This window comes from Gordonibacter sp. RACS_AR68, from assembly GCF_030418485.1.
Classification (GTDB): Bacteria; Actinomycetota; Coriobacteriia; order Coriobacteriales; family Eggerthellaceae; genus Gordonibacter; species Gordonibacter urolithinfaciens.
Genome location: NZ_JAIPUP010000004.1, coordinates 169,900 through 227,570 on the forward strand (window position 1 = coordinate 169,900; position 57,671 = coordinate 227,570).

Consider the following 57,671-nt stretch of genomic DNA (forward strand, 5'->3'; position numbering starts at 1 on the left):
ACCCTCCCGTTAGACGGGGAGAGGCGCGAGCTAGCGCAGGGTGCGGCCGCAAGCGGCCGCACGGGGAATCGACCAGCAAGGAGAGGAACATGGGAGAGAAAAGCAAGACCGGCAACGCCTGGGTGAACTTCATCCTCATCTTCGTCATGGGGGCCATCTTCGCCATCGGGTTCTTCAAGGTGCCGCCCGCCATGGGCAGCCTCATGGAGTACTTCCAGTGCGGCCTGGGCGAGGCGGGCTGGTTCATGTCGGCGTGCTCCGTGGCCGGCACCGTCATCGCGTTCGCAACCGGCGCCATCCAGACGAAGATCGGGCCGAAGGGCATGCTCATCGCCGCGCTGGTGTGCATGGCGCTCGACTCGCTCGTGGGCGTGCTCGCGCCGAACGTCGAGGTGTTCATCGCATCGCGCTTCATCGGCGGCTTGGGCAACGGCTTTCTGGCCACGGCCGGCCCCACGCTCATCGCGCTCTTGTTCAAGGATCCTGAGAAGCGCGGCCTGCCGAACTCCATCTGGGCCTGCTGGACCGCGGCCGGCTCGCTCATCATGCTGAACTCCTACGCGTTCATCTTGGGCGCCACCGGCAGCTGGCAGGGCGTGTGGTGGGTGTGCCTGGCCATCGTGGTGGTTGGCCTCGTGCTCACCGTGTTCGGCATCCGCGTCGACCATGCCGCGGAGATGCAGATGGTGGCCGCCGGCGGCGACGTCAAGCCGTGGGCCGGCCTCACGTCCCTGAACTCGTGGCTGCTCGTGATCGTGTTCGCCTGCTTCGCGTTCATCTTCTCGGTATGGTCGGCCATGGCGCCCACCTACCTGCAGACACCGCTCGTGGGCATGGACATGGCCGCCGCGAACTCCGTGTCGTCCATCACCACCATCACCGGCATCGTGGGCTCGCTCATCATCGGCGTGGTGCTCACGAAGGTGAGGAACCAGCCGCTCGTGCTCGTGGGCACCATGGTGCTCTGCACCGTGGCCGGCGTGATCCAGTTCGTGTTCACCGGCCAGGCGGCTATCATCGTGGTAGCTGTGCTCGTGGGCCTGTTCACGAACATCGTGCCGCCCGCGCTGTTCTCGAACGCACAGTGGGCCGCGAAGACCCCGGCCGGCGTGGCGCTGGTCATGGCCGCGCTGCCCATCGGCTCGAACTTCGGCGGCATCCCCGCCGCCCCCATCGCCGGCGCCATCGTGGAGTCAACGGGCAGCTGGGCCATGGTGGCCGTGCCGCTGGGCATCGTGGGCGCCGTCGGACTGGTGTGCGCCGTCGTGTTCATGGTGCGCTGCAGCAAGTACGCGGTAGGAGCTGCGAAGTCCGGCAGCGACGCGCAGTAGGGCAGCGCTTGCCGGGGAAGCGCGAAACGCTCCCCTTCCATCCCCGACGTTTCGCGGGTCCCGGCGCCTCCCCTGGACGCCGCAACCGCCGAAACCAGAGCGGGCCGCAGGTTCAACCTGCGGCCCGCTTGCACTGGGGGCTCGCACAACGCGTCCCCAACGCGCCGGGACACTCCTTCGCTCGGCGGCACGCTCCGGACAGCATCGCTATCGGCAGGCTTGGACTCCTTGGTATAATGCGGTAAACACGTTTTCCGCGAAAGGCCGTCCATGAAGCTGAGCCTTCACACTATCGAGCACGAGCTGGGAGCTGCGGTCGCAGGTTCGAGCATCGCATCGGACGCCTGCGAGCCAGCCCTCGAGTACCCAGCCCTCTTCAACGCGAGCGAGCACCGACTCTTCGAGCACATCGCTTACGTGGCCTCTTCGGACGATATCGACGCGTCGAAGGAGAAGATCAGGCGCCAGCTGAGTCGCAACCCCCATCTCACCCTTGCATTCATATGCCTGGGCGAACCGCCGGCGTTCTGCCTCGAGGCGAAAAACTGCGACATCCTCTGGGTCCACGACAGGCAAAACGAGAGCAGGGCGTTCAACGCCGTCCAAGAGGCGTTCCAGAGGTTCAATGCCTGGGAGCGCGAGCTCGGCATGATCGTGGAGCAGGGCGGCGAGCTGCCTGGACTCGTGAACGCGAGCCTGAAGGTATTCAAGAACGACATCTGCATCACCGACCCGTTCAGCCGCGTGCTCGCGCATCGCGTGTTCCGAAACGTCCGCTTCCCTCGAGAGCAGACCGACCTCATAAAAGAGGGGGCGTACCTTCCGAAGGGCATGCTCTTCGACGGCGTGCGCGACGAGCAGGACGGCGAGAACTTCACCTCCCCGCTTCCCACCTTCTCCACCATGCAGGCGTTCGACTGCACGGTGCTCCGATCGACCATCGGCCTGTCGCCCGAGTACGCTATCGTGCTGTCCATCCACCCCAACTTCCAACCAGTCGGCAAGAAGGACTGCGCCCCGGCGCTCACGCTGGCGTCCGCCATAGAGCGGCTCTATCGGGCGAGCAGCGCAACCGGTGGAAGCCGGCCGTTCATCAACGCGCATTCCTCGCTGAAGTCGCTCATCTTGGGCCGCCAAGTCTCCGACGCCGACCTCGTACAGAGCGCGATAGCGCAGGGATGGAGCCAGGATGCCGACGAGTACCAGTGCCTCTGCATCGATTTCGCCTCTTCCCTGCAGGTTCAGGACTGCTGCTTCATGCGGCCCTACGCCGCGGTATGCAGCCGACTGCAAGCCACGTTCGACTGCGTCGCCTTCGTCGTGGAGAACCGCATCGTCGCTGCGCTGAACCGTTCCCGCATGGAGGTGGAGGACGATCGGCTCGCCGACGACCTCGGACGCTTCGCCGAGGACCATCACCTTATCATCGGCTCGAGCGCTCCCTACCTCGGTCTGCGCAGCCTGCGCGACAGCTACCGCCAGGCGTTCGCCGCCCTGCGCATGGGCTACGTAGGCGGCAACGAAGGACTCGTGCCCTTCCCTGCCCATGCACTGGAAATAGGCATGAACTTCATCATGAAGGAGATGGCGCCCGAGCGCTTCTGCCCGAAGGAGCTGCTCGAGCTCGCCCAGCAAGACCACGACCTGTTCGTCGCGCTCAAAACGTACCTGCTGTCGAACTGCAATTCAAGCGAGGCAGGCAAGCGCCTCTCCCTGCAGCGCAACAGCTTCGTCTACCGCTTGGAGAAAGCCCGCAGGCTGCTGGGACTCGACTTGGATGATCCCGACACACGGCTCTTGCTGCTTATATCGTTCAAGCTCATCGACCTGTACGGCCTGTCCAACATCGAGCCCCTCGCGCAACCGAGGGGCTGAGCGCGCCGCACCTCATTCCCGCTCGCCCACAAGCTCGATGTCGAACGCCAGCTCCTTGCCGGCCAGCGGATGGTTGAAGTCGACGCGCGCCATGCCCTCGCGCACCTCGAGCACTTTGGCCGGAAAGCGCAGCCCCTCTTCGGTGACGAAATAGAAGAGCCTGCCCACCTCGATGTCCTTCGCGTTGGGAATGGCGTACATAGGCGCCAGCTCCACTTTCTCCTCGATGCGCTCCCCGAAGGCATCGCATGCGGGCATGACGACGTGCCGGGACTCGCCCACCTTCATGGACGCCACCGCCTCGTCGAACCCGTGGATGACCTCACCCGAGCCCACGACGAATTCCAGCGGTTCCTTGCCCTCGGTGCTGTCGAACACCGTCCCGTCTGCCAGCGTGCCGCGGTAGCGGACCCGAGCGGTCTTGCCATAGCTCGTCATCATGCGCTCCTTGTCGCGAGGAGGGACCGGCCTTCGCGCGTCTCGCCGCTTCCGGTCCCTCGGCTTTCCTTCCTTGCGCCTTTCGTAAGACGCTAGCAGACCGTGCCCGCCTTCGGCACGAAGACGGCGAACTTGGTCGAACCATCGAAGTTGCGCACGAGCTCGTCGACGGGACCATAGCGCATGGCAAGGCTCTGGCAGTGCTTCACGCACAACGGCTTCTTGCCCTTGGCGGTGCGCTCGGCGCACAGGTCGCACTGGTCGGTGGGCACCGGGACGAAATCGTACTGGTACGCGTCGCCGTCGATCTGCCAAGGTCCGATCTTCTGCAACTTGATGCCCCAGCGGTCGACCGGCAAGCCGTGCTCCATCTGGCACGAAACCTCGCACGAATGGCAGCCCGTGCAGAACTCGTAGTTGATCAGCAGGCCGTATGCCTTGTCGTCAGCCATTTACACCAGCTCCTCGTTCATCGCGAAACGCTTCGCGATCTCGTCCATGTCGGTATCGCCAATAGCCTCGTCCGGCGCGCATTTGCGCACGCGGCACATATGCGACTTACAGTTGTTTCCGAACCCGCTCTCCCCGCAACCCGCCTCCACGATGACGTTCGGGTTGGAGAGGTACGTGCCGTAGCAACCGCCGCCCTCGTCCTCGGGGTTCTTCTCGGGGAACCACCATGCGTGGTCGAGCGAGATGGTAGACGGGTCGAGCACGGGCGAGACGTTGGCCTTGAGCTGCACGCGCCCTAGATGGTTCTCGATCCAGCACCAGTCGCCCTGCCTGATGCCGTACTCCTCGGCAGTCTCGGGCGCTATCTCGAACTCAGGGTTCGGATGCAGTGCGCGCAGATGCGGGATCTGGCGGTGCTCCGAATGGAACGAGGCCCATTGGCGCGCGCCCGTGGTCATGATGAGCGGATAACGGGAAAGGTAGTCGTCCTTGTCGAAACGCTCGGGCACCTGGTTGGGACTGTAGGGTGGCTCGGCGTAGTGCGGGACCGGACGCTGCCCCCATTGCCCGAAGAGCGTCGAGTACAGCTCAATGCGGCCGGTGGGCGTGTTGAACCCGGGCTTTCCATCGGGGCGCTGCTCGCCCGTGCGGAACTTCTCGTAATGGTACTCGGGATAGATCCAGTTCTCGGCACGCGCCTCCTCGAATGTCATGCCCGTTTCCTTCATGGTGAAGGTGAAGAATTCCTCGAGCGTCTCGCCCGGCCACATCTCGGCATTCCATTGGCGTCCGAGCTCCCAGCAAATCTCCATGTCGGACTTGCTCTCGCCCAGCGCCTCGCAGGCCTTGTTCGTGGTCTGCACGTGGTAGTAGATCGAGCGTATGCCGTTGCGCTCGGGATACATGCATACGGGCAGGAACACGTCGCAGCACGCCTGGGCGGTCGGGGTCATGAACGGATCGACCATGACGTTGAACTCTGCGTTCTTGTAAGCCTGCTCCATGCGCGTGTTCGGCTCCTGCGCCGTGCAGGAGAGCGGATTCGTGGATTGTATCCAGTTGGCGCGGATCTTGTAGGGACGGCTCGTGAGCATCTGGTCGACCGTCATGTCGGCTTGCGTGAGCACCACGCCGGAATACTTCAGCGCGGGGAAATCCTCGCCTCCGATACGCTGCCGCTGCTCTTCGGGTGTCAGGCACTCGGCAGGATCGGGAGGGTTCCACGTTTGGATATTGAAGGGCTGGTGCACCGTCACCATGCCGCCGGGGATGTCGATCTGCCCGGTGATGGACCACAGGTCGATGACGGCGGCCGACCCGGCAAGGCACTCCATGGTCATGTCGAGCGCGAGGCCCCACTGCACGGCCGTGGGCTTCTCGGCCATCATGCGCGCGGCTTGGGCGATCTTCTCCTCGGGCAGCCACGTGACCTCCGCCGCACGCTCGAGCGTCCATTCGCGCGTCGCCTCGTAGTACTCTTCGAAGCCGTAGCACCACCGCTCCACGAACTCGTGGTCGTAGAGGTCCTCCTCCACGATGAACTTCCCCATGGCGAGCGCGAGCGCGGCATCGGTGCCGCATCGGATCTGCAGCCAGAGGTCGGCGCGTGCGGCGAGCCACGTGAGCTTGGGATCGATGACCACGAGCTTGCTGCCGCGCTTCATGCAGTCCACGATCCAATGGCCCAAGTTGCCGTCGGCGTTCGACACGAGCGGGTTGTTGCCCCAGATGAATATGTTCTTGGGCGGCACCCAGCCTTCGTGGTCGTAACGGTCGTAGTGGTTCTGCGAGCAGTCGGGAACCGTATAGGTCCCCATGAGCACGTTGGAAGCGCCCACGCGCGGCACGTAGCAGCTGTTGCCCGACAGCATGTAGGCGTACTGCACCGAGCCGAACGCGTACTGCAGGCGCGTCATGTAGGGCGCGGTTCCGCGGCCGGTGCCCAAATGGAACACGACGGCCTTTGCGCCGGACTCGGCCTTGATGGCATCGAACTTCTCCTTGATGAGGGCGTAGGCCTCGTCCCAGGTGATGCGCTCCCACTTGTCGGCCTTTCCGCGGTCCCGCGGGTCGCGTCGCATGGGATAGAGCACGCGATCCGGGTGGTACACGGCCTCCTTGAGCGCGATGCAGCGAGCGCAGAGGCGGCCTTGGTAATAGGGGCTCTCCTCGTCGCCTTCCACCTTGACGAACGCGCCGGTCTCCTTGTCGGTATAGACGATGACGCCGCAGCCGTCATGGCAACCGGGTGCCGCCCACGCCCCCGTGCGCGTGGCTACCAGGTCGCCCTCCTCCCACTGCCAAGGCAGGTCGCCCCCGGTGTACTTGACCGGAGGCTCGCGGAAGAAGTCAGGGCGCACCTCGTTGGTCCCGCCCTGCTCGACTTCCATGTCGATGCGTTTTACCATTCCTCGCTCCTCTCGATGAGCCCGTCCTGCCAAGGGCGCGCCCCCAACGCTCGAAGGCGCGAAGAGGGCTTGCCCTTCCGCTGCGCAGAATACGGGTAAAAAAGTAAGTTCTGAAGGGACGAGAGGCTGTTTCGGAGTGCTGTTTCACCGTCACGCCCCAGGTCGCAGGCTCTGGGAAACTTACCTGCCCCTCCGTACCATGGCCTGATCGTCCCCCAACAAGAGAGGAGCATGAAATGGCATTCCATTTCAAGGACAATCCCGCGCCCAAGAAAACCGTCCTCGAGGACGGTACGGAGGTCATCCGCACCTGCGCCTGGTCGCCGCCGGGCTGCCATGCGGTGGGCTGCGGCATTCGCCTGTTCGTGAAGGACGGCGAGCTGGTAAAGGTGGAGGGAGATCCCGACCACCAGCTGACACAGGGGCGGCTCTGCCCCCGCTGCCTGGCACTCAAGGAGGCCGTGTACCACCCCGACCGTATCCGCTATCCCATGAAGCGAGCCCGCGAGGACCGAGGCCTCGACAAATGGGAGCGCATCTCGTGGGACGAGGCCACCGACCTTATCGTCTCCAAGACGGAAGACATCCGCGCCCGTTACGGCTCGGAGGCTATCTGCGTGTACATGGGTACGGGCCGCGAGGCCGTGCGCTACGGCTTCACGCTCTCGTCGAAGGTGCTGCGTACGCCCAACAACTGCTACGCCCAGTCCGGCTGGTCCTGCATGGGCCCGCGCCAAACGGCCATGACCATGATGCTGGGAAGCGCCTACATCGAGCTCGACTACGGAGGCGGGTACGTCGATGTGTGGAACGACCCCGCATTCGTGGTTCCCGACTACGTTTTCTGCCTGGGCAAGGAGCCGCTCAAGTCGAACCCGGACGGCCTGTGGGGCCATGCCCTCATCGAGCTTATGAAGCGCGGCAGCAAGCTTATCATGGCAGACCCGCGTGTGAACTGGCTGGCCACACGCGCCGATCAGGTGCTGCAGGTGCTGCCCGGCACCGATGCGGCGCTGTGCCTGGCCATTCTCAACGTGCTGGTCGACGAGGACCTCGTGGACCACGACTTCATCGAGAAGTGGTGCTACGGCTATGACGAGCTGGTCGAGCGCGTGCAGGAGTATACACCCGAGTTCGCTGCCGCAACCTGCGGCATCTCGGCAGACGATATTCGCACATGCGCCCGAAAGCTCGGATACGACGGCGTGCATCATTGGAGCCTGCTCATGGGCGTGGCAGTCGACCAGAACCCGAACGGCTGCCAGGTCACGCAGTGCCTCATCGCCATGGCCGCCATCACCGGCAATCTCGATGTGCCGGGAGGAACCGTGGTGGGCGTGCAGATGCAGTTCGAGATGACCGGAGCCACAGACTTCATGAGCGAAGAGCTCAAGAACAAGTGCATCGGCTGGGACGTCTACCCCATAGTCAAGGTCCTACTGAACACCACCCATCCCGACATCACGCTCGAAGCGCTGGAGACAGGCCGACCCTACGAGTTGAAGATGGCCTGGCTCGACTCGACGAACCTGCTCTCCCCCACCTGCTCGGCTCAGCCCAAGCGGTGGCACGACGCGCTTATGAGAATGGAATTCACCGTGGCCAAGGAAATGTTCATGACCCCCACGGTCATGGCCTTGGCCGATGTGGTGCTGCCCCTGGCCACCTGGGCCGAGCACGACGGCATCGTCATGACGAACCAAGGCTGCCAGATGGGCATAGCCGGAGCCATCAACAAGGGCCTGCAGATGGGCGAGTGCAAATCCGACCTGGAAATGCTCATCCACTTCGGCAACGCTTTCTACGAGCGCGCCTATCACGAGGAGTACCCGTTCAGGACAGTGGAGGAGTACCTGGCCGACGACGTGGGTAAGATGGACACCACCTGGGAGGAGCTGTCCGAGAAGGTGGTGGCAACCAACGACATCGGCGGGTACCGGAAGCACGAACGCGGGCTCATCCGCGCCGACGGCCTGCCCGGCTTCCAGACCGCTACCGGGCGCGTGGAACTGTGGTCGACCGGCTACCAGTCGCTCGGCGACGACCCGCTGCCCTACTACTTCCCGCCCAAGCTGGGAGCCGAGGAACGTCCGGACCTGGCACGTGAGTACCCGCTCATGTGCACGACCGGCGCCCGTTACTTCGCCTCGTTCCACTCAGAGCACCGCCAGATTCCCAGCCTGCGCCAGCTCACCCCCGAACCTTACCTGGAGATACATCCGGAGACGGCAGCGGCCCTGGGCATCAAGTCGGGTGACGAGGTGACGATCGAGAACCCCTGGGGCTGCGCACACGAGAAAGCCAAGGTAACGCCCACCGTACGCAAGGACGTGGTGGCGGCCGCCCACGGCTGGTGGTACCCCGAGGAAGACGGCGAGGAGCCGCACCTGTTCGGGGTGTGGAAGTCTAACGTGAACAGCCTTGTCCCCCACCGCGTGCTCGGGAAAATGGGGTTCGGCGCCCCCTACAAGCAGGTGCCAGTGAAGGTGTACAAGACCCCGCACGAAGAATGCGTGCTCGGATAAGGAGGACCCCATGGGCAAGATCGGACTGATGATCGATTACGAATACTGCACCGGCTGCCAGAGCTGCGAGCTGGCCTGCAAGAACGAGCACGGCTTCCCCTTGGACAAGTGGGGCATCAAGATGATGGAATTCGGCCCGTTCGAGATGGAGGAAGGCAAGCTCGAGTGGAACTACCTCCCCTTCCCCACCAGCTACTGCGACCTCTGCGCCGAGCGCGTGAAGTCGGGCGGCATCCCAACCTGTGCATTGCACTGCCTCGCGAACGTCATAGAATGGGGGCCTGTGGACGAGCTCTCGAAAAAGCTCGAGGAGAAGGGCTCGAAGGCGGTGATCTTCCTGCCGTAGGGCCTTTCGCCTCCAACGCATAGGAGAGTTCCGAAGGCGGGCCATTTTGGCCCGCCTTCTTGATGAAAGAACTAGAGACCGCTCGCGATTTTGTTTGCTTGATTGTTGTAAGACATATTGATACTATCGTCTTACAATATTATCAACTCGTAGCAAGAGGAGCGACTCAATGGAAATGTCATCGGTAACTGTCCGCGTTGACGAGCAGACTAAGGAAGCCGCCGCCAGAATAGCGGAGGATTTCGGGTTCGACCTTTCTTCGGTCACGCGCGCGTTTTACCGCCAGATGGCCAGGGAACAGCGCATCCCCCTCAACCTTTCCTATCCTCAACCGAACAGGATATCGCTCGAGTCGATCAGCGAAGCCGAGGCTCTCTTAGCCAAGGGGACTTCGCGATTCAAAGACGCCGACGAGCTCTTCGGATCCCTGGGAATCTGATGGCGCTTTTACCTGAATACACACCAACGTTCGAAAGGGACGTGAAGCGCCTCAAGAGAAAATACGTCGAGCTGGAGCCGCTTAAAGACGTCATACGCCTCATATTGGAAAACTCATCTGAATCCCTTGAAGAATTGCGACGGCGCCACAACATGCACGACCTCAAGGGAGAATGGAAGGGCAGCTCGGAATGCCACATTGCCAATGCCGGCGACTGGCTGCTCGTCTGGCGGACGAACAGCAGGCTGGCTGTATTCCAGAGAACCGGCTCTCATGACGATATCTTCCGCTAGCGCAGGCTCTTCGACCTCTCCCAATCGCGAGAAGGCGAGGCTCATGCCCCGCCTTCTTTTTCACAACCGCCTCCTTGTTCTTGGGGCAGCTACACGGCCTCTTCCCCGGCCTTCATGGCGCTCGCCTTCTTGGCTACGTAGACGAGGCCTACGAGCACCAGGATGCCAACGGCTATATCGAAGATCCACACGGAGCTCATGATGGCGTCGGCACCCGCCACCAGGGAGACCACCTGGTCGATGGGAGAGGCCAGGAAGCCGCCGCCGTTCTGGAACACGTAGCTGAAGCCCATGACCGTGCCCACGATGGCAGGAGCGACAAAGGTGGACAACAGCATGGGGACGCCAACCGTCATGGTATTGGTGCCGAAGCCTGCCAAGACGATGGCGACGTAGAACAGCGGGACGTTGCCCGTCACATGCGCCGCGTACCACAGCACATAGCCCACGATGCCGACCACCCAGAACGCCGGGATGGCATACGCCTTGAGGAACTTGTAGGCAGGCCCGAACAGCAGGGCCGAGGCAATGGCACCGACCGAGAACAGCGAGAAGATGGTGCCGATCACGGCAGGGTTGTCCACGACTGCACCGATGGTGGCGCCGCCAAGGTTGAACAGCGACTGGCTCATGATGATGCCGCCCAGGAACAGCACGAGCAGCACCCAGCCGGAAACGGGGAGCTTGATCTTCACCTTCTCGCCCGACGCGTCGGTTGCGGGCACGGCCGGAACGTTCTTCGGCGTGAGCAGGAAGATGCACAGCACGAACGGCACGAGCGAGAACAGATAGATCCCCCAGGCCAGGTTCCAAGAGATGGCGCCCAGGATGCCGGCCACGTTCGTGGTGACGATCATGCCGACGTTGAACACCACGGACGCCACGCTCATCATGGTCGCGCGGACGGACTCCTTCTGGAACATGAGCGAGATCACGCCGAGCACGACCGGCATGAAGCAGCCGAGGCCCAAACCGAGTATCGCGCGCGTCACCAGGATGCCTTCCCACGGCAGCGCGGCGCCCAGGAAGGTGGGCACACCGCCCACGAACACGAGGGCCGTGGCGAGCAGAGCGCACGCGCGGTAGCTGAGCTTGCGCCCCGCCACCAGGCCGATGACGAACGCCGCCGGGATCTCGAGCAGGTTGGTGATGGACACCATATAGGAGATGGCGTTCGCGTCGACCCCGTAGGTGCTCATGAGGCCCGTAGAGGCCACGTTCACGGCGCTGTGCGTGGGCGCGATGAAGTACATGCACATGAGCGCGGCGAACACTCCTATCTGGCCGCCCGATATCTTCGTTTTCTCAGACATGGTTTCCCCTTTCGATGTGTCTGCCTGCACGGTACCGTGCAGTTCGAGTGTAAGAACTAAAAAGTAAGTTTTGAACGGCCAGCGAAGCTGATCCGAAACGGGCGCTCAAGGAACGAAGATGGAGGCCATCTTGCCCTTGTCGCTCAGCTTCGCGGCAAGCTCCTCCAGCGTGCCGTACTCCATGGCGCTCGCCAGGCAGTGGAGCACGCAGCTGGGCCGCTCGCCCGCCTCCACGCGATCGGCGCACAGGTCGCAGTACGACGTGGGCACGGGAACGTAGCGGTACTCCCAGTGCTTGCCGTCCATGAGCTTCCAAGGGCCCAGCTCCAGCACCTTGATTCCCCACTGCCCCAGCGGCAGGTCGTGCTCGTTCTTGCACGCCACCTCGCAGGAATGGCACCCGGTGCAGTACTCGTTGTCTATCAGAAGACCGTAGTGCGTCATGTCGCGCCTCCTTATTCCGCCCGGTAGACCTTGCAGGGCATGCTCTTGTAATGCGTTCCGAAGCCGAGCGGGCCGTTCTCCTCGTGGGGGACGAGCTGATTGGCGTTCACCTCGAATACGTCGAACAGGTTCTCGGGATCGGACTCGGGAAGCCACCAACCGTGGTCGCAGCTCACCACGCCCTCCTTCACGATGGGCGTGAGATGGGCAACCAGCTTCGCCCGGCCCAGATGGTTCTCCACGTAAACCCGGGCGCCCTCGGTTATGCCGAGCCTTCGCGCGGTCTCGGGATGCAGTTCCACGGTAGGCCAGGGATGGATCTCGCGCAGCGTCTCGATCTGACGGTTCTCGGAGTGGAACGAGGTGAAGCGGCGGGCACCCGTCGTGAGCGTCAGCGGGTAGGCTTTCGCGAGGTCAGGTCGCGATAAGGCGCTGAACTTTGGCTCGAGATAGTACGGCAGCGGGTCGTCGCCCAGGTTCTCGAGCACGGTCGAGTACAGCTCGATGCGGCCCGTGGGCGTGTTGAAGCCCGGCTGGCCGTCCGAGCGCAGCAGCCCCTTCTCGTACTTGCGGTACTCGATCTCGTACTGGCCGATGATCCGCTCGCTGAGCTCGCCGTACGTGGCATCCACGCCGCGCATCTTCGCCAGCTGGCCGTCGATGAAGTCCGACGGCGAGGCCCAACCGGGCTTCTCGCTCGCCGGGTACAGGCGGCGGTGCAGCTCGAGCATGATCTCCAGATCGGCACGGCATTCGCCCATCGGCTCCAGCACGGGCACGATGGCGCCCAGCTGTCCGGGCTGCGAGGCATTGTTGTTCGACACGTAGCCCTGCTTCTCGAAGAACGTGGCCGCCGGAAGCACGATGTCGGCAAGTCCCATGATGGTAGGGGTCATGAACAGGTCCGCGACGGCGATGAAGTCGATATCGCGCATAGCCTCGTACCACCGCTGGGGTTGCGGCACCATGCAGGCGAGCGTGTTGTGCCCGAACGCGTAGGCGAAGCGTATCTTGCAGGGCGCGCCCGTCTCCAGCGCGTCGAGCGTGGCGTCGGGATGGGTCGTGTTGACGATGGCGCTCATGGCCGGATAACGGTCGTGTCCGAGCGGCTCGACGCCCACGTTGCCGAACTTGGCGAGACCCTCCGGCTCGCCTGCCGCCTCGGCTGCCGGCGCATTCTCGGCCATGCCGGCGAAGATAGGGGGCAGGCCCATGAAGCAGCCGCCGGGCACGTCCATGTTGCCGGTTATGGCGAAGAGCGACAGCAGGGCATGGCCTATCTGGAGGGTGTTGGGGTTTTGGTCGACCGCGAGCCCCATGGAAAGCGACGAGGGGCTCTGGGCCACGCAGCGGGCCGCCGCCCTGATGTCGGCGGCATCCACCTCCGTGATCTCGGCGACGCGCTCGACCGGGTACGCGCGCACCCGGTCGGCAAGCTGCTCGAACCCGTAGCACCAGCGCTCGACGAAGTCGTGGTCGTAGAGGTCCTCGCCTATGACCACGTTCAGAAGCCCCAGCGCAAGGGCGCCATCGGTACCGGGCCGCAGCTGCAAGTGCACCTCGGCGCGCGTGGCAAGCCAGTTCACCCGCGGATCGGCCACCACGAGACGCGCGCCGCGCTTCATCATCTCCACGAGCGAGTGGCCGAACAGGCCGTCGGGGTTCGAGCGCAGCGGGTCGCGGCCCCATACCAGCACGTACTTCGGGCATTCCCAGCGAGGGTCGTCGTAGCGCTCGGGGAACCCGACGGCGTTGTCGGCCTCGATATAGGAGCTTCCCATGGTCCAGAGCATGGCGGCCATGCGCGGGACGATGCACGACCAGCCGCTGTTGGGATGCACGGCGTTGACTGTGCCGAACACGTCGTTGGCCATCTGGAAGTGTATCTGGCTCGCCTCTCGGCCCGTTCCGCACCACACGCTCACGGCGTCGATGCCGTGCTCGTCGACGGTGCTGCGGTAAGCCTCCACGATGGTCTCGAGTGCTTCGTCCCAGCTTATGCGCTCCCAGACGTCGCGGCCCCGGTCCTCGCGGGCACGCTTGAGCGGATGGAGGAGCCGGTCCTTGTGGTAGTAGTATTCCTTAGCCGTCAGGCAGCGCACGCACAGCCGGCCCTTGCTGATGGGGTTCTCCTCGTCGCCCTCCACCTTGACCAGCCTGCCGTCCCTCACGTGCACTTTGAGGCCGCAGCCCAGGTTATGGCAACCGATGCCGGCCGAGCACGTTCGGTACACCCGCGTGCCGTCCCCGAGCTCCGTGCACGCCGGCGAGGCGTGCTCGTTGAAATGCAGTGTTGGCATGATATCCTCCTTGATCGTGTCCGCTGTTGGAGCCTAGCAAGAAAAAAGTAAGTTTTCGCGCCCGGCGCGGCACGCTTTCCCGGCGACAGGCGGGTCCGCTTGGCAGAATCGGCAAGGGCCGATAGAATGGGGCTATACGAGCGTCCGGGGAAACGGGGTGGGCATGCCGAGCCGCAAAGAGAACAAAATGGCGATGGAGCAGCGTCTCTACGATGCCGCCATCGAGCTGTTCTGCGAGCTCGGATACCAGAAGACCACGCTGAACGACATCGCAGCCGAGGCCGAGGTGTCCACGCGCACGCTCTACAAGTACTTCCCCACCAAGGAGTCCATCCTCCGGAAGTTCGGGAAGGAGAACATCCTGGCCTTGAAAGCCTTCTCCGGCAAGCTCCCTCTCGACATGCCCTTGGAGGACAAGGTGATCGAAACCATGGTGCAGGATTTCAAGTTGATGTTCGGGCTGTTCGACGTCAGCTACATCCTGCATTCCGCACGCGACGAAAGCGGCATGTTCGCGCGGTTCGAGCTGGAGAACATTCTTGCAAGCGAATCCATCTACTGCAATCTCTTCAAACAGGAGCAGCTGAAGGAGGGTATGGAACCCAACGAGATGGTGGCCTTGTGCGCCTCCATCGTCATGGGGCTCTACCGCCATTGCAACGACCTCTACCGCTTCAGGAAGAAGGGGACGTTCGACGAGAAAGACCTGCGCGCGTTCTACCGCACGCACATCGATGCCGTATGGGGCTCCCTGCACCGATCGCTGCTCTCGGTGCCCGCAAGGAACGCGCCCCTGCTGAACATCGACAAGCACCTGTTCGGCTCCTTGGAGCCGAACAGGTAGCCAAGCAAGCGTCGCTAGCGCCTATCAGAGCTCTTCGGCGAGAACAGCAGCATCTTCGACTTGCCCTTGAACAAGGCGGCCAGCTCGTCCACCGTGCCGTACGTGATGGCACCGTACCGGCAACGGCGCGCGCAGGCCGGACGGCTTCCCCGATCCGTGCGCTCCTCGCACAGGTCGCACCAATCGGTGGGTATGGGCACGAAGTCGTACTGCCATGAGCCGTCACGCGTCTTCCACGGGCCCAGTTTCGTCACCTTGATCCCCAGTGCCTCGGGACCGCGCCCATGGGCCGCAAGGCACGCCGTCTCGCATTCTGAACAGCCGAGGCAGTATTCGTAATCGATCAGAAGAGCCTTCTCCACGCCCATCGTGCAACCCCCTTGCATCGCAGCGTCCCCGCGCCCTCACTTCTTCCGCACGTCCCCGGCAGGCAGCCTCGTTCCCGGCGGCGGCGGTTGCTCGGCACCGCATAACGGGCAGCGCCGCGCAAAAGGCTCGGGCAGCTTCTCACGGCAGGCCACACAGCGTCCCATGCGATCGGCGCACTTGCCGCAATGGATGCACGGACAGCACATGGCCTACTCCGTCACGTCGCCATAAGGGTACGCCGCCTGCCGGCGCGTGGCGACTAGGTAAACGAGGACGATGACGAACAGCACGGCGAACATGGCCGCCATCAGCTCGAACAGCGCAGCAGTGCTGCCGCCCGCTATGCCCTCGACAAGAGATACGTAAACCGACGAGCACGCCTGCCCGGCGAACATGGCCATGGACAGCAGCGACAGCGCATAGGTCCGACGATACGGGTGCACGAGCCCCGAGAGGGCGGTCTGCAGATACGGGATGATGGTCCCAAGGTACACGCCGTAGACGATGGCGCCGGCGAACACGCCAACGGGCGATGCGGCGAAGGCGAGCAAGGTGAACGACAGCGCGATCGCCGCCATGGGAACCAGCACGGTGGAACGTCGCAGATGCTTGAACAGTTGGGCGAAAGCCAACGAGACGACGAGGGCCGTGAGCGTGGTCGACGACGAGGCCAAGCCCGCCATGACCGAGTCGCCGATACCCGCCTCCTGGATGAAGATGGCCATCTTCAGAAGGTACACCATGCCTATCGTCATCGACACGAACATGAGAAGGATGCCCGCCCATGCACGGGCACCGATCTTCTTCTGCTGCGGAGAGAGCTCGTTCGCCTTGCGGGAGAACTCCAGATCCTTCTCGGGCGGCACTTTGGGCAGGAACACCAGCTGCATGATGAGAACGAAGACGAAGAAGATGTTCACGAAGAACGGTACATGCCATCCGATGACCGCGAGCGTGCCCGACAGCGTAGAGAACACCATGGCGATGACCGACCCCACAGCATTCGCAGCGCCCATCATGCCGACGCGTTCCTGGCCCGCGAAGAAATGCGATATGAGCGTGGGCACGATGGGATACACCAAGCCGCAGCCTAACCCGAAGAACACGCGTGTGGCCAGCAGGAACTCGAAGTTGGGAGCGAAGGCGCCGCCTATACCGCCGATGATGAACAATATCTGGCCGATGGTGAGGATGGTCTTTCGGCTGATATGGTACGACAGCTTGGCGGCAATGAGCGAGGCCGGGATGATGCACAGGGGCGGCAGCGCTACCAGCAAGTTCACGTTCTCGCCAGGAAAAGCAAGCGCGATGACCGCCAGGATAGGCGTCATCTCCGAGCCGAGCGCGTTGCTGTCGCAAGCGCACAGCAAGAGCGTCGCCTTCGTGCCGAGCTTCGACCGATGTTGTGTTTTCGAATCCATGCGCCCCCCTTATGTCCCTGATGCGGGCCCCTCGTTCCCCGCATCCCACGTGAGGCACGTTAGTGCCGTCGAAACGACCGGCCAAGGCACGCAAAACCTGACGCAGGGAAATCAGACTCTGAGTACTAAGCGTAGTCAGTGCACGTCAAGGACAGTTTGCGGACCTTCCGGCGCGCCCTCGGACTCCACGATGTCCAGCAGTTCCTGCTGGGAGTGGACGCCCAGCTTGTTGTAGATGTTGTAGATATGGCTCTTGGCGGTGTGGGCCGATATGGTGAACTTCTCGGCAATATAACTGGCGTTGCGCCCCTGCGCCAGGCAGTACAGAACCTCCGCCTGGCGCGGCGTCAAACCGTATCGGCCGGCGACGATCCTCGCGCTCAGCTCGAGCGCCCTTCCCGCCCCCGCCTCGAGGGCGATGATGCGTGCCGACCGCTCCGCCTCGAGCCTTACTTCCCTCACGTAGGAAAGAGGGCCGGGATGGAACACGGCGAAGCTCGTCGCAACCACCAGGAGAACCACCAAGGCGAAGCAGATGAACATGCGCCCGAGCGGATCACCCGGAAAGGCGAAGCACATAACCATGCCCACGATCCAGCCGAGCGTACAGCCCAAGCCGTTCAACGTTCGCCCGACCGCAAACGTCTTCACGTAGTTCTCGTCGAACAACCGGAAGCTCTTCGAGACGCTGGCGATGTCCACGATATCGTGGCACGCCAAGAGCGCGAACATGGCGAAGAGGCACGCTAGCTGGCCGGCATAGCTTGCGAACGAGAACACGAAGATGCAGACGAGCATGATGGGGAGGAACACCTCGGTCAGGATAAGCGCGATATCCCTCGATTTGCGCACCAGGAAGAGCACCGTGAAAACCGCGGCAAGCGCGTTGGCGGCGGCTATGACGTACACTGCATAGGGATAGTAAGCATGCACGGTAGCGCTCGATCCCACGAAGCCAATGCCCACGCTGTAGGCGAACGCCAACAAGACCGTGCGCATGAAGGAGAATCGATCGGTCCCGTCCGCTTCATTTCCGTCAGCCGGGCCGCTCGGCTCAGGAGGCGCTTCGTCAAGGCCCGCGCAGGCGACGGGATCCTCTCTCCCCGACAGAGTGAAACCCGGACCGTCCTCGTCGAGTGGCGCGAAGGTGACGGAAGGCGACAGGACAAGCCACGCGAGCAGCACCGACACGACCGGCAGCGACGACACGAGCAGGACAGCCACGCCCGTCGGCAAGAACGACATCGTGAGGAGCAGGAGCGACCCTCCGAGAAACGCGCCCGAAGCCGAGAAGATGATCTGCTTGCGATTGAGGATGACGAGCTTTTTCGACCAGACGAGCAGCAGGGCCGAGCTGCCCACGCCGCTGGCGCACCAAAGCAGGGCGGGCAACGCGAGGTCGCCTACAGGCGGCAGAACCGCAACGGCGCAGCCGAAAGGGCAGCACAGAAGCGACGTCAAGCGCAGCAGCAGCTCGCCTCTCCGTGACGCAAAGAACCGCGCGAACAACCCGAACGCCACGTAGGCGACGAACATGGCGACCGTCATCACCGTGCGGATCGCATGGGCCTCGAAATCGCCGACCGCAGCGGATGGAAGCAGAACCGGGCTCCAGAACAGGCAGAATATCCAACCGAAGTAAAACGCGAGCCCGAGCACGCAGAGCAGCGGTATCCTCAGCGTGAACTCCCTCGATGCCTCATGCTCGTCGTCCCGTTGAAGGAACCTCATATCGATGGAAATATCGGATTGTCCGGCTTGCTCATGATGCATGAAAGTCTTCCCCCCTGGCCGACTTCGCCTACGGCACGGCCAGTGTAGCATAGGGCTCGATGACCGATTCCAGCGCCTCTTCCGTCGTTTTCGGCAATTTGGCACCGGCTTTTCGTGACTTTCACAAGAGCCTGGAAGCGATTCTCGCAGAGACCGGAACGGCGGCGGCAAAGCATCGTAGCGCACCATCCTCTGCGCGATCAAGTCAGGTTCGGGACGCGAACTGCGCAGTACGGGGAAGAAAGCCGCGGTTCAACACGCCTCCGCCCTCCACCGGCCCTTCCACGCAACGGGGCCCGCTGCTTTCGCGGCGGGCCCCGTTGCGTGCGCGCTGGCGGCGGTCTGCGCTACGCCAGCGCCTGCTCCACGAAGGCGCGGGAGAGCTCGGCGCCCGGCTCGCCCTCGTACTGCGTCATGAGGAAGTGCGTGGCCTTGCGGATCATCGTGGGCGTCTGGCCCAGGTCGTGCGCGATGTAAGCGATGGCCTCCGGGGCGAGCACGGGGCTCTTCCCCTCCTCGGTGTAGTCCTCCGCGAGGCCGCGCACGTACTCCTCGAGGCCGGCGTCGTCGAGGGCCTCCATGGTCACTTCCTCGAAGTCGCCCAGCATGCCGCCGAAATCAGACAGGTCGTACTCGGACAGCGGCTTGGTGGAGGTGATGACGGTGTCCAGGCGCCGCTTCAGGCGCTCGCCCAGCAGCAGCTTGCACATCATAGGCCCCATCTCGGGATCGTCGAAGAAGCCCTCGAAATCGTCCAGGAACAGCACCTCGTAGGTGCCCAGATCCTCGAAGTAGCCGTCGTAGACCTCGGCGCGCATGGCCTCGGGCAGCTCCGAGCAAGGGCGGTAAAGCACCTTCTTCGTGGACAGCAGGTCCTTGTCCAGCTGGCGCCCGCGCACGAGCGTCGTCTTGCCAGACTCCTTCGGGCCCACGAGAAATATCTTCTCGGGATTGTCGTGCGGCTGGGTGATGTTCGCGATGCGCTCGAACGCCTCGCGGTTGCCGTCGGTCTTGACGAACTCGTCCAGTGGCATTCTCATGATGATGGCTCCCCTTTCGCCTTCTTGGCCTGACCGGCCGCGAAGCCGCGCCGCCGGGACGCGCTCCGCTGCAATGTACCGCCATTCATAGTAGCAAGGCCACCGACCCAAGGCGAGTATGAAGGCCGCAACTCATACCAGAAGGGGTATGCCGCTGCGTATGAGATCGGCTGCGCCGGGCTGGCTGGGGCGGCCGGTAGAGCTCTGGGCGAGCAGCACAGGCGCCACCTGCCTGCTACGGCACCTGCCCGAACCCGCCGAACACTGCGCACCGCTCGGCAGCCAGGTCGTTCACCGTCTCTATCTGCTTAGCCGTCTGGCCCCGCACTGCCTCGACGAAGCGACCGTCCGCACCCGGGTTCTCGGCCAGCACCTCGACCACTTCGTCAAGGAATCCGTCGAGCCGTTGCGGGTCGTACCAGCCCATATCCTCCACGAGGGCAAGCTGCTGGGACGGATAGCGACGAAACGGGTGCGATTCCCAAAGATAGCGCCCCACGAGCAGTTCTTCGACGGTCGCGCGGCTATAGAAGCCGCAGCCATGGTCGAACAGCGGCGGCGCGCGGTAGCCGTCGAGTGCCTCTACGTTGCGGATCAAGCCGAAGTTATGGGTGTGCCGATCGAAGTTGGCCATGAGGTGGTCGGCCACGATCATTAGTAATTTCGTGTTCCGAGACAGCCATTCGACGAGCGAGTCATTCGCCTATCTGGCGGAATCGAGCAAGAGCCTGTCAAAGAGCAAGGACAAACCGGCGCTCAGGTATCGAAAGATCGATCGCGTGATCGAGCTATATTAACTGACCACCCGCCAGTAGGAGACATTCAGCATGCTGATGCACAGCCGCCACGCCTAATAAATCGTAGAAACGTTTATCATCTCGAGCCGAACGGGCAAGGCGCATATCTCAACAGCATGCACTTCCAACAGAAGTCCATCAATCTGGCGGAGTTCGTGGAGCTACCCAAGATGCGAGCCAGTCGACTAATGAATAAGAAAGATAGTGACCCATAACTAAACAACCCATCATTAACCACAGGATGTCGTTTCACCGTTCAAAAATAGGTTGAACAAACTGAGCTTTCATCGGCCGTCATCTTCGTATTCTCGGCAGAGCAATTTTTGAAAAACGGTAAAGTCTTTTGAATATAATTTGCAGCTAGATCGATCCAGCTTCATTGGCTCTTCCGATTTTACCATGCAACCCTCCAGGAGTATGCTTGTCACATCATCCCTGAATCCTCGAAGCTCTGATAAAGAAATCTTGCTGCGTTCTTCTATTACTCCTTGTAAAGCAGACCAAGCAAAGACTAGAAGAAGGACGAATACTGCCGCAGCGAAAATCACGATGAATGCAAGATTAACGTCTTCAGGGTTCCTTACTAAGCCAATGACTAAACTAACAACACTCCCAAAAACACCCGTAATCGCCATTGACCACACATGTTCTAAAGTTCTTTCTGCCGAATGCTGCTTCTCTTTGATACGCTGTTCGGCCTCATCTCGAAGCAACTCTAAGCTTTCCCTATTAAACAAGCCACAATCGATAAAACTCTTCTGCACCTCTTCTAGCCGTTTTTGTTTATCATCTTGAATTGCATTTTCGAGCTTATTCTCGCGTACCCGATTCATTTTTGTAAAAACCCCGAGCAAAATAACCATTACGAACAAGATGGCAGTATATATCCAAAGAAACCCGTCGCAACTCCAACCCAAACCATAGGCGAACATCAGACCAAATTCTAGAACTGCCAGGAAAAGGACAGTAATAATGATGGCTGTGGCTATCGGAGTCATAGCATAAGGGTTCTCTGATTTGTTACGACTTCTTGCATAGCTTTGAATTGCATTCCTTCGTACCTGTAAACAACGGTTGAGATCCATTTCCTTCTCACTTCTCTTTTCAGCATACCTGGCGATATTGTACTGTGTTCCGCAACATCGCCTGCGCACATTGCATAGCTATAAAGCTCTGGCCTTTAATGTGTTTGCCATTTCAATTCTCCATGCAGTATTGGCTGCTACCTTGCACGACATAAGCAGAACGCCGGCATGTTACCGGCGCTCAATTTTTCGGAAGCAAGAATTTATTATTAATGTATCTTGGCCCCACCCTGGACCTTTCGGTGTACCAAAAACTATGTAGTTACAGTTGCGGCACAATGCGTCTTGCCCAAGCGCTGTTGCGCAGCTCAAAAAGCCCCTCAGCAGCGAGCGGTTTGATCTGCGATATGAACAGCGCCTGTTTGGGCTTGTACCTGATCTCCTGCAACAAATGTGCCACAATGCGCAGCTCAAGGCATTGACCAGGCAGCGGTGGACGCACGTGAGCTCCGGGCCTGCCGCACGTTCGGAACACAACCCGGGTCCTTGCATGCACAGACCCGGGACGCCCCTTAGCTCAAAGGTACCCGCGTGTCGTTCCGCTGCCTATTATCCGGAGCGGTCGAACCTTGGCGATGGGTGCCGCACGCGTAAACCCCTCGGGTTTAAATTGCATGGCGGCCAGGCGGATATGCCGTCGGAGAAGCCGTGCCGTCGCGACGCCGATGCCCTCGGACGGCAGACCATGACCCGAAACGGGATCGCACCGCTACCCATCGACCGACTCGCCGGTTTTCAAATCGGTGCGCTCGCCCGTTGCAGGATCTACCAGCTGGTTGGTCATGACGTCGTAGTCCATGCCCGCCTCCCGCGCCCCGCGGAAGCGCTCGATTTCCCCTTGACGCGGGGACTCGACCTTCCGGTACCAGGGAAAGTTCCCCGTCGCGGCAATCTGCTCGTAGGGCATCGTATCGCCCTCCCTCACCGGGTACACCTTGCAGATCATTCCCTTGATAGGCGACCCCACGCCACCCTGGCCCGTCACGAACGCCCGCGTGCAGTTGTTCGGGTTGGACTCGAACGTGCCGAAAAGATAGGGAGCGGACGGATCGGACTCGGGGAACCACCAGCCGTGCTCGGCATGGACCGTTTTCTCGTTGACCACCAGCGATACCTTCGCCTGCTGCTTGAAGCGGCCATGGTCGTTCTCTATCCATACCCACTGACCGTCTTGTATGCCGTACCTTTCGGCTGTGGCCGGGTTGATGAGCACCCGCGGCTGGGGATGCAGCTCGCGCATGGTGGGCAGCTGCCGATGCTCGCTGTGGAAGAACTCGAACGATCTGCCGCCGCAGGTCAAGATCAGCGGGTACTCGTCCATGAGCTCTGGCGTGGACAAAGGGCCCTCCGGTGGCTCGGTATGGAACGGCGTGGTATCCAGGCCCCAGTACCGATACAGAAGGGGCGCGAGCTCCAAGCGACCCGACGGCGTTCCGTAGCCCACCGAGCCGTCTTCGCGGAACATGCCCTTCTCGGCCTTGCGGTACGTCGCGTTGAACTCGTCGTAAGCATGCCCCACCATGGAAGGATCGCGCACGAGCTCTTCCCACGAGGCCGTGAACAGCGTCTTGCCTGTGTTCTTGGCACCGCCTTGGTCGGTAGCCTCCGTCGTCGCGGAGAAGGAGCCGGTGCCGTCGTGCAGATACCAGTTGAGCCAATCGATATCGGTCTCCCACTGGCCGAACACCTCGGGGTTCAGGCGCTTGCCCAAATCGAGAATGATCTGCTCGTCCGACTTCGCCTCGTAAAAATCAACCACCTTAACCATGGCACGGCAAGGCGACCACCACGTACGCGCCGAATTGCGCTCGGCGCTCATGGCAACCGGCAAGACGATGTCGGCCAGAGCCACCGACGTCGGCGTAAGGTAGGGATCGGCGTTCACGATAAACGGTATGCTCTGCATCGCCTTCATGACGCGAGGAGCATCCTGGCTCGGACACGACAGCGTGTTGGACGACTGTATCCACATCATCTTGATGGGATACGGGAACCCGTCCTCGATGGCCTGGAGCAGCCCGTCCGAGCTCGCATGGGCCACGAAGTCGCCGCCTTCGATGGACAGGGCGAAATTGTTGTTGAGCTTCTTGGCGCGCCATTCGGGTGGCGTGAGGTGCTCGCCCGATGCGTAGCCCGCGTTGATCTCGAACGCGTTGTGCACGAGGATGTTGCCGCCCGGAACGTCCACGTTGCCGCACAAGGCCATGAGATCGCAGCCTGCAAGGCACAAGGCCATTGCCGAAACTTGCTGGTCGAACGCGAGGCCCCATTGGATGGCGCCCGGCTCGGCCCGCGCGTACAAACGCGCCGAGTCACGGATGTCACCGGGATCCAAATCGCATATCGCCGCCGCCCATTCGGGCGTCGTCTCGCGCACCGACTCGGCAAGCTCGTCGAAGCCGGAACACCAGGCATCGACATACTCCTTGTCGTACAGCTCCTCCCCGATGATGACGTTCAGCCAAGCGCAGGCAAGCGCGGCATCGGTTCCGGGACGTATCTGCAACCAGTGCTCGGCGCGCACGCCCCACCACGTCAGCCTTGGGTCGATGGAGACGATCTTCGTCCCCATCTGCACGCACTGCACCAGCCAGTGGCCCACGTAGCCGTCGGCGTTCGACGCGAGCGGCTCGTTCCCCCACACCACCAGCACCTCCGGCGGCATCCACTCGGCGTTGCCGTAGCGGTCCGCATGCGTCTCGGACGCGTCCACGATGGGGAAGTCGCCGAAAGGCGCGATGCTGCCGCAGATGCGCGGCATGTAGCAGGAGAATCCGGTGAACCCGAACGTCGAGATGTTCGGCGTCTTCAGGCCCGCTTGGCCGAAGAACGGCACCTGCCAGTTGATGTTGCGCCCGGTTCCGTGCACGCAGATGATGGCGTTGCCGCCGTCCGTCTCCCAAATGCCCCTCACCCGCTCCTCGATCTCGTCGTAGGCCTCGTCCCACGAGATACGCTCCCACTTGTTCTCGCCGCGCTCTCCGGCGCGCCTCATGGGGTACTTCAGACGGTCGGGATGGTTCAGGGACTCGTCGAGCGTCAGGCACTTGATGCAGAGCTTGCCGTTCGTGCACGGATCCAGTGGGTCGCCCTCCACACGCTCCACTTTGCCATCCTTTACGTACAGCAGAATCCCGCACGAGGTGTGGCAACCCGGAGGCGAGTAGTGGTACGTGCGCGTGACGGTGTAGCCGTCCTCCTCCCAGCGCCATTCCCCCTCATGATAGGCAGCGCGATCGACACCATCGAGAAATTCCTGGTAATCAGCCAACGTTATCTCCTTTCCTTGTAGCCGCATCGCAATCGAAGCTTCGAGGCGCGCCCGTTACTCCCACTGCGCCCGCAGCTTCTTCTTTTGGGTGAGGGCTATACCCACCAGCACCGCGCACGCGGCCAAAATGGCAATCCCCGCGAAGAACGAGCCGATGTAGCTGCACGTGAGGTCGAAGCAGGCCCCCACTGCGGCAGCTCCGAAGCAGCCGATGATTCCTGACATGCGCGAGTACGACAGTATTTGCGCGAAGTACTTTTTCCCGAACAACTCCGATATGAGCGTCGGAACCGAGATGGTGATGATGACCGAGTTCATGCCGAACACGAAAGCGCACACCATGAGCGGCACCTCGGCCTGCAAGAACGAGAAGCCGAGCAGCGAGGCAGCCGTCACCCCCAAGGTGATGTACGTGGAGGCGGCAACGCCTATCTTGTCGGTAACCCACCCCATGACCAGCGTGGCCACGCTGTAGCCGAGCTGGGCCAACGACAGTATGCCGGCGCCGAACGCAGCCGAGTACCCAATGGACTCGGCGAACCCCGGCAGGTGGTTGTTGTACCCGCTGAACAGAGCCTCGATGCCCGCATAATAGGAACACGCAGACGAAGGCCAGCGTGACGATAGCCTTCCTGGCGGGCATGCCCTTCGCTGATGCCCGGGTCTCGGCCATCGCCTCGCCCTGTTCCGCACCGTAGGGCCGCAGGCCCATGTCGGAGGGGTGGAGGCGGAACACGAATAACGTGAACGGGAGGACGATGACGCACATGGCCAACGCGATGCTGGGATAGGCCATGCGCCAACCCACGGTCTCGATCAGGTAGTTGCCGAATATCGGGAAGAAGAACCCGCCGATACCCGACCCGCACATGGCAATGCCAAGCGCGGTGCCGCGCTTGGCCACGAACCAGTTCTCGATGAGAACCGTCGAGGCCACAACGAATACGAGCGCGCCTGCGACGCCGAGGACGACGCCTGCCGCATACCACTGCCAAAGCTCGCTCATGAGTCCCATCGCAGCCTCGGTGGCCGCCAACACCAGAAAGCACGTTGTCAGAAACACGCGAAAATCCCATTTCGGAAGGTATTTCGCAACCAGCGGATACGTGGCCGTCGTGGCAATGAAGTAGAACGTGAGGTACAGCGCGAGCGCGCCACGGTCGAACCCCAGCTCGTTGCAAACGGGCACGATGAAAATCCCGCCTGCGTTCATGATGGCCCCCAACGCTCCCGCCTGAAGAAAGAAGCACCCGATCATCACCCACCATGCGTAATGGACGCCCTGCGATTTTTCCGACACGGAAAACACCTCCTAGAAGGCGGCCTTCCCGCCTAGATTGGCAGGAAGGCCGCAGAATCGATTGTCCGTCACGCCTCCCAGTGCGCCTCCCTGACCTTCTTGGCAGGGACGAACGACAGCAGGATGATGGCGATGGCAACGACTGCGATTACCGCGCCGACTAGGAACGAGCCGCTATAGGTTTTCGTCATGTCGAAGATGATGCCGATGACCGGAGCGCCCATGGACCCGCACAGCCCCACGCCCATCATGCAGTAGGACAAGATCTTATCGTAGGCCTTCATGCCAAAGTGCTCGCGCGCCAGCATCGGCACCGAGATGGTAACGATGGCGTTGTTCATGCCGAAGAAGAACGCCGTGACCATAAGGGCGAGCTCGGTAGAGGCCATGGAGAAGCTCACGTAGCAGACGATCAGGATGGCGTACAGGATGACCGTGAGCCAGCGCACGCCGATCTTGTCAACCAGGATGCCGCCCACGAGCGAGGCGATAATGTAGCCAACCTGCAAGGCGATCATCAACGTCGATGAGAAGATGAGAGCCTCCGGACCGAGTACCTCCACGGCGTTTGCCTGCACGAAGGAGTTGAAGCTACCCGGGAAGGCCGACAGCATGCAGCCCAGGAACAGCAAGACAAAGGCAAGCGTCGGCAGCGCGAACTTCAAGGGCACGCCCGGCAGGCTCTTGGACTCGCCCATCTCGTCCTCCTCGGCGCCGAACGCATGCAGCCCGATCTTCGCCGGATCCTCGCAGAACACCGTGAGCGAGAAGAAGAGGATGCACAGCAGCAGGATGGCGTTCAGGTAGTAGGCGCTCTGCCATCCCATAACGGTGGACAGCGACGTGAACACGAGCGGGAAAAGGGCTCCACCGACGCCGGACATCAGCTGCGCAATGCCCAGGTAGCGACCGAGCACCTTCTTGCCGAACCAGGCTCCCATGAGCAGCGGCGTGGCATACAGGAAGTACATGCCGCCCGTCAAGCCCATGACCGCGCCTATGGCCATGAACTGCCATGTCCAGCTAGCGTCGGCGAACGTGAACGCGACGACGCACAGGGCGGTGACGACGACGTCGAAGGAGATGACTGTCTTCGCCCCGAACTTGGGGATGAGTATCCCCGCGAAGAACGTGCCGAACAACGCGGCGATGCCGTAGCAGGTGATCCACATGGCGAACACGCCCATATCCACGCCTACGGCAGCGGGTACGATGGCGAAGAACGCAGACGACGAGTTGAGCACGGTCCCCAAGCCGCACGCCTGCATGACGCAGCAACCCACGAACACGAGCATGGCCCTTTTCTTGCTGCGCGCATCTATATCGGTAGACATAACGATATCCTCCTTAAAGCTTGACATTCCCCTATTTTGGAAAGCCCGGCACGGCACCTCCCGTCCGAGGACGGGAGGGCCGGCCGGACTCGACCCGCTACTTCGTGTAGAGCGCCCAGCGCGTCTCGCCGTCCATCTTCTTCACCAGATCCTCCGCCTCGCCGTAGTACATGCACCATGCCTGGCAGTGCTGCACGCACATGGGCATCTTCCCGGCTTCCGTGCGAGAGGCGCACATATCGCAGGCCTTGGTGAGCACGGGGAGCCAGGTCCACTCCCAACGATCAGGACCTTTCTTGCCCTCGTAGGCGTAGGGCCCGGTCTCGGTGAGCTTGATGCCGAACTCGCCCTTGGGCAGCCCGAGCTCCTTCTTACAGGCCACCTCGCACGAATGGCAGCCGGTACAATACTCGTAGTTGATCAGAATCGCCTTGGTCATGATAGCTTCCTCCTTATGCTTGCATGGGCTGGTAGTCGTCACGCCAGCCACCGAGCTGCGTGATCTGCTCTCCGGGCATGACGTCGCCGTCCTTTACCTTGTAGATACGGCAGCGCGTGCACTTGATGGGCGACCCGATGCCGCCGGGACCGGATTGGAAGTTGCGCGTGAGGTTGTTCACGTTGTAGTCGAAGCACCCATGCAGATGCGGCACGGCCGCCTCCTCCTCGGGCTTCCACCAACCATGCTCGGCCGAGAGGCAGTCGTCGGGGATGCCGGCAAACACCTCGACCATCTGCTTGCAACGCCCCTCGTCGTTCTCCATCCATATCCAATCGCCGTCCTGCAGGCCGTAATCGGCGGCAGTCTTGGGCGACACCTTCACGCGCGGCTCGGGGTGGAACTCGCGCATCGTAGGTGCCTGGCGGTGCTCCGTATGGAAAAACTCGTAGGAGCGGGCACCGTTTATCAGGTAGAACGGGAGCCGCTCCATGACCTCCGGCGTGGTCTCCCAAGTCTCAGGAGCGGGCGTGTACACCGGGTACGGCGGAATGCCCCACGATTGGAAGATGGTCGGCACCAGCTCGATGCGGCCGGAGGGCGTGTTGAACCCAACCTGGCCGTCGGGGCGCAGCATCCCTTTCTCATGTTTGAAATAAGTCGCGTTCCACTCGTCGTAGGCATGGCCGCCTGCATCGACCAGCTGGTCGAAGGTGTAGGGGCACTTCGTGGTGATGGAAGGGCCGCCCTCCTCGGCTACGGAGGTATGGCCCCAGTTGTCATCGGTGGCGGCCGAGAAATTCGCCTTCTGCACCTTGCCGTCGGGCCCCACGACCGCGAGGTCGGTCAGCAGGTAGTCGTTGATGAGGTCCTCGGCAGACTCCCAGCGCACGAACAAGTCGGGATTCAAGCGGCGGCCAAGCCAAAGCGCTATCTCCTCATCGGATTTCGCCTCGTAGAAGCTCGTGACCTTCTTCATGGCGCGCAACGGCGTCCACCAGGTACGGGCCGAGTCGCGCTCCACCGACATAGATACCGGCAGGACAAGGTCGGCGATGGCGACCATCGTCGGCGTGACGAACGGATCGGCGTACACGATGAAGGGGATCTCCTTCATGTACTTGTAGGCGCGCGGCACCTGCCCTTCGTGGCCGGCGAACGCGTTGCAGCTCTGCGCCCACAGCATCTTGATGGGGTACGGCTCCCCCGTTGCAGGAACCTCGCCCTCCTCGAGCACCGAGGCCATCGCATCGCAGTTCGACATGCCCACGAAGTCGAGCCCCTGGTCGCCCACCATCCACTTGCGGAACTTGCGCTCGAGAGCCTGCGGGTCGGCGTAGAGGTCTACCGACGAGTAGCCGGCGTTGATGTCGAACGAGTTGTGCACGAGCACGTGCGTACCGGGTTTCTCGATGTTTCCGCAGATGGCCATGAGATCGCATACGGCCTCCACCCAGTGCATGGACGACCTTGTGCCGGCATCGAACACGAGGCCCCATTGTATGGCCCCGCGGTCGGCGCTCGCGTAGAGGCGCGCCGCTGCGACGATCTCGTCCTCGGGGACGCCGGTAATCGACGCCGCCCAGGCGGGCGAGAACTGCTGCACGTGCTCCTTGAGCTCGTCGTAGTAGGCGCACCAGTTGTCGACGAACTCATGGTCGATCAGATCCTCGCCCATGATCACGTTGAGCCACGCGAGCGCGATGCAGCAGTCCGTGCCGGGTCGCGGCCTCAACCAGTGCTCGGCACGCGCCCCCCACCAAGTGAGCACAGGATCGATGGAGACCACCTTGGTGCCCATCTGCACGCACACGTTCAGCCAATGGCCCAGGTAGCCGTCGCCGTTCGATTTCAAAGGCTCGTTGCCCCAAACCACCAGCACGTCGGGGCGCACCCACTCGCCATGGGCGTAGCGCTCGGGCAACGTCTCGGACGCGTCGACGATAGGGTAGTCGCCCAAGGGGCCGGCGGCGCCGCACACGCGCGGCATGTAGCACCACCATCCCGAAAAATAGATGCCACCCACGTTCGCCGTGCGGAAGCACGCCCCGGCAATGAACGGGACCTGCCAGTTGATGTTGCGTCCCGTGCCATGGCCCACCAGAATGGATTCGCGGCCCAGGCCCTTGCCGTCGATCTCCTCTTTAATGTAGGTATCGATCATGTCGAGCGCCTCGTCCCACGAGACGCGCTCCCACTTGTTCTCTCCGCGCTCGCCCGCGCGCCTCATGGGGTACTTCAGACGTTGGGGATGGTTCACCATCTCGTCCAGGTCCAGGCAGCGCATGCACAGCTTCCCGTTCGCGTACGGGTCGAGCGGATCGCCCTCCACCTTCTCCAGCTTGCCGTCCTTGGTGTACAGCAGGACGCCGCAGGAGTCGTGGCAGCCGGGAGCGCTGTAGTTGTAGGTGCGCGTGACCGTGCAGCCGTCCTCCTCCCATTCCACCTCCCCTTCGTGGTACGCCTTGCGATCGATGCCGTCCAAGAACTCCTCGTAGTCAATCATGTACTCTCCTCCTTTACCATCCCGGGCCGATGTCTTCGATGTCGCGAAGGATACGCAGCCCGAAATCGCCCGTCATCGTGGCGTTCTCGGTGTTTTGGCCCGTACCCCAAACTTGACGATGCCCGACCTCGGGAAACGCGGATAAATAAGCCTCTTCGTCACTTCGTTAAGGCAGGTGCAGCTCCAGCCCGCCCCCTGCGCCGCCACGGTTTTCGCCCGCGGCGCGCCGAGTCCCGCTCGGTGCGAACGCAAGGGCGCCGCACGCCGGGCAGCGCCCCGACGCAGTATCGACCGCGCCGCCGCACGCAAGGCACGGTATCGTGGCGGGAGGAACGTAGAAGGGGCTGCCTTCGCGGTACTTTCCGCACCTGCCGCATCGTGTGCACGGATAGCACAACGTCCTCGCCCTACCTCAGGTCAACCAGCTCGACCCAGTACGAGAGCGTCTTGCCGGCGAAGGGGTGGTTGAAATCGAGTTTTACCATGTCGGCGGTTTCCTCCGTCACCCACGCGGGCATGCGCCTTCCGTCATCGGGGTTGGTCCAGAAGACCACGTCCCCTGCTTTGAGGTCGTAGCCGTGCTCCACCATGCCTTTGAGATGCCACGACGCGAGCTTGTCCTGGTACGCGCCGTAACCGAGCTCGGCCGGCACCTCGATGAACCGCGCCTCGCCTACCTCCATGCCCGCCACGGCCTCCTCCACGCCCCGTGGAAGCTGCATGGTCCCGATCACGACGGCCAGGGGGTCGCCCGTGGATCGGTCGTCGAGCGGATCCTCGCCGAGCACACCTCCCTTGTACCTGATGTAGGCGGTTCTCCCCGCCCTGCTTGCGCGCTCCATTGCCTTCCCCGCTCTCATTCGCGAGCCGCGGGCGGCTGCTCCCCCTCGAGCACCGCGGTCTCGTCAATCTCGCCGACCTTGGTATCGTGACGGTGCACGGCATAGGAGGCCTTCCCGGTTCCTTGGACCTCGATATGGGCCGCACGGTGCGCGCTCTTGTTGGAGGAAACGAACGCGCCTTTCGCCTCGAGGGGGTTGTACTGGGGCACCATGAGGAACTGCTTCGGCTTGCGATCGAGCTTCTTGGAGAGCTCCTCGACCGTACCGTACGAGATGACGTTCGCCAGGCAATGGTGCACGCACGAGGGCTCGCGCCCCCGCCCCGTGCGCTCGGCGCACAGGTCGCACAGGTCGGTGAGCACCGGGAAGTAATTCCAGTTCCATCTCTTCCCGTCTATCTTCCACGGTCCGTCGGAAAGTACTCTGATGCCCGTCTTCCCCACCGGGTAGCCGTGCTCCTCCTTGCACGTCACCTGGCAGGATCCGCAGTTCGTGCAGTACTCGTAATCGATCAGAAGTCCATATGCGGCCATAAGTCACACCAGCTTTCCGAATTTTTCCCAGATGAGATTCATGTCGGTGTCGTAGTTCTCGACAAGGGGCTCGATGCTGCAGACGAGGCACTTGTTCGGCGCCCCGAAGCCGAGCTTGCCGTAGTGGTCGTTGGGAAGCAGGTTGTTGATGTTCGAGCGGAAATTGCCGTAGAGGTTCGGCTCGCTGCCGTCCTCCTCGGGGAACCACCACGCGTGCTGCGCGTGGACGGTCTTCTCGTCGACGGTTTCCGTGACCCGCGCCTTCTCCACGCACTCGCCGAAGGGGCTTCGCAAGCGCACCCACTGTCCATCGGCTATACCCATGTCCAGGGCAACCTGCGGGTTGATCTCCACGATGGGGTCGGGGTTCAGCTCGCGCAGATAGGCTATCTGGCGGTGCTCGGAATGGAAGAACGCGGTCGTACGCGCCCCGGTGGTGAGGATGAACGGATACTCCTTCATGAGCTCCGTGTCGGCGGGGCCGAACTCCGGCTCCAGATAGTATGGCAGCGGGTCGTCCCCGAACTGGTTGAACGCCGTCGACCACAGCTCCACGCGCCCGGTAGGCGTGGCAAAGCCGGGCTGGCCGTCTTGGCGCATCTGGCCGCGTTCGTACTTGTAGTACTCGACGGGGATCTGGCAGACCACGTTCTGCGAGACCTTGTCGAAGTACGCCCCGCCCTCCTTCTTTCCCAAGCGCAGCGCCTCCATGAACTCCTTCGCATTCGCGAAGTCTTCCCATACCTCCGGACGCAAACGCCGTCCCAACTCGTAGCACAGCTCGAAGTCGGTCATGGTCTCGCCCACCTCTATGGCCTTGTGCATGAAACCGGCCGTGACCGTGCAGGGCGCGTAATGCGTGAACACGGTGCCCTCGCGCTCTGCCACGGTGGACAGCGGCAGGAAGATGTCGCAGGACGCCTCGATGGACGGGTTCATGAACGTGTCGAAGCCGATGCAGAACTCCAGCGACTTGACGATTGCGTCATGCCAGCGCTGCGGCTCCATGGACGTGCAGCTCATAAGGTTGTTCCCGGCATAGAATCCCATCTTGATGGGATAGGGGTCGCCCGTCTCCAATGCATGCAGCATGAGGTCGGCGTGGGCGTTGAGGATGATCATGCAGTAGGCGGGATACTGTTCCAAGCCGATCATCTTCTTTTGCAGTTCCTCACCCACCCCCTTCTCGAAGCCGAAGCCCGACTCGTTGTGCCCCGCTCCCGCACCCGGCAGGATCTGCCCGCCGGGAACGTCCAGGTTGCCCGTGATGGCCATGAGGTCAACCGTCACCTGGCCGTTCTGCATGCCGTCGGTCTTCTGGTCGGCAGCTAGGCCCCACTGGATGGCGGCGGGCTTGGCCTGGGCGTACATGCGAGCCGCGGCGCAGATGTCCTCGACGGGCACGCCGCAGATCTCGGCAGCCTTCTCCGGCGGCATGTCCTGCACGCGCTCGGCCAGCTGGTCGAAGCCGTAGCACCAGTACTCCACGAAGTCATGATCGTAGAGGTCCTCGTTGATGATGACGTTCAGCCATGCCATCCCTAAGGCCGTGTCCGTTCCGGCGCGCAGCTGCAGGTGGATATCGGCGCGCGTAGCAAGCCAGTTCACCCGCGGGTCGATGACGATGAGGCGCGTGCCGCGGCGCATGGCGTCGATGACGGCATGGCCGAAAAAACCGTCCGGATTCGACTCGAGCGGAGCCTTGCCCCATACCACCAGGCATTCGGTCAGCTCGTAGCGCTCGTCCTCCCAACGGCCCGGCAATGCGCCCGCGTAGTCCCATTCGGGGTACGTCGTGCCCGCGATGTAGGCGATGGCCGCCAAACGCGGGGTGTAGCAGGCGTAACCCGACTGCGTGTAGCAGAAGTTCGGCGTTCCAAAGCACATGGTGCCATACGGCGCGAACGTGCCGCCCTCGCGTCCGGTGCCGGCGAACACCACGATGGACTCGCGTCCATAGGCGGCGGTGATGCGGTCGTACTCGTTCTTGATGATGTCGAACGCCTCGTCCCAGGTAATCTGCTCCCAGGCATCGGCATTGCCGCGCTCCTTCGGATCGCGCTTCATGGGATGCAGAAGGCGTGCCGGATTGTAGATGTAGTCTTTGAGCGCTATGCACCGGGGGCACAGGCGCCCTTGGGTCACCGGGTTGTTCTCGTCGCCCTCGACTCGCACGAGCCTGCCCCCATCGTCCACGTACAGCTTGAGACCGCATCCCACCGGATGGCATCCGGGCGGGGACCACGGACTCGTGCGGGTAACGGTCAGGCCGTCCTCCTCGTATCGCCACGGCTTGCCGATGTCGTTGACGTCTGAAAGCGTATCGAGCTTGACCGCCTCGGCTCTTTGGTAGAACTCGTCTTCGCTCATGGCCACGTCCTTCCTCCTTCTCGTACAGGGCGCCGGGAGGCGCCGATGCCGGGGAGGATAGCGTGGTGCTGGCACGGTTGTCATCGTGGCGTTCTTGGTGTTCGTGCCGATACCCTGTTTTTGACGATGGCCCATCAGGCAGAACAGGGGAAAATAAGCCTCGGGGCAAAACGGGTAGGTAGAGGGGACGTGCCTTCAGCTCCCGGTAAGCCTTGCGTAGGGAGCGAGGCGGAAACGGTCCGTTACTCTTCGCCGTAGAGCTTCGTGCCCTCTATGAGATCGAGCAGCTCTTGACGCGAATGGACGCCTGTCTTGCGATAGATGTTGCGTATGTGCGTCTGCGCCGTGCTCAGGGATATCGACAATGCCTGCTCGATATACTTGGCATTCCTACCCTGGGCCACGAGCATCAGCACCTCGAACTGCCGTTCCGAAAGATCGCACTGCTCGCCCACCACCCGGCAGCGTTTCTTCCAAAGGCCCTTCGCCTCGGGCGCGCCCAAGCCTCCCTCCATGCCCTCCTCGGGAAAGCGCGCTTTATGGCAGAACGCGGCGATGAAGCTGTAGGCCACGGCTATGGCAGCGGTCATCTGCGCGGCCAGCACCGTGTCGGAAGCGGCTGCCACGGCAACGATGTACCCGACCATGAAGCCGACTGCCATGCCGAGGTAATCGAGCGCCCGCGCCTTTCCATGAGCTCGAGGCGCCGAGAGATGAGAGAGGCGCACGTGCTCGGCCACTGCGGCGATGCCGAACGAGAGGTATACCGTGCACAGCGCGGAGAGCACGCAGAGCGAGGGCACGCGCAGCGCCTCCCCGAACAGGTACGCGGACAGGAAGGCCCCTATCGTCAAGGGTGGGGTCAAAGGGGACAGGCTCCGCTCGTTCACCAGGCCCTTGCGGGCGAAGCTCACCGCCAGCACGAGAGCAGCCATCGCCGCAGACGCCAGGCATGCCGCGCGCTCGAAATCGCTTGACGCCGTGCTCGCCACGAACCCGAACTCGAAATTGCTGATGGAAAGCATGAGCGCCGATGTCTTGAGAATTTTCGACCGTTTGTCCGACTCGCGGTTGCCGACTGGCTCGGGGAGAACGCCCTCGGGCTTCGCCTTCGCCAGCACGAGCATGCAGGCAACCGAGACCGCCAGCACGAGCACGACGGCAATGCGCGCCGCCTCGACCAGCAAGCTGCCTTCCACCAGGCAGATGGCGAGCCCCGCGGCAACCGCAGAGGAAACGAACAGGGGAGTGGACTTGTGCGGACGCACGCAGACGAAGCAGAACCAGAGGGACGCGAGCGCGGCTGTTCCCACGGCAGTCGCCGCATAGGCGAGGAGTGCGAGCCTCTCCGGCAGCGACGGCGCAAGCAGCGCGGCGCCTGCGAAGGCGATCCCCGCCAGCGCGGCGACCGCAAGCGCCCGGCACCTGTGCAGGACGATGGCATGTGCGGCGAGGCCCACGACCAGGCTGGCTGCGGCAAGGGCGAGCGCGCATACCGCCCGTATCGCAACCGGGCTCGCACCGCCCGGCGACACCCCCGGCGCGATCACGAAGAGGGCCACGATTGACGCGACGAGCGAAGCGAGCCCCGCGAAGCCTACGAGCACGTCGAGGCCGAGCCTCGTCGACCCCACCGCCAACATTCCCTTTGCCTCATGCATCATGAACACCCCCCTGATGCCGCGTTAAGACAACCCGGCCGAGGCGTCTTCATCGACGACGGCCTTCTCTACGAGGTCCATCAGATCCTGCCGGGAATGGGCCCCTGTCTTCCGGTAGATGTTGTAAATATGAGCCTTGGCCGTATGAGGGGAGATGAAGAGCTGCTTCTGCACATACTCGGCATTGCGGCCCTTGGCCAGCATATGGAGCACTTCGGTCTGGCGTTTCGACAGGCCGCACTGCTTTGCCACCGCATCGCACTTGAGATGGAAGAACCTCACGCCGGATTCGGCATCCTCGCAGCTTGCCTCCAGCATCATCTCGCCGCGAGGGCCGATGACGATGCGCCGCTCGGACTCCTGTGACTCGCCGGGATAATAGCTCTGCTTGCTGATGGTCTCAGACACCAAAATGAAAAACATGACCACGACCACTACCATGACCGGCAGCGTGACCGAGCCGAGCACCTCGGTCGAGAACGCCAGCCAGCCCGCCGAAAGCCCCAGCAGCAACCCTGCCGATGAGAACAGCCGCGCCCAGCCGAACGTCCTCATCGAGGAAAGGTCGCACCGCACGATATGCTCGCAGGTCGCGAATAGGGCGCTGGAATACGGCAGCAGCGAGAACAGGAACGCCAAGACGCACGGTCCCGCCCATAAGGTCTTCGGCAGGAAGAACAACGGCAGGATGCAGGCCGCGAGCACCGGGAGGAACATCCTCCTGATAAAGGACTCCTTGAGGAAGAACGACCTGCGCGAATCGACCAGCAGCAGTGCAAGCACCGCCAGCGATCCCCCTTGGATGGCAGCCGACACTCCGAAGGTGTGCACTTCGGGCGTAAGCAGCCAATACAGAGCGAAGCCCTGGGCTACCGACCCCATCACGGTGAGCAGGGAGGGCTTCCATGTTATCTGCAGCCTCTCGTCGGACTCCGCGGCGTCGATCGCAGGGAGATCGTCCGTCAACGAGAAGCGCACCTGAAGGAAGAGGTACGTTGACACGGAGGCAAGGGCGTAGAACATGATGGCATACGGCACGAAGCGCCCATCGATGAAAACGGTCCCGGCATACCAGAGGAAGGACAGCGCCAGCATCGAGGCGACGGCTGCCCTTATCTGCACTTTCATGAGCACGCAGACGAACTCCACCCACAGCGTCGCAAGGACGGCCACGCCCACACCGGACAGCGCGGCCGCCGCAAGGCCGAGCGCCGGGAAGGTCCCGGCGAAAATGCCGAGGAGAGGAGCCGCTCCGCATACGAGCGCCATGACGGCCAGGGCAACGCGATGGGTCTGAAGCCGGTTCGACAGCAACCAAAGGGAGGCATAGGCGCAAAGGAGGGCGGCCACGAAAACCGGGTGCAGCAAACTGCTGCCGAAGGACGTTCCTCCCGGACCAGCCACGAAGTCGCTCGTGGTAAGGACCGAGAAGAACCAGGCGAAGCAAAATGACGCCCCCACTACGCCAGCCACGAGATAGGGATTGACGAACAGCCACTCGTTTTTCTTCTTCCGGCGCTTGGCCTCGGAAGAAGCCCCTTTCAACCCTTCCCGATCCATGAAAACAGTCACCCCCGTTGACGGTTTCATACACCCGCTTGACGATGCGCACAGCCATCGCCGTACCCCGAATGATAGTACGCTGGAAGAAAGCCCGGTCCCCCCGACCGCAACGGTTCCCCAGTTTCAGGCATGAAGGATTACGCGCCTCTAGGCGCGTAATGCCTTGCTCCTTACGTTTTCAAGGCCCTTCTCCTGAAGCAGCCGCATCACACCGTAACGCGACCCCTTCTGCGCAATCAAGTCAGCGATCCCGAAAGCCTCACCCAGAAGAGCTTGGGTGATATCCCCACCCCTCCCCCGCTGTCAAATTCCATTTGTCATCCCGCACATTTTCGGCGGCTACTCGCGGCGGGCGGCCGCCCGCACAATGAAGGCGCACCGAGGAGAAATCGAACTTCGTGCGTTCCATCGTTTTGCAGACGAGTGAGAGGAGAAGCACATGACCGAGTGGAAGCGGCAAGAGGGCGAGGAGACCATCTTCAGGACCTGCGCGTGGTCGCCTCCGGGATGCCATCCGGTGGGATGCGGTTTGCAGGTGCACGTCAAGGACGGCAAGGTGGTGAAGGTGGAGGGCGATCCGGAGCACCCCATCACCAAGGGGTCGCTCTGCACGCGCTGCCTGGCGCTGCCGGAGTACATCTACCATCCCGACCGCATCACGCACCCGCTGAAGCGCGCCCGCGAGGACCGCGGCAAGGACAAGTGGGAGCAGTGCACCTGGGACGAGGCCACCGACCTCATCGCCGACAACGCCAAGAGGATCACGGAGCAGTACGGCGCCGAGGCCATCTGCGTGTTCGGCGGTACGGGCCGCGAGGGCAACAACTGGTACCCGCAGTGGGCCAACCTCGTGTTCGGCACGCCGAACTCCGTGTACGCCCAGGCCGGCTGGTCGTGCTACGGCCCGCGCATGACGAACACCGCGTTCATGATCGGCGGCGGCTACCCCGAGATCGACTACGCCCAGAAGTTCGAGGACCGCTACGAGCACGAGGGCTGGGTGGCCCCCGAGTGTATCCTCATCTGGGGCAAGGAGCCGCTGCGCTCCAACCCGGACGGCCTGTACGGCCACGCCGTCATCGAGATGGTGCGGCAGTTCGGCACGAAGCTCATCTGCGTCGACCCGCGCGTGACCTGGCTCGGCACGCGCTCCGAGGAAGTGCTGCAGCTGCGCCCCGGCACCGACACGGCGCTGGCCATGGCCTTCATCTACGTCATGGCACACGACGACCTCGTGGACCACGACTTCATCGACAAGTGGTGCTACGGCTACGAGCAGCTCGTCGAGCGCGTGCAGGACATGCCGCCTGCGAAGGCCGCCGAGATCTGCGGCGTGCCCGAGGAGCAGATCTGGCGCGCCGCCCGCCTGTACGGCAACGCCAAGCCCAGCAGCGTGGCCTGGGGCCTCGCCGTGGACGAGAACCCCAACGGCACCCAGCTCGGCCAGTGCCTCATCGCGCTCATGGCCATCACCGGCTTCATCGACGCGCCCGGCGGCACCACGCTCGGCATGGGCGACGACCAGGGCAACGTCGTGCGCGACGGCGGCTCCATCTCGGCCGACGAGAAGGTGGACGACGCCACCGATTCCACGCTGGAGCTGGCCTTCAAGAACGGCATCATGACCGAGGAGACTTGGGGCCGTCGCATCGGCATCGACAAGTACCCGGCTATGGGCTCCATTCTATGGACCGTCATGCCCGACGAGTTCCTGAAGGCGCTCGAGACCGAGAAGCCCTACAAGATACACATGGCGCACTTCATCTCGTCGAACCCCATCGGCACCGCCATATCCGCCGAGCCGCAGCGCTGGTACGAGGCGCTGAAGAAGCTTGACTTCTGCTGCGCCGCCGACCTGTTCATGAACCCCACTACCATGGCCTGCTGCGACGTGTTCCTGCCCATCGCCACCACCGTCGAGCACGACGGCATGGTGGTCACGCACTACGGCCTGAACTCGTCGTTCTACGGCGCTCAGAACAAGTGCGTGCAGGTGGGCGAATGCAAGTCCGACGTAGAGGCCATGATGGCCGTGGGCAAGAAGATGTACCCCGACTTCTGGAACCGCTTCGAGACGCAGACCGACTACGACAACTTCCACGTCATGCGCTCGTGGCTGCCCTACGAGGAGCTGCGCGAGAAGGTCACGGTCATGTCCAACGAGCCGTACTACAAGTACGAGGTGGGCAAGCTGCGCCCCGACGGCCAGGTGGGCTTCCCCACGAGCACCGGCCGCGTGGAGCTGTACTCCTACATGTACGAGCAGTTCGGCGAGAACCCCCTGCCCTACTACGAGGACCCGGCCTACGGCCCCGAGCGCACGCCCGAGCTCATGGAGAAGTACCCTTACATCCTCACCACAGGCGCCCGCCGGCAGGAGTTCTTCCACTCCGAGCACAAGCAGGTCCCGAGCCTCCGCCAGATCACGCCGTACCCGCAGATCGACCTCAACCCCGCCGACGCCGCGCGCCTCGGCATCGAGGAGGACGACTGGGTGGAGATCGCCTCGCCCTACGGCGCCGTGCGCCAGCGCGCCCACGTGGTGCCCACCATCAAGGAGGGCGTGTGCCATGCCATGCACGGCTGGTGGTACCCCGAGGAGGACGGCGAGGAGCCGAACCTGTTCGGCAACTGGAAGTCGAACATCAACGTGCTCATGCCCAACAGCGTGAACGGCGTCATGGGCTTCGGCAACACGTTCAAGCAGATGATCTGCTCGCTCAAGAAGGTCGAGGGAGAAGGGGGCCCGAACGACCCGGACAGCACCGGCATCTTCCTGGAACCCAGCCGCCAGGCCGAGTTCACCTACCAGCAGGTGTGGCGTCCCACCGACGAGACGCAGCAAGGCTAACCGACAAGACGAAAAGGAGGTAGTGAAAATGACGCAGAAGGCCCTGTACATCGATTACGAGTTCTGCTCCGGCTGCCACAGCTGCGAGGTGGCCTGCCGCAACGAGATCGAATGCGGCATAGACGACTGGGGCATCAAGGTGCTGGAGGACAAGCCCCGCCAGCACGCCGACGGCACCTGGCATTGGGACTACATCGCCCTGCCCGGCGAGCTGTGCGATATGTGCGAGGAGCGCACCGCCGCCGGCAAGCTGCCCGCATGCGTGCAGTCCTGCCAGGCCAAGTGCCTGGAGATCGGCACGATCGAGGAATGCGCCGCCAAGCTCGCGGCCAAGGGCAAGAAAGCCGCGATCCTCGTCCCGTAAGGGGATCGGCCGGCACGGCTTACGGTGACGGGATGCGGGCCCGGCGCAGGGCGGCGGACGCGCATCCCTGCTGACGAGGGAGGTGAAAGCACATGGGGAGCTGTGGAGCGTTCTGCTCGTTCTGCGGGAGGTGCGGCAAGACTGTCGAGAAATCGTTCTCCGGCCCGCGGCCGACCGACGCGGCGCCGCCAGGCGTCTCGGCCCGAAGCGCTTCGACGGGTTCCCCGCAGCGTGCGACCGCCGAGTACGCCGTCGGCGACGTGGCCTCCGACAGGCACGTGCCGACCGAACCGAAGGGGGATTACCGAAGCTCTACCATCCATAACGAAGGAGGGGATACTCTTGAGCGAAAACGCAGCCGCGCTGTCCCGGAGCACCATGGACGGCAAGCAGGTGAAGAAACTCGTCGCCATCGTCGTGGCGGCGCTGGTCTTCCTGTTCTTCCAGTTCGCATGCCCGGTTCCCGCAGGGCTGGAGCGCACCGCCATGTCGGCGGTGGGCATCCTTCTGGCCTGCATCATCCTCTGGGTCACGGAGGCGCTGCCGTTCATCGTCACGGTGGTGCTGATATTCTTCCTCATACCCGTGACCGGCATCCTGCCCTATGCGGCAACCGACACGCAGGCGAGCGTGTTCAACTCGTCCAGCCTACTCGTGCCCATCTACTGCCTGTTCGTGTTCACGGTGTCCGGCGCCGTCATGTCCACGCCCATCCCGTACCGCGTGGCCAGCGCCGCGCTCAAGTTCGCCGGCAACAGCACCACGAAGCTCATCGTGGGCTTCTCGGTGGCCACCTCGGTGCTGTCCATGTTCGTGTCCGACCTGGCCGCGTCCGCCATCTTCATCGGCATCGGCCTGTCCATCGTGGAGGCGAACGGCGGGGTGAAGGGCAAGTCGGGCCTTGCCAAAGCCCTCACCGTGTCCGTTGCCGCGGCAGCTGCCATCGGCGGCATCGGCACACCCATCGGCAACTCGCTGAACATCCTGTGCATGACGCTGGTTGAGACCTACATGGGCGTGCGCGTGACCTTCCTCGCCTGGTGCGCCGTCAACATCCCGCTGGCGCTCGTGGTGTCGGTCATCTCCGGCCTGTGGTGCGCCAAGGCGTTCAAGATCGAGGAGATCAAGCCCGAGGCCCTGTCCGTCGTGTCCGCGAAGCTCGCCGACTACGGCAAGATGACCGCCATCGAGATCAAGCTCATCACCTGGTTCGTCATCGCCTTCGGCCTCATGATCATGAGCACGTGGTTCCCGCAGATCAACTCCATGCTCGTGGCCTTCGCGTTCACCATCATCGCGTTCGTGCCCGGTATCAACCTGTTGAGCAAGGAGCAGTACTACAAGAACATACCGTGGGAGATCATCATGATGATCATCGGCGTGCAGGCGCTCGCCACGGGCCTCGTGGGCACCGGCGTGGCCGCGTGGTTCGTGAACACCGTGCTCGCCGGCGCGTCCTCCTGGCCGCTCCTGCTCGTGGTTCTGGTCATGTGCGTCATCACCATGATCCTGCACATCTGCATCCCTGTGGGCCCGCCCACGGTGTCCGTCGCCGTCCCGCTCATGATAGCGCTCGCCGCCACCACCGGAGTGAACGGCGCCGTCATCGCCTGCATCGGCGGCATCCTGGGCGGCGTGACCACCTGGCTGCCCATCGACTCCATCATGATGATCTGCTACGAGAAGGGCTGGATCAGCATGACGGAGTGGCTGAAGAAGGCGTGGGTGCCCACCGCCGTGCTCTGCGTGCTAAGCGCGCTGTACCTGCCCGCCATGACCGGCCTCATGGGCTACTAGCCCCGCCCCCTCCCGACGGCCCCTCCGGCCGTCGGGAGGCTCCCAATCTGCTGAAACCGTTTTCGCCGTCCGCCCGCGAAAGGAGGCAGCAATGGTCGATTCCGGCTTTGTCGGCACGATCATCGTCGGCATCGCGTTCCTCGCGATGGCCGCGATCGTCGGCAGAAGGCTCAACAAGGGCAAGACGCGGGAGCAGCGGATGCGCGAGCGGTTCGAGGAGTACGACCGCAAGATGGACGAGTTCCGCCGCTAGCCCCCGCTCTTCCGCGAGCCCGACGCGCTTGTTTTCTACCCACACGAAAGAAGGAGAACCGCCATGTGCTTCAGACCAGCCACCACCTCGACGCCCGTTCCCGGAGCGGGGGCACCCGGCGCCCCTGCCGCCCCCGCAGCCCCGGGGGCACCCGGCTCGCCCGCTGCTCCCGGCGCTCCCGCAGCCCCCGGAGCACCCGGCACGCCGAGCGCCCCCGGCGCCCCTGCCATCCCCGGCAAAACCGCCCCCGAGAATCCCGACAACTGAGCCGTTCCACGGCAAGCCCCAAGGAGAGGCCCGATGACCACCCCGCAGATAATCTCAATCGCCGTGTTCGCCGCCGTCATGGCCCTGGTCGTGTCCGAGAAGATCCATCGCGCGCTCGCGGCCCTGCTCGGCGCCGTGGTGCTGTTCTGCATCGGCATCGTCGACTTCGATGCCGGCATGGGCTCCATCGACTTCAACACCCTCGGCGTGCTGTGCGGCATGATGATGTTCGTGGCGGTGGTGCGCAAGTCGGGCCTGTTCGAGTACGTGGCCATACGCTCGGCGAAGCTCTGCAAGGGTGACCCGTGGAAGATCATGGCCGCGTTCGTCGTCATCACCGCCCTGTTCTCGGCGCTGCTCGACAACGTGACCACCATCCTGCTCATCGGCCCCATGACCATCATGCTGTGCCGTACGCTCAAGATCGATGCCGTGCCCTTCCTCGTCGCAGAGATCGTGGCGTCGAACGTCGGCGGCACGGCCACGCTCATCGGCGACCCGCCCAACATCATGATCGGTTCGGCGGCTGGGCTCACGTTCTTCGACTTCATCCGCTACGACGCCCCCGTGGTCGTGGCCATCCTCGCCGTGCTGCTGATCGTGTTCAAGGTGCTGTACGGCCGGAAGCTGTCGGTGGGCGCAGACGCCGTGCGCGGGGTCATGGCCCTCTCCGAGCAGGACGCCGTGAAGGATCGCCCCCTGTTCGTCAAGAGCATCGCCATGATCGTGGCCGTCACCGCCGCTTTCATGCTCCACGGCGCACTGCATCTCGAGTCGGCGGTCATCGCCCTGGGGGCGGCCGGCATCATGCTGCTCATCTCGGGAGGAGATCTGGAGGGCGCCCTCGAGGGAGTGGAGTGGGGCACGATCGGCTTCTTCCTCGGGCTGTTCGTGGTGGTGGGAGCCATGGAGCACACGGGTGTCATCGCGCTCGTGGGAGAAGGTCTCGTCTCGCTCACGGGCGGCGATACGGTGCTGCTCATGCTGGCGCTGCTGTGGGGGTCGGCGCTGCTCTCCGCCGTGCTGGACAACATCCCCTTCGTGGCCACCATGATCCCCATCATCACGGTCATGGCGTCCGCGGGCGTCGACGTGTTCCCGCTGTGGTGGGCAATCTCTCTTGGCGCGTGCCTCGGCGGCAACGGATCGCTCGTGGGGGCGTCGGCCAACGTCGTGCTCTCCGGCATCGCCAACAAGGAGGGCTACCCCGTGAGCTTCATCGGGTTCACCAAGGTGGGGTTCCCCATCATGGTGCTGACGGTGGCCATCGCAACCGGGTACCTGCTGATCCTTTTCTGAACTGCCAAACGCCTGCGAAACGATGGTTTTCGCGCAAGGCCGGGCCGCTACGGGCCCGGCCTTGCTTTGATCCAAGGTCAGAACGTGCCCTGTATGCCTTGGGCGAACTTCGCAATAGAGCTGAACGAGCCCGAGTTCTTGTGAAAAAGAACGTAGAACCGCCAGTTCAGACGTGGATCGGAAAAGGGGACGGCGCAAAAACCCGCCGGCGGCGCTGCCGAGAACTTGTCGGAGACGATTCCCGTGCCCCCGCGCCTCTTCACCACGTGGATCATCGAGCTGGTGCTGGGAATGACGCTGACGTTCGCCCGATCGAAGCCGAGAGCGTCGAGCTGGGCGAACAACGGCTCGTACTGGAAGGCGGGTTCCGACATGAGCAGCAGCTTCTGATCCTTCAGATCCGCCGCCGACAACCCCGCCTTCCGCCCCAGGGGCGACGACGAGCACATGAGCGCAAACGATGCCGACTCCCCCACCTCGAGCACGTCGCAGTCGGGAAACCGGCGTCCCATGCACATGACGACGGCGACGTCCGACCGTCCGGAGCATACCGACTGATAGCAGTCCTCGCAGCTCATCTCTGCTATCCTCAGCCGATCGGCATGCTGCGCGATGAACTCGTCGGTGCTCGGCGGTATCCCCGCAAACAGGTTGGTGCTCACCGCAAGGTTCAGCACCTCGTCGGGCGCATCGGGATTGGCGAAGGCCACGTGCAAGCCGTCCACCTTCGCCACGATCTCGCCCGCCTCGCCAACCAGCTGCCGCCCCGCGGGCGTGAGCACCATCTCGTTGCCCCGCCGCTCGAACAGCACGATGCCGAGCTCGTTCTCGAGCGCCTTGACGGAATGGGCGATGTTCTGCCGGCTGGTGAAGCACCGCTTCGCCGCCTGCGCATAGCTGGAATGCTCTGCTGCAGCCAGCATGTGGCGGAGTTGGTGGATCTCCATATGTGCCACCCCCTGACCCTCCGGGTGCCCGCCGTCTCCCCACGCCGTTGCGGCACCGCTCAGTCGAGTCCTTCCGGGCGGAAACCCTCGCGCCGCCCGCTTCGGAAGCCCGCGCAACGCGCCTCTTCGCTCCCGCCGGTTCGATTATAACCGAATAGTGCGCCGCTGTAACGGACGGGCGCTCGGAGGCCCCCGGGCACGCGCTGGCGCCCGGCTACGGATAGCTGCGCTGACCAGTCATCATATTCGGGAATTGTCGATCTTTTTGCCGACTGTTCGGATATATCCGTCCTTCCAAGGCGCAGCTTAGATAGCCTTCACCGTATGGATTATTTCGACAAAAGAAGGCAGTTGGGCCAGCACATCGTGGAGATGCGCAAGGCCCAGCGCATCTCGCAGAAGCAGCTCGCCCTCATGTCGGACATCAACAAGGGGTACCTCTCGGAAATAGAGAACGGCATCAGCAACATCAGCGTCAACAAGCTCTTCCGAATAGCCGATGCCCTCGGCGTGCCGCCCATGGACTTGTTCGCCGGCATCGAGGGCGAGGAAGAGGGAGACTGCGCCACCATCTAGCGCCGCAGGGGTCGCCGCCCGGCACGATGCCCACATTCGGCCGAACACGGCAGCCATGAGCCGCGCGCAAAAAGAGGAACCGGCCGAAGCCGGTTCCCTTCGTTCGTCCTCCTATCACGCAAGGCCTTCTCTCCGGGTGCTTGCGGCCCTTCGAACGGCCGCGCGGAACCTTCACATCCCTCACGCATCGGGCCGGCCAGGCGGCTCCGGGAACGGCGGCGGCAGGATAGCGCCGCATGCGGGGCACGTGGGCCGCCCGGGATCGGGCTCCTCCCTGCCGCACGACGGGCAGAGCCTGTGCCCCAGCCGGTCCTTCATCTCGTCGGCGCGCCCGCACCGGTTGCACAGGGTGCAGCAGTAGCACACGGATTCCTCGCCCCCTTTCCCGCGGAGGCGACGCGCAGCATCCGGCGCCGCCTCCGTCCGTACCGTCCTAGGCGCAGGGCGCCCAGAGCACCTGCTTGGGCTTGCCCGCCAACTCTGCGGCCAGCTCCTCGACGCGGCCGAACCTCATGCAGAACGCCTGGCAGTGGTGCACGCACGTCGGCTCCTTGCCCGCCGCCACGCGGTCGGCGCACAGGTCGCACAGGTCGGTTGGCACAGGGATCTTGTTCCAGTTGAAGCAGTTGCCGCCCTCGCCCGAATCGTCCTTCTGCCACGGCCCGTCGTCCAGCACGCGGATGCCCCACTTGCCCACGGGGAAGCCATGCTCCTCCTTGCAGGCCACCACGCACGTCTCGCAGCCCGTGCAGTACTCGTAGTCGATCAAAAGCCCGTATTCAGCCATCTCTACACCAACTCTCCGAATTTCTCGACGACCAGGTTCATGTCCGTGTCGTAGCTCTCCTGCAAGGGCGTCACGCTGCAGCAGTTGCACTTGTAGGGCCCGCCGTAGCCCAAGCGCGAGTTGTAGTGGTTCGACACGAGGTCGTTCACGTTCGACTGCCACACGCCGTAGAGGCCTTGCTCGTCGGCATGGTCGGTCTTCACGAAGCCGTCCTTGATCTCCTTGCCGTTGATGACGGCCTGCACCTCGTGGTCCTCCACGATCTGGCCCACCGGCACGATGCGCTCGCGCGCGTCGTCGTCGGCCTGGCGCTCGGGGAACCACCAGCCGTGGTCGGTCTGCACCACGCCCTTCTTCACGATGGGCGACACGACGGCTTTGAACTTCGCGCGGCCGTAATCGTTCTTGATCTCGACCCACTGGCCGTCCGCCACGCCCAGCTGCGCCGCGTCCTCGGGGTTGATCTCGATGATCGGGTCGGGGTGCAGCTCGCGGAGCACGGGGATCTGCCGGTGCTCGGCGTGGAACGACGCGTAGTTGCGCGCTCCCGTGGTCAGGATGAACGGGTACTTCGCCGCGAGCTCGGGGTTCTTGTGAGGACTGAACGCCGGCTCCTGGTAGTACGGCAGCGGGTCCTCGCCGTAATGCGCGTACGCCGTCGACCACAGCTCCACGCGGCCGGTGGGCGTGAGGAAGCCGGGCTTGCGGTCAGGACGCAGCTTGCCCGTCTCGTACTTGCGGTAGTTCACGCCGCGCTGGAACACCACCTGGTCGCGCAGCTCCTCGAAGGGCATCTTGACGGGACGCGCGCGGCGCTGCGTGAGGAAGTCGGCCTCGTCCTTGAACAGGCGCCCGCCGTCCTCGTCCTTCAGGCAGTCCATCTCCAGGTACTCGCCCAGCTCGATGAGTATCTGGATGTCGGACTTCACCTCGCCCACGTCCACGGCCTTGTTCACCGAGCCCAGCGTCACCGGCGATCCCGCGTAGTGCGTCATGACCACGTCGTCCTTCTCGGCGCACGAGGCCAAGGGCAGCACGAGGTCGGCGAACGCCTCGATGGCGGGCGTGATGAAGCAGTCGGTTGCCATGCACCACTCCAGGTTCTTGCAGCCCTCGTACCAGCCGGTCGGCTGGGCGCAGCACGTGGGGGTGAGCAGCGCCGTGGACTGTATCCAGCCCATGCGGATGCGGTACGGCTCGCCCTTCGTCACCGCGTCGAACATCATGTCGGCCTGCGCGTTGCGGATGTTGTCCACGTAGAGCGGGTACTCGTCGTAGCCGATGGTCTTGCCTTTGAGGTCGTCGGGAAGCGAGTCCCAGCCGATGCGGCGCTGCGGGCGCGCGGCGTCCTCGGCCGAAGTGTCGTCGGCCTTGTCGATGTCGAGCGTGGAGCCCTCCACCGCCGCGGCCTCGGCGGCCGCCTGCGCCTCCGCGTCGTCCTCCACGCCGGGCGCCGGGTCGATCTCGGCGATGATCTGGCCGCCGGGAACGTCGATGTTGCCGCAGATGGCCATCAGCGCCAGCACGCAGTGGGCCGCCTGGTTGCCGTTCTGGTTCTGGTCGAACGCAAGGCCCCAGGCGATGGACGCGGGCTTCGCGGCGGCGTACAGGCGGGCCGCACGGTAGATGTCCTCCACCGGCACCTCGCAGATCTCCGCGGCCCTCTCGGGCGTCATGCCCTTGTCGGGGTCGTTGATGCGCGCGGAGAACTCCTCGAATCCGTACGTCCACTTCTCCACGAAGTCGTGGTCGTAGAGGTCCTCGTTGATGATGATGGACAGCCACGCCATGGCGAGCGCGGTGTCGGTGCCGGGTCGCACCCGCAGGTGCACCTCGGCGCGCGTGGCCAGCCAGTTCACGCGCGGGTCGACGCTGATGAGCTTCGCGCCGCGCTTCATGAGGTCGATGACCGCATGGCCCCAGAGGCCATCGCCGTTGGACGCGAGCGCCATCTTGCCCCACATGACGATGACCTCCGGCACCCGGTACACGGGGTTGTCGTAGGTTCCCTCCAGGCCGCCGGCGTAGTCCATCTCGGGATAGTACGCGCCCAGCACGTGCGAGCAGGACATGGAGCGCGGCTGGTAGCAGGCGTAGCCCGACTGGGTGTAGCAGGCGTTCGGCGTGCCGAGCACGGCCTGCGCCATGTCGGCCACCAGGATGCCGCCCGAGCGCCCCGTGCCCGAGAACACGGCCATGCTCTCGGGGCCGTAGGTGTCGCGGAAGTAGTCGCGCTTCTCCTTCACCAGGGCATAGGCCTCGTCCCACGTGATGCGCTCCCACTTGTCGTGCCGGCCGCGGTCCTTCGGATCGCGCTTCATCGGGTAGATCACGCGGCTCGGGTTGTACACGTAGTCCTTGAGCGCCAGGCACCGCGCGCACAAACGGCCCTTCGTGATGGGGTTGTTCTCGTCGCCCTCCACATGGTCGAGGCGCCCCTCCGCATCGACGTAGAGCTTCAAGCCGCATCCCACCGGATGGCAGCCCGGCGGCGACCACATGGACGTGCGCACGACGGTGAAGTCCCCGTCCTCGTACTTCCAGGGCTTGCCCAGGTCGTTCTTGAATTCCATACCGTTACCTCTCTCTTCTTCTAATGGTTTTCCAGCGCCTCGGATGGCGTGCCCCCTTCAGCCCACGCTAGCTTCCCACGGAAGCGGTACGCCAAGCGCACGCTCAGGAAGCCGAGCGCCGTGATGGCGATGCCCAGCCCGAACGCCGGGACAAAGCTGCCGGTCACGTCGAAAATGCCGGCCACGGTCACCGGCCCCAGGCATCCGATGACGCCGGTGCCGATGCGGGCGTACGTGAAGATGGCCGGGAAGTCGCGCTCGCCGAACAGCTGGCGTATGAGCAGTGGCGTCGATACCGACACCAGCGAGTTCTGGGCTCCAAACAAGAACGCGGACGCATACAGCAGCACCAGGTTGTCACCGGAAAACATGAACCCAACGAACCCGCAGGCCACCATGGCCAGCTGTATGTTCACCGTGAACTGCACGCCCACGCGGTCGTTGAGCCAGCCCACGAGCAGCTTCTCCACCACGTTGCCCACCATCACGGCCGTGAGCAGCGACGATCCCACCAAGGCGGAGAAGCCGATGGACTGCGCGTAGCCCGGCAGGTGCGAGTTGAAGCCTGCGAAGTAGGCGATGAGCCCCGCGAACAGGAACATGCACACGAACGGGACCGTCTTGAGCGCCTTGCCCAGCGGGACGCCCGGCAAGGCCGCGCCCCCTCCCGCGCGCTCGCGCTGCTGTTCGCGCCGCTCGTCCTCGTCCGTCCAGCCGTAGGGCTTCGCGCCCACGTCCTCGGGACGGAGCTTGAACACGAACAGCGTCCATGGCAAAACGAGCAGGGCCATGATGCCGGCAGCGATGAAGTACGCCTCGCGCCAACCGAACGCCTGAATCAGCAGCGTGAACACAGGCCCGAGGGCCGCGCCGCCTATTCCCGAGAACGACATGGCCACCCCCAGCGCCAAGCCCTTGTGGGCATGGAACCAGTTGCCGATGAGGATGGGAGCGGGCACCACGAATATGAAGCTGCCCGCCAACCCGAACACGACGCCCGATATCCACCATTGCCAGGGCTGAGTGTAGAAGCCCATAGCGGCCACCGCCGCCACAACGAGCGCGAACGACACGCTCAGAACGCGGTTGACGTTGTACTTCGTGATCCATTTGCCCACGAGGGGCATGGCGAACACCGTCGCTATGAAGTAGAACGTCAGGTACAGCGAGAGCTCCGAGCGCGTGAAGCCCAGATCGTCGCACACGGGCACGAAGAACACTCCCGCGGCGTCGAGCACGGCGCCCAGGCCGCCCGCCTGCATGAAACAGCACCCTATCAGTATCAGCCACGCGTAATGCAACCGTGGTTTTGCCGCCGTCATGTAGCATCACCTATCTATCGTGCGATGCGCCGCCGGCGCACCCTGCAGAGGCGAAGCGGTCCTTACCGGGGGCTCGCCCCCATGCGCGCGCCGCTTCCCGAGCCGAACAGTCGATACCGCGCGCCGCCGACGCCTCGGCCGGCGACGCATCCGAATCGGGCGCCCCTCCAAGGGCGCCCACGCAAACCTTACGAGCGGCTCTTCTCGGGCTCCCCATCTTCCGTCCACTTGTCGCGGAACTTCTTGGCCGTGGTCGCCGCCACCACGATAGCGAGCGCGATGACCACCTCGAAGCCGATGCCGCAGCCGTAGGCGGCCTGGAACCCGCCGGCCCAAGAGGCCACGAGCGCCACGAACGTCGCGCCCAGGCCGCCCAGCACGGCGATGCCCATGTTCAGGTAGGAGTAGATCTTCGCATAGTCGCGGTCACCGTAGCAGTGGCGCGTGAGCAGCGGCAGTCCTACCGACATCATGGCGTCGCCCGTGCCGATGCAGAAGCCGGCGACGAGCATGGGCACCTGGTTGTCGCCCATCATGAACACCATGAGCGCGAAGCCAACCATGCTCACCACGGCGAAGGCCACCATGGAGTTCATGATGCCTATCTTGTCGGACAGCGTGCCCAAGGTGATCTTGCCGAGGATGTTGCCCACTGCAGCTGCCGATATCATGGACGCGCCCAGAAGCGCGAGCTCGGTGCCGCCGACGGACTGCACGGCCGTGGGCATCATGGACTTGTAGCCGCCGCCGAGCGAGATGAGGCAGGCGGCCACGAAGATGCAGTAGAACGCGACGGTGCCGAGGGCGAACTTGCCGGACACGCCGCTCTTCTTCGCCGGCTCCTGACCTGCCGCCGTCTCCTTCTCGATGCCGTACTGCGCGAGCCCCACGTCCTCGGGCCGCGTGCGGAAGAAGAGAACGGCCGGCACCAGGATGAGCACGGCAGCGATGCCGGCTTCCACGAAGAACGCGGGCTGGTAGCCCATCGATTTGATGAGCCCCGCGAAAAGCGGCGACCACACGAACGTGCCCACGCCGGTGAACGCCGAGGCTATGCCGAGGAACTTGCCGGCCTGCTTCGGGGCGAACCAGTTGTTGATCAGCACCGACGGCCCCACGAGGAAGATGATCGGGCCGGCAAGGCCGAGCAGCACGCCGGAGAGGTAGATCTGCCACACCTCGCCCCACACGCCCAGCAGCGCCACAGCCGCCACGACGCACACGCCGCCGGCGCCGAACAGCACCCGCGCGTCCACCTTGTCGAACAGGCGGCCGGCGAACGGCAGCCACACGAGCATGACGTAGGAGTACACGGTCATGAGCAGCGTCACCTGTGTCACGTCGGGCTTGCCCTCGGGCGTGACCAGGCCGAACTGCAGCGCCATCGGCACGAAGAAGTTGCCCATGACGTTGAGCACCAAACCCATGCCGCCGGCCATCATCATGCACACGCCGATGAAGACGAGCCAGGCGCGATGGAACCCCTTCTTTTCTTCTACCATTTCAATTACCTTTCCCTTGCAGATTACGAGTAGAACACCGAAGAGCCCCGCGCATCACCCCCTTCCCGCACCTGCCATGCCCGCGCGCCCGGCGCGGGCATGGCCTTCGAGGGGCTTAGCGCGTGAACAGCGCGCAGCGCGACGAGCCGTCCATCTTGGCGGCGAGCTCCTCCACCTCGCCGTGGTACAGGCACCACGCCTGGCAGTGCTGCACGCACATGGGCAGCTTGCCCGCTTCCACGCGGTCGGCGCACATATCGCACGCCTTCGTGAGCACAGGAAGCCACGTCCACTCCCAGCGGTCCTTGTTGCCCTCGGCGCCCTCGTACTCGAACGGCCCCGTCTCGGTGAGCTTGATGCCGAACTCCCCTGCCGGCAGGCCCAGGTGCTTCTTGCAGGCCACCTCGCAGGAGTGGCAGCCCGTGCAGAACTCGTAGTTGACCAGAATGCCCTTCACTAGAATCTCCCTCCCTCGCGCGTCGTGTTGTCGGTCGTCCAGGCGAACGGCTGCCCGGCCACGTAGTCGCCGCGGAAGCCGCCCAGCTTCGTGACCACCTCGCCAGGCGTTGGCTCGGCCACGTCGTCGGTGCACTTGTAGATCTTGCAGACGATGCTCTTGAGCGGGTTGCCGATACCGCCGTGCCCCGTCTCGTAGGAGGCGGTGAGGTTGTTGATGTTGCACTCGAACGCTCCGTACAGGTGCGGGAACGCCGGCTCCTCCTCGGGGAACCACCAGCCGTGCTCGGCATGGATGTAGCGAGGGTTGAGCACCGGGTCGATGGTCACCTTCTGGCGGCAGCGCCCCTCGGTGTTCTCGATCCAAATCCACTCGCCCTCGGCCAGGCCGTACTCCTCGGCCGTCTGCGGCGACACCTTCACGAGCGGCTGGGGATGGAACTCGCGCATGGTTGCCTGCTGGCGGTTCTCCGAATGGAAGAACTCGTAGGAGCGCGAGCCGTTGATGCAGATGAACGGGTACTCCTTCTTGAACTCGGGGTCGGTGAGCCACCGCTTGGCCGAAAGCGACTCCACGTGCTCGGCCAAGGGCGGGATGCCCCAGGCGCCGAACGTGGCGTACGGCACGAGCTCGATGCGCCCGGTGGGCGTCGCGAAGCCGGGCAGGCCGTCGGCTCGCAGCAGGCCCTTCTCGTACTTGCGGTACGTGGCGCAGAAGTCGTCGTACTCGTAGCCGCCCTTGCGCACAAGCGCGTCGAACGAGCATTCGCCGTCGGCATGGTGCTTCTTCCAGAAGTCGGTGTGCACGTCCTCCACTTCCACCATGCCCGCCTTCGAGCGGCCGGCGCTCTTGTAGCTCTTGCCGGTCTCGGGATCGTAGAGGTTGAAGCCCACATCCAGGTAGTCCTGCAGCAGCGCCTCGAGCGTGGGCCAGCGCTTCTGGAACAGCTCCGGGTTGAGCTTGTTGCCCAGGGCCACGATGAGCTCCTCGTCGGACTTGGCCTCGTACCATTCGCTCACGGCCTTCATGGCGCGCAGCGGCGTCCACCACACGCGCATCGAGTCGCGCTCGGCCGTGGTCTTGAGCGGCAGGAAGATGTCGGCGTAGGCCACCGCCGTGGGCGTCAGGTACGGGTCGGCCACCACGCAGAACTCCACGTTCTGCAGCATCTTGTGCACGCGCGGCGCCGCCGTGGCCGAGCAGGCGATGCCGTTGGAGCCCTGCGACCAGAACATCTTGATGGGGTACGGCTCGCCCGTCTCGAACGCACGGTTCACGGCGTCGCAGTCGGCCATGCCGATGAACTGCACGCATCCGGGATGCACAAGGTCCACCGTGAGCTTCTTCGCGAACGTGTCGGGATCGCAGTAGAGCTGGGCCGTGGCGTAGCCGGGATTGATCTCGAAGCCGTTGCGCACGAGGATGTTCGTGCCCGGTTTGTCGATGTTGCCGCACACGCTCATGAGGTTCGACACCGTCTGGCACAGCTGGATGGAGTCGACCTGCGTGTCGAAGGCGAGGCCCCACTGGATGGCGCCGCGCTCGGCGCCCGCGTAGAAGCGCGCGGCCGCGGCGATGTCCTCCGCCGGCACCTGGCAGATCTCGGCGGCCCAGTCGGGCGTGAACTGCGCCACATGCTCCTTGAGCTCGTCGTAGTAGGCGCACCAGCAGTCAACGAACTCGTGGTCGATCAGGTCCTCGGTCGTGATCACGTTGAGCCACGCGAGCGCGAGCGCCAGGTCGGTGGCCGGGCGCAGCGGCAGCCAGTACGCCGCGCGGGCTCCCCACCAGGTGAGCTGCGGGTCGATGGAGATGAACTCCGTGCCCATCTGCATACACACGTTCAGCCAATGGCCCAGGTAACCGTCCGCGTTCGAGCGCAGCGGCTCGCAGCCCCACACCACCACGACGTCGGGACGCTCCCATTCGGGGTTCGCGTAACGGTCGGCATGGCCCTCGGAGGCGTCCACGATGGGGAAATCGCCGATGCCGGCGGCCGTGCCGCACGTGCGCGGCAGGTAGCACGAGTACCCCGAGAAGCCGATGGCGCCGATGTTCGGCGTGCCGAGGCACGCCCCGCCCAAAAACGGCACCCAGGACGAGATGTTGCGCCCCGTGCCATGGTTCACGAAGATCGACTCGCGGCCGAAGCCCGCCTCGTCGAGGTTCTCGTGTATCCAGCCGGCTATCTCGTCGAGCGCCTCCTCCCAGGTGATGCGCTCCCATTTGTTCTCGCCGCGCTCGCCGGCGCGCCGCAGCGGGTACTTGGGGCGGTCGGCGTAGTTCACGCCCTCGGCCAGGTTCAGGCAGCGCATGCACAGGCGCCCGTTGGCGCAGGGGTCGAGCGGATCGCCCTCCACGCGCTCCAGCTTGCCGTCCTTCGTGTACATGAGCACGCCGCACGAATCGTGGCAGCCGGGCGCCGAGTACGTGTAGGTGCGCGTGACGGTGTAGCCGTCCTCCTCCCACTGCCACTCGCCCTCGTGGTAGGCTTCGCGGTCGATGCCCTTGAGGAACTCCCCGTAGTCGAACAGCATAGGCCCTCTCTCCTCTCTCGTCTCGGGCTCTGGCGCGACGTGCACCGCGCTTCGGCCCTCGATGCGAACGATAGGAAAAAGCACCGTGCCTTTCATGAGGTGGGAGACGCTAAACCGCAGAGTAAGGTCTGGGGGATTAGGGCCGTCGGGCGGCGCAGGTCCCGCAGTCAGGTCCGGTCGTCCAGGATGTCCTGCAGCATGTCCCCGGCGGCCGCCACGTCGGTGTCCTCCACCAGGTCCATGAGCTCCTGGCGCGAGTGGACGCCCGTCTTCTGGTAGATGTTGTAGATGTGGGCCTTCGCGGTGTGCGACGATATGATGAGCTTCTCGGTGATGTAGTCGGCGTTGCGGCCCTTCGCCAGCATGCCCAGCACCTCGCGCTGGCGGTTGGACAGGCCGTAGGTGCGGGCGACGATCTCGCACTTTATATGGAAGATACCCGGGCGCGCCACCGCCCCCTCGCCCGCCGCGGGCTCGGCGCCGTCCTCGCCCTTCGCCTCGAGGCGGCGGATCGGCGCGCCGCCCTTCGCGGCCGATCCGGCATCCTCGTCCTTCTCGCCATCCGCGCCGCGCCTGATGCGCGCCTCGTCCGGGTAGTTGTCCTCGGTCATGACGAACGACGCCGAGAATATCACCAGCATCATGAACACCACCACGACGGCAGCCGAGGTCGTCTCGTAGGTCAGGCCCCCCATCCCCGCAGAGGAGAACCCGAGAAACGCCAGCGCCATGCCCACCGCGATCCCCGCGAGGCAGATGAGGCGGCCGAACGAGAACGCCCGGATGGGCGACAGGTCGCACAGGGCCACGTGCTTGCACATAGCCGACAGCGAGCAGGTGATGGGGAACAGCGACCCGCAAAGCAGCAGGACGGCGAACACGAACTTGAGCGCCGGGGGCGCGAACATGAGCGGGAACGCCACCACGGCGGCGAACGGGAGGAAGAACCGCATGGTGATGGTCTCGTTCACACGGTTCTTCCGGCAGGCATCGACCAGGAGGAACGCGCACGTGCCCACCACGAGCACCTCGGCGACCGCGTAGGCTCCCGAATGCACCGACTCGGTGGACAGCAGGCAGCCCAGCCCGAACCCGGCCGCCATGCCCGCCGTGGCCGTGGCCAGGTACGACCTCCATACCACGCGGTTGCGCGCGTCCGACGTCTTTCGGTCAACCACCGGCTGCCGGCCCAGATGGAAGAACGCGAACACGCAGGCGTAGGCCGCGAACGCCACCACCGGGAACACGAGCGCGAAGAAGAATCCCATCTCTGCGCCCGCGAACAGCAGGCCCGCGCACGCCGCGAGCGCGCAGCAGAAGATGCCCAGGACGTAGGTCTTGATGGACACGTGGAAGTTCAGGCACGCGAACTCCCCGTACAGGCCGTAGACCAGGCCGAAGCCCGCTCCCAGCAGCACGGACGAGAGAAGCGTCCACAAGCCGGACGGCGCGAACCACAAACCCGCCGCCCCGGCCCCCGTGCAGGCGAGCGCCAAGGCGTACTGCACCCGCCTGCGCCGCGAGAAGAAGTCCGAGAAGGCCCAGGTGCAGGCCAACGCCGCCATGGAGCCCAGCACGAAGCAGAGATGCGGCCCGCCCGCCGCCGTCCCCGCCGCGGCGGCGGAAGGGACGAAGGCCGACGTGCCCAGCATGAGGAACGCCCACCCGTAGCAGGCGACGGTCCCCACCAACCCGATGAGCATGCGCGGGTTGACGAGCAGCCACTGGTCCTTGCCCTCGTCGCCCATGAGCTCGTGCACAAATTCCGTACCGTGATCCTGCTTCAACGATTTCAACCCCCTGAAGTCATCGCCGAAATACCACCCCTGCCCCTCGCGCCTTCGGGCTTAGCGAGCGCCCTAAGGCGTCCGCACGTTATATCATGACCTCGCAATCCTCCGCAAACCGCTCATAATGGCACCCTCCCCGCCGCTCCCCGCCGTCTCTCCCAGCATAAACCACCTAAGCCCTGCACCCGCGAAGATAAGGCATGGGGTATTAGGCTCGCGCCGAAGATAAGGCGCGCCTTCGCATGGCTTCATGCCGCCACCGCGCCTCCCGCGTGCGCCCTCTTCCGCGCTCCTGCGGGCCCGGCGCCGCGCTGGGGGAAATCAGGCGCCACGCCCCACGGCGCCGCGGCCGGCCGTGCCGAAATAGGAAGCCCGACGGCATGCCACCCGCGGGCGTCCTCCCTAGAATCTCGGGTATGCGACAAGCCCGCGAGTCCGCGGGCCGCATGGGACGAGAAAGGAGCACCATGGCCGACTACCGAGAGTTTCTGGAAAAGCTCGACCGCAAGGCCTACCACGAAGGGGAATGGCAGTGGCAGGAGGGCGGCTACACCGTCACCCGCACGACGCACTGGTCGCCGCCGGGCTGCCACATGGGCTGCGGCGTGCTGCTGTACACGAAGGACAACAAGCTGGAGAAAGTCGAGGGCGACCCGCTGAACGCCGTGGCCAACGGCAAGCTGTGCATGCGCTGCCTCGACCTTCCCGAGGCGGTGAACCACCCCGACCGCCTGAAGTACCCCCTGCGCCGCACCGGCGAGCGCGGCCAGGATCGGTGGGAGCGCATCAGCTGGGACGAGGCCTACGACGAGATCACCGAGCGCGTGCTCGCCATCAAGGATGAGCACGGGCCCGAGTCCATCGTGGTCGTGCACGGCACCGGACGCAACATAGGCTGGCAGGTCCCCTACTTCGCCTCGGCCTGCATGGAGACGCCGAACGTGTCCACGTTCGGGTTCACCGGCTTCGCCTGCTACCTGCCGCGCATGATCGGCACGTCGGCGAAGTACGGCGACATGATCATCGTGGACGCCTC

45 protein-coding genes and 1 pseudogene (1 of these 46 running past the window's edge) are annotated in these 57,671 nt (G+C 63.7%); 15 read left to right on the forward strand and 31 right to left on the reverse strand.

The genetic code is table 11. The features are described from left to right. Positions 1–89: 89 nt before the first annotated feature. Together K9U15_RS09985 and K9U15_RS09990 are read left to right on the forward strand one after the other, a co-directional pair. Complete coding sequence (locus K9U15_RS09985; RefSeq protein ID WP_301155996.1) at positions 90–1,331, forward strand: CynX/NimT family MFS transporter; 1,242 nt, start codon at positions 90–92, stop codon at positions 1,329–1,331. A 270-nt stretch (positions 1,332–1,601) separates the two neighbouring features. Continuing rightward, positions 1,602–3,206, forward strand: a complete 1,605-nt coding sequence (locus K9U15_RS09990) for a CdaR family transcriptional regulator (RefSeq protein ID WP_301155998.1) — start codon at positions 1,602–1,604, stop codon at positions 3,204–3,206. 12 nt (positions 3,207–3,218) lie between these two features. Here K9U15_RS09990 and K9U15_RS09995 read toward each other — a convergent pair whose 3' ends face one another. From K9U15_RS09995 to K9U15_RS10005, 3 genes are all read right to left on the reverse strand, one after another. Continuing rightward, complete coding sequence (locus tag K9U15_RS09995; protein WP_301155999.1) at positions 3,219–3,647, reverse strand: peptidylprolyl isomerase; 429 nt, start codon at positions 3,645–3,647, stop codon at positions 3,219–3,221. Positions 3,648–3,736: 89 nt separating this feature from the next. Next, entirely contained in the window at positions 3,737–4,096 is a 360-nt protein-coding gene (locus K9U15_RS10000; protein WP_301156001.1) for an oxidoreductase, read from the reverse strand. After that, positions 4,097–6,505: a molybdopterin-dependent oxidoreductase gene (locus K9U15_RS10005; protein ID WP_301156003.1), complete on the reverse strand. Its 2,409-nt coding sequence runs from the start codon at positions 6,503–6,505 to the stop codon at positions 4,097–4,099. A gap of 236 nt (positions 6,506–6,741) precedes the next feature. Between K9U15_RS10005 and K9U15_RS10010 the strand changes: the two genes are divergently transcribed. The 4 genes from K9U15_RS10010 to K9U15_RS10025 all read left to right on the forward strand — a co-directional run bounded on the left by K9U15_RS10010 (position 6,742) and on the right by K9U15_RS10025 (position 10,108). Further along, a complete protein-coding gene (locus K9U15_RS10010; protein WP_301156004.1) occupies positions 6,742–9,030 on the forward strand; it encodes a molybdopterin-dependent oxidoreductase in 2,289 nt (762 codons plus the stop codon). 10 nt (positions 9,031–9,040) lie between these two features. Then, positions 9,041–9,376, forward strand: a complete 336-nt coding sequence (locus K9U15_RS10015) for an oxidoreductase (protein ID WP_301156005.1) — start codon at positions 9,041–9,043, stop codon at positions 9,374–9,376. Between the two features lie 169 nt (positions 9,377–9,545). After that, positions 9,546–9,815, forward strand: coding sequence for a type II toxin-antitoxin system RelB/DinJ family antitoxin (locus K9U15_RS10020; protein WP_301156006.1), 270 nt, complete (start codon positions 9,546–9,548; stop codon positions 9,813–9,815). Beyond that, entirely contained in the window at positions 9,815–10,108 is a 294-nt protein-coding gene (locus K9U15_RS10025) for a type II toxin-antitoxin system YafQ family toxin (RefSeq protein WP_301156007.1), read from the forward strand. The genes K9U15_RS10020 and K9U15_RS10025 overlap by 1 nt, the downstream gene beginning before the upstream one ends. 89 nt (positions 10,109–10,197) lie before the next feature. Here the strand turns inward: K9U15_RS10025 and K9U15_RS10030 are convergent, their stop codons facing one another. The 3 genes from K9U15_RS10030 to K9U15_RS10040 form a co-directional block, all read right to left on the reverse strand. After that, on the reverse strand, positions 10,198–11,421 hold the full coding sequence (locus K9U15_RS10030) for an MFS transporter (protein WP_301156009.1): 1,224 nt from the start codon (positions 11,419–11,421) through the stop codon (positions 10,198–10,200). 105 nt (positions 11,422–11,526) lie between these two features. Then, the gene (locus tag K9U15_RS10035) at positions 11,527–11,865 is read right to left on the reverse strand and encodes a 4Fe-4S dicluster domain-containing protein (protein ID WP_227155288.1); all 339 of its coding nucleotides are present in this window, start codon (positions 11,863–11,865) and stop codon (positions 11,527–11,529) included. An 11-nt stretch (positions 11,866–11,876) separates the two neighbouring features. Then, positions 11,877–14,165, reverse strand: coding sequence for a molybdopterin-dependent oxidoreductase (locus K9U15_RS10040; RefSeq protein ID WP_301156010.1), 2,289 nt, complete (start codon positions 14,163–14,165; stop codon positions 11,877–11,879). Between the two features lie 187 nt (positions 14,166–14,352). Here K9U15_RS10040 and K9U15_RS10045 point away from each other — a divergent pair, with 187 nt between their 5' ends. Continuing rightward, positions 14,353–15,009: a TetR/AcrR family transcriptional regulator gene (locus K9U15_RS10045; protein ID WP_227155290.1), complete on the forward strand. Its 657-nt coding sequence runs from the start codon at positions 14,353–14,355 to the stop codon at positions 15,007–15,009. Between the two features lie 14 nt (positions 15,010–15,023). Here K9U15_RS10045 and K9U15_RS10050 read toward each other — a convergent pair whose 3' ends face one another. The 17 genes and pseudogenes from K9U15_RS10050 to K9U15_RS10125 all read right to left on the reverse strand — a co-directional run bounded on the left by K9U15_RS10050 (position 15,024) and on the right by K9U15_RS10125 (position 37,340). Further along, positions 15,024–15,377, reverse strand: coding sequence for an oxidoreductase (locus K9U15_RS10050; RefSeq protein WP_227155291.1), 354 nt, complete (start codon positions 15,375–15,377; stop codon positions 15,024–15,026). Between the two features lie 210 nt (positions 15,378–15,587). After that, positions 15,588–16,799, reverse strand: coding sequence for an MFS transporter (locus K9U15_RS10055; RefSeq protein ID WP_301156013.1), 1,212 nt, complete (start codon positions 16,797–16,799; stop codon positions 15,588–15,590). Between the two features lie 135 nt (positions 16,800–16,934). Then, positions 16,935–18,572, reverse strand: coding sequence for a helix-turn-helix transcriptional regulator (locus K9U15_RS10060; protein ID WP_301156014.1), 1,638 nt, complete (start codon positions 18,570–18,572; stop codon positions 16,935–16,937). A gap of 347 nt (positions 18,573–18,919) precedes the next feature. Further along, the gene (locus K9U15_RS10065; protein WP_301156016.1) at positions 18,920–19,612 is read right to left on the reverse strand and encodes a hypothetical protein; all 693 of its coding nucleotides are present in this window, start codon (positions 19,610–19,612) and stop codon (positions 18,920–18,922) included. A gap of 235 nt (positions 19,613–19,847) precedes the next feature. After that, positions 19,848–20,267, reverse strand: coding sequence for a hypothetical protein (locus K9U15_RS10070; RefSeq protein WP_301156018.1), 420 nt, complete (start codon positions 20,265–20,267; stop codon positions 19,848–19,850). A gap of 426 nt (positions 20,268–20,693) precedes the next feature. Then, positions 20,694–21,494, reverse strand: coding sequence for a hypothetical protein (locus K9U15_RS10075; RefSeq protein WP_301156020.1), 801 nt, complete (start codon positions 21,492–21,494; stop codon positions 20,694–20,696). Between the two features lie 709 nt (positions 21,495–22,203). Then, entirely contained in the window at positions 22,204–24,765 is a 2,562-nt protein-coding gene (locus K9U15_RS10080) for a molybdopterin-dependent oxidoreductase (RefSeq protein WP_301156021.1), read from the reverse strand. A gap of 54 nt (positions 24,766–24,819) precedes the next feature. Next, positions 24,820–25,458, reverse strand: a complete 639-nt coding sequence (locus K9U15_RS10085; RefSeq protein WP_367316882.1) for an MFS transporter — start codon at positions 25,456–25,458, stop codon at positions 24,820–24,822. Next, a pseudogene (locus K9U15_RS14540) lies at positions 25,409–26,023 on the reverse strand (MFS transporter); the annotation flags it as partial. The gene K9U15_RS10085 and the pseudogene K9U15_RS14540, both read right to left, overlap by 50 nt. A 110-nt stretch (positions 26,024–26,133) precedes the next feature. Next, positions 26,134–27,399: a nitrate/nitrite transporter gene (locus K9U15_RS10090; RefSeq protein ID WP_301156025.1), complete on the reverse strand. Its 1,266-nt coding sequence runs from the start codon at positions 27,397–27,399 to the stop codon at positions 26,134–26,136. 97 nt (positions 27,400–27,496) lie between these two features. Continuing rightward, positions 27,497–27,838: a 4Fe-4S dicluster domain-containing protein gene (locus K9U15_RS10095; RefSeq protein ID WP_301156027.1), complete on the reverse strand. Its 342-nt coding sequence runs from the start codon at positions 27,836–27,838 to the stop codon at positions 27,497–27,499. A gap of 13 nt (positions 27,839–27,851) precedes the next feature. Beyond that, a complete protein-coding gene (locus K9U15_RS10100; protein WP_301156029.1) occupies positions 27,852–30,344 on the reverse strand; it encodes a molybdopterin dinucleotide binding domain-containing protein in 2,493 nt (830 codons plus the stop codon). A gap of 407 nt (positions 30,345–30,751) precedes the next feature. Then, positions 30,752–31,186, reverse strand: coding sequence for an FKBP-type peptidyl-prolyl cis-trans isomerase (locus tag K9U15_RS10105; protein WP_301156030.1), 435 nt, complete (start codon positions 31,184–31,186; stop codon positions 30,752–30,754). Between the two features lie 14 nt (positions 31,187–31,200). Then, positions 31,201–31,719, reverse strand: a complete 519-nt coding sequence (locus tag K9U15_RS10110; RefSeq protein ID WP_301156032.1) for an oxidoreductase — start codon at positions 31,717–31,719, stop codon at positions 31,201–31,203. 3 nt (positions 31,720–31,722) lie between these two features. Beyond that, positions 31,723–34,089, reverse strand: a complete 2,367-nt coding sequence (locus K9U15_RS10115) for a molybdopterin-dependent oxidoreductase (protein ID WP_301156107.1) — start codon at positions 34,087–34,089, stop codon at positions 31,723–31,725. A gap of 242 nt (positions 34,090–34,331) precedes the next feature. Then, complete coding sequence (locus K9U15_RS10120; protein WP_301156033.1) at positions 34,332–35,753, reverse strand: helix-turn-helix domain-containing protein; 1,422 nt, start codon at positions 35,751–35,753, stop codon at positions 34,332–34,334. 21 nt (positions 35,754–35,774) lie between these two features. Then, positions 35,775–37,340 (reverse strand): response regulator transcription factor, encoded by a 1,566-nt coding sequence (locus K9U15_RS10125; RefSeq protein ID WP_301156034.1) that lies wholly within the window; start codon positions 37,338–37,340, stop codon positions 35,775–35,777. A gap of 412 nt (positions 37,341–37,752) precedes the next feature. On the opposite strand from K9U15_RS10125, the gene K9U15_RS10130 reads away from it, so the two are divergent. The 6 genes from K9U15_RS10130 (at position 37,753) to K9U15_RS10155 (ending at position 44,144) form a co-directional block, all read left to right on the forward strand. Then, complete coding sequence (locus K9U15_RS10130; protein WP_301154898.1) at positions 37,753–40,164, forward strand: molybdopterin-dependent oxidoreductase; 2,412 nt, start codon at positions 37,753–37,755, stop codon at positions 40,162–40,164. Positions 40,165–40,192: 28 nt separating this feature from the next. After that, positions 40,193–40,528, forward strand: a complete 336-nt coding sequence (locus K9U15_RS10135) for a 4Fe-4S dicluster domain-containing protein (RefSeq protein ID WP_301154899.1) — start codon at positions 40,193–40,195, stop codon at positions 40,526–40,528. Positions 40,529–40,870: 342 nt separating this feature from the next. Further along, positions 40,871–42,325 carry an SLC13 family permease gene (locus tag K9U15_RS10140; protein ID WP_157004774.1) on the forward strand — a complete coding sequence of 485 codons (1,455 nt, stop codon included), beginning with the start codon at positions 40,871–40,873 and terminating at the stop codon, positions 42,323–42,325. A 91-nt stretch (positions 42,326–42,416) separates the two neighbouring features. After that, a complete protein-coding gene (locus K9U15_RS10145) occupies positions 42,417–42,578 on the forward strand; it encodes a hypothetical protein (RefSeq protein ID WP_301154900.1) in 162 nt (53 codons plus the stop codon). 63 nt (positions 42,579–42,641) lie between these two features. Beyond that, entirely contained in the window at positions 42,642–42,845 is a 204-nt protein-coding gene (locus K9U15_RS10150) for a hypothetical protein (RefSeq protein ID WP_301156035.1), read from the forward strand. A gap of 33 nt (positions 42,846–42,878) precedes the next feature. Then, the gene (locus tag K9U15_RS10155; protein WP_301154902.1) at positions 42,879–44,144 is read left to right on the forward strand and encodes an ArsB/NhaD family transporter; all 1,266 of its coding nucleotides are present in this window, start codon (positions 42,879–42,881) and stop codon (positions 44,142–44,144) included. Positions 44,145–44,221: 77 nt separating this feature from the next. On the opposite strand, the gene K9U15_RS10160 is transcribed toward K9U15_RS10155, so the two are convergent. Beyond that, positions 44,222–45,091: a LysR family transcriptional regulator gene (locus K9U15_RS10160; RefSeq protein WP_301154903.1), complete on the reverse strand. Its 870-nt coding sequence runs from the start codon at positions 45,089–45,091 to the stop codon at positions 44,222–44,224. Between the two features lie 324 nt (positions 45,092–45,415). On the opposite strand from K9U15_RS10160, the gene K9U15_RS10165 reads away from it, so the two are divergent. Beyond that, positions 45,416–45,667 (forward strand): helix-turn-helix domain-containing protein, encoded by a 252-nt coding sequence (locus tag K9U15_RS10165; protein WP_123674366.1) that lies wholly within the window; start codon positions 45,416–45,418, stop codon positions 45,665–45,667. A 433-nt stretch (positions 45,668–46,100) separates the two neighbouring features. On the opposite strand, the gene K9U15_RS10170 is transcribed toward K9U15_RS10165, so the two are convergent. From K9U15_RS10170 to K9U15_RS10200, 7 genes are all read right to left on the reverse strand, one after another. Then, positions 46,101–46,454 carry a 4Fe-4S binding protein gene (locus K9U15_RS10170; protein WP_123674365.1) on the reverse strand — a complete coding sequence of 118 codons (354 nt, stop codon included), beginning with the start codon at positions 46,452–46,454 and terminating at the stop codon, positions 46,101–46,103. 2 nt (positions 46,455–46,456) lie between these two features. Continuing rightward, positions 46,457–49,027, reverse strand: a complete 2,571-nt coding sequence (locus K9U15_RS10175) for a molybdopterin-dependent oxidoreductase (RefSeq protein WP_301156037.1) — start codon at positions 49,025–49,027, stop codon at positions 46,457–46,459. A gap of 20 nt (positions 49,028–49,047) precedes the next feature. Further along, a complete protein-coding gene (locus K9U15_RS10180; protein ID WP_301156038.1) occupies positions 49,048–50,289 on the reverse strand; it encodes an MFS transporter in 1,242 nt (413 codons plus the stop codon). Between the two features lie 248 nt (positions 50,290–50,537). Next, positions 50,538–51,851, reverse strand: coding sequence for an MFS transporter (locus tag K9U15_RS10185; protein WP_301156039.1), 1,314 nt, complete (start codon positions 51,849–51,851; stop codon positions 50,538–50,540). A 115-nt stretch (positions 51,852–51,966) separates the two neighbouring features. Then, the gene (locus K9U15_RS10190; protein WP_170162987.1) at positions 51,967–52,308 is read right to left on the reverse strand and encodes a 4Fe-4S dicluster domain-containing protein; all 342 of its coding nucleotides are present in this window, start codon (positions 52,306–52,308) and stop codon (positions 51,967–51,969) included. Then, complete coding sequence (locus tag K9U15_RS10195) at positions 52,308–54,845, reverse strand: molybdopterin-dependent oxidoreductase (protein ID WP_301156041.1); 2,538 nt, start codon at positions 54,843–54,845, stop codon at positions 52,308–52,310. The genes K9U15_RS10190 and K9U15_RS10195 overlap by 1 nt, the downstream gene beginning before the upstream one ends. A gap of 167 nt (positions 54,846–55,012) precedes the next feature. Then, positions 55,013–56,632, reverse strand: coding sequence for a LuxR C-terminal-related transcriptional regulator (locus tag K9U15_RS10200; RefSeq protein WP_301156043.1), 1,620 nt, complete (start codon positions 56,630–56,632; stop codon positions 55,013–55,015). Between the two features lie 470 nt (positions 56,633–57,102). Here K9U15_RS10200 and K9U15_RS10205 point away from each other — a divergent pair, with 470 nt between their 5' ends. Then, positions 57,103–57,671, forward strand: the beginning of a protein-coding gene (locus K9U15_RS10205; RefSeq protein WP_123674360.1) for a molybdopterin-dependent oxidoreductase. The gene runs 1,855 nt beyond the window's last position; the window shows 569 of its 2,424 coding nt (coding positions 1–569); it begins with the start codon at positions 57,103–57,105; its stop codon lies off the right edge, out of view.

What these genes read in the sequence shown, in the direction of transcription:
- K9U15_RS09985 (WP_301155996.1), top strand. Translation starts at nt 90, where the DNA reads ATGGGAGAGAAAAGCAAGACCGGCAACGCCTGGGTGAACTTCATCCTC.
- K9U15_RS09990 (WP_301155998.1), top strand. Translation starts at nt 1,602, where the DNA reads ATGAAGCTGAGCCTTCACACTATCGAGCACGAGCTGGGAGCTGCGGTC.
- K9U15_RS09995 (WP_301155999.1), bottom strand. Translation starts at nt 3,647, where the DNA reads ATGATGACGAGCTATGGCAAGACCGCTCGGGTCCGCTACCGCGGCACG.
- K9U15_RS10000 (WP_301156001.1), bottom strand. Translation starts at nt 4,096, where the DNA reads ATGGCTGACGACAAGGCATACGGCCTGCTGATCAACTACGAGTTCTGC.
- K9U15_RS10005 (WP_301156003.1), bottom strand. Translation starts at nt 6,505, where the DNA reads ATGGTAAAACGCATCGACATGGAAGTCGAGCAGGGCGGGACCAACGAG.
- K9U15_RS10010 (WP_301156004.1), top strand. Translation starts at nt 6,742, where the DNA reads ATGGCATTCCATTTCAAGGACAATCCCGCGCCCAAGAAAACCGTCCTC.
- K9U15_RS10015 (WP_301156005.1), top strand. Translation starts at nt 9,041, where the DNA reads ATGGGCAAGATCGGACTGATGATCGATTACGAATACTGCACCGGCTGC.
- K9U15_RS10020 (WP_301156006.1), top strand. Translation starts at nt 9,546, where the DNA reads ATGGAAATGTCATCGGTAACTGTCCGCGTTGACGAGCAGACTAAGGAA.
- K9U15_RS10025 (WP_301156007.1), top strand. Translation starts at nt 9,815, where the DNA reads ATGGCGCTTTTACCTGAATACACACCAACGTTCGAAAGGGACGTGAAG.
- K9U15_RS10030 (WP_301156009.1), bottom strand. Translation starts at nt 11,421, where the DNA reads ATGTCTGAGAAAACGAAGATATCGGGCGGCCAGATAGGAGTGTTCGCC.
- K9U15_RS10035 (WP_227155288.1), bottom strand. Translation starts at nt 11,865, where the DNA reads ATGACGCACTACGGTCTTCTGATAGACAACGAGTACTGCACCGGGTGC.
- K9U15_RS10040 (WP_301156010.1), bottom strand. Translation starts at nt 14,165, where the DNA reads ATGCCAACACTGCATTTCAACGAGCACGCCTCGCCGGCGTGCACGGAG.
- K9U15_RS10045 (WP_227155290.1), top strand. Translation starts at nt 14,353, where the DNA reads ATGGCGATGGAGCAGCGTCTCTACGATGCCGCCATCGAGCTGTTCTGC.
- K9U15_RS10050 (WP_227155291.1), bottom strand. Translation starts at nt 15,377, where the DNA reads ATGGGCGTGGAGAAGGCTCTTCTGATCGATTACGAATACTGCCTCGGC.
- K9U15_RS10055 (WP_301156013.1), bottom strand. Translation starts at nt 16,799, where the DNA reads ATGGATTCGAAAACACAACATCGGTCGAAGCTCGGCACGAAGGCGACG.
- K9U15_RS10060 (WP_301156014.1), bottom strand. Translation starts at nt 18,572, where the DNA reads ATGCATCATGAGCAAGCCGGACAATCCGATATTTCCATCGATATGAGG.
- K9U15_RS10065 (WP_301156016.1), bottom strand. Translation starts at nt 19,612, where the DNA reads ATGAGAATGCCACTGGACGAGTTCGTCAAGACCGACGGCAACCGCGAG.
- K9U15_RS10070 (WP_301156018.1), bottom strand. Translation starts at nt 20,267, where the DNA reads ATGATCGTGGCCGACCACCTCATGGCCAACTTCGATCGGCACACCCAT.
- K9U15_RS10075 (WP_301156020.1), bottom strand. Translation starts at nt 21,494, where the DNA reads ATGGATCTCAACCGTTGTTTACAGGTACGAAGGAATGCAATTCAAAGC.
- K9U15_RS10090 (WP_301156025.1), bottom strand. Translation starts at nt 27,399, where the DNA reads ATGTCTACCGATATAGATGCGCGCAGCAAGAAAAGGGCCATGCTCGTG.
- K9U15_RS10095 (WP_301156027.1), bottom strand. Translation starts at nt 27,838, where the DNA reads ATGACCAAGGCGATTCTGATCAACTACGAGTATTGTACCGGCTGCCAT.
- K9U15_RS10100 (WP_301156029.1), bottom strand. Translation starts at nt 30,344, where the DNA reads ATGATTGACTACGAGGAGTTCTTGGACGGCATCGATCGCAAGGCGTAC.
- K9U15_RS10105 (WP_301156030.1), bottom strand. Translation starts at nt 31,186, where the DNA reads ATGGAGCGCGCAAGCAGGGCGGGGAGAACCGCCTACATCAGGTACAAG.
- K9U15_RS10110 (WP_301156032.1), bottom strand. Translation starts at nt 31,719, where the DNA reads ATGGCCGCATATGGACTTCTGATCGATTACGAGTACTGCACGAACTGC.
- K9U15_RS10115 (WP_301156107.1), bottom strand. Translation starts at nt 34,089, where the DNA reads ATGAGCGAAGACGAGTTCTACCAAAGAGCCGAGGCGGTCAAGCTCGAT.
- K9U15_RS10120 (WP_301156033.1), bottom strand. Translation starts at nt 35,753, where the DNA reads ATGATGCATGAGGCAAAGGGAATGTTGGCGGTGGGGTCGACGAGGCTC.
- K9U15_RS10125 (WP_301156034.1), bottom strand. Translation starts at nt 37,340, where the DNA reads ATGAAACCGTCAACGGGGGTGACTGTTTTCATGGATCGGGAAGGGTTG.
- K9U15_RS10130 (WP_301154898.1), top strand. Translation starts at nt 37,753, where the DNA reads ATGACCGAGTGGAAGCGGCAAGAGGGCGAGGAGACCATCTTCAGGACC.
- K9U15_RS10135 (WP_301154899.1), top strand. Translation starts at nt 40,193, where the DNA reads ATGACGCAGAAGGCCCTGTACATCGATTACGAGTTCTGCTCCGGCTGC.
- K9U15_RS10145 (WP_301154900.1), top strand. Translation starts at nt 42,417, where the DNA reads ATGGTCGATTCCGGCTTTGTCGGCACGATCATCGTCGGCATCGCGTTC.
- K9U15_RS10150 (WP_301156035.1), top strand. Translation starts at nt 42,642, where the DNA reads ATGTGCTTCAGACCAGCCACCACCTCGACGCCCGTTCCCGGAGCGGGG.
- K9U15_RS10155 (WP_301154902.1), top strand. Translation starts at nt 42,879, where the DNA reads ATGACCACCCCGCAGATAATCTCAATCGCCGTGTTCGCCGCCGTCATG.
- K9U15_RS10160 (WP_301154903.1), bottom strand. Translation starts at nt 45,091, where the DNA reads ATGGAGATCCACCAACTCCGCCACATGCTGGCTGCAGCAGAGCATTCC.
- K9U15_RS10165 (WP_123674366.1), top strand. Translation starts at nt 45,416, where the DNA reads ATGGATTATTTCGACAAAAGAAGGCAGTTGGGCCAGCACATCGTGGAG.
- K9U15_RS10170 (WP_123674365.1), bottom strand. Translation starts at nt 46,454, where the DNA reads ATGGCTGAATACGGGCTTTTGATCGACTACGAGTACTGCACGGGCTGC.
- K9U15_RS10175 (WP_301156037.1), bottom strand. Translation starts at nt 49,027, where the DNA reads ATGGAATTCAAGAACGACCTGGGCAAGCCCTGGAAGTACGAGGACGGG.
- K9U15_RS10180 (WP_301156038.1), bottom strand. Translation starts at nt 50,289, where the DNA reads ATGCAGGCGGGCGGCCTGGGCGCCGTGCTCGACGCCGCGGGAGTGTTC.
- K9U15_RS10185 (WP_301156039.1), bottom strand. Translation starts at nt 51,851, where the DNA reads ATGGTAGAAGAAAAGAAGGGGTTCCATCGCGCCTGGCTCGTCTTCATC.
- K9U15_RS10195 (WP_301156041.1), bottom strand. Translation starts at nt 54,845, where the DNA reads ATGCTGTTCGACTACGGGGAGTTCCTCAAGGGCATCGACCGCGAAGCC.